A 48,396-nucleotide genomic window follows, 5' to 3' on the forward strand; every position below is an offset into this window, starting at 1 on the left:
CGTCAAAGACAGTGCCTTGTCGACCGGAGTGACACCTACTGATCTGGGACAAACCGTTCGCAATACCTACTACGGCGCCGAAGTCATGCGGCTGCAGCGGGGGCGGCATGAAGTCAAGTTGATGGTGCGTTATCCCCAGGAACAGCGTGCGTCGCTGGTGAACTTTCGCGAGATCCAAGTCAGCGACAAAATGGGGACGCTGCGGCCGATCGGCGAGCTCGCTGAAATCGATTTGCAGCGTGGATTCTCTGAGATCAATCGTGTCGATCAACAACGCAGTATCATGATTTCCGCGGACCTGGACGAGATCACGGCCAATGCCGATCTGATCATCCGCGAGTTGAAGGAAGACTACCTGCCCGAGTTCGCGCGGATGTATCCCAACGTATCGATCCGCTGGGAGGGGCAACAGGAACAAAGCCGGGAGTCCGTGGGTAGTTTGATCGTCGGGTTCTCCGTAGCCATCCTGTGCATGTTCGTGCTGTTGGTGCTGCAGTTCCGCAGCTACGCCCAACCGTTGCTGATCCTCGCAATTGTGCCGTTTGGCATGATTGGCGCCGTGTGGGGGCATGGACTGTTGGGCTTGCCCTTAACCCTCTTCAGTATGTTCGGATTGGTGGCCCTGGCGGGTGTGGTCGTCAATGACTCAATCGTTCTGATTGACTTCATCAATACCCGCGTGCGGGCTGGCGAGTCTCCGCTGGAATCGTTGCTACAAGCAGGCGAGCGGCGTTTCCGCCCGATCATGTTAACGAGCATGACGACAATCGCCGGTTTGTTGCCACTGCTGTTTGAAAAATCGTTCCAGGCTCAGCTACTCATTCCCATGGCAGCAAGTTTGGCGTTTGGACTGATGCTCTCAACGGTACTCGTGCTATTGCTGATCCCGGTCCTTTACCTGCTGTACCTATTGATGCTGCAATCGTTCGGGATCTCATTTGTGGAGGTGGAGGAGTGAGACACTATCAAGCAATCGTCGCATCTCAGCCACAGCTTCTTTCATCCCGACCATCACGGCACGACTGATGATACTGTGCCCGATATTGAGTTCGCGGACGCCCTCGATGGCGGCGACGGCGCGAACGTTGGCATAGGTTAAGCCATGGCCAGCGTGCAGTCGCATGCCGTGGCCGGTGATTTGACGACCCACTGAACGCAGTCGCTCAAGCTCGAGCTCGGTTTGATCGCGGGACGAGGCGTCATGCTTATCGGCGGCAACGGCATAGGGCCCGGTGTGCAGTTCAACGGCATCGACACCGAGGGCCGCGGCGGCGTCGATCTGAGCTGGATCGGGATCAAGAAACAAACTCGTTTGAATCCCGTGGTCTGCGATCCGCTTGACCGCATCGCGAATCCGCCCTTGATCACCGGCGACGTCCAATCCGCCTTCGGTGGTGACCTCCTCGCGGCTCTCAGGTACGAGCAGTGCCCAATCAGGCCGCAACCGGCAACAGATCCCGAGCACTTCGTCGGCGCAAGCCAACTCAAAGTTCGTGCGGACGCGAACGGTCTGCATGAATAACTCAACGTCACGATCCTGGATGTGCCGGCGATCCTCACGCAAGTGAAACGTGATGCCGTCGGCGCCGCCCTGCTCCGCGAGCGCCGCTGCCACGATCGGATCCGGTTCGGTCGTGCGGCGTGCCTGGCGAACGGTCGCGACATGGTCGACATTGACGCCGAGGTCGATGAAGTGGGACATAGCGTGGAAGTGGTGGCGAGGGGCAAGGGTGGGTTTTCGGGGGATTGCAAATTTAACATTGCCATTTAGAAAATGGCAGTGTGACGACCGCAGTTCGTCTCTCAATTTGCAATGTTCAATCTGCGACTTGCAATTTCGATAGCAATGGTGCGTTTACCCCCTGCCGCGAATCACCTCGCTTCTCACCACGAGAGGGCTATCTTCCCCAGCCGGCGACATCGATCAGCCAATCGGTCAGTGAACTGACGGGAGCAGCGGGCTCGGAATAGCTCCACATATTGCGGATGAGGTCCGTCATCAGCATTCCGCCGAGACTCATCACCAGCAAAATCAGCAACAGGCCGACCGTTTGGAGGAGCGTGAAGGGGATCTCGAAGCCAGTGGGAGCACCGACTGGAGCCCCTGCTGATTGCGCGACTTCGTCCTCTTCCATCACGTCGGCGCCATGATCGTCAAATCCACCGACTTCATCGACTGCTGCGGCACCCGCGTCGTCGAATGCATCGACTTCCTCAAATGCACCCGCTTCCTCGAAGGCTGGATCGTCAAAGTCACCGGCAAAAGAATCCGAGTTCTCGACATCGATTTCTTGCGATTCGCTCTCGTCCGATTTATCGAGCTGGATTCCTGAAGGTGAGAGCTGAAACTCCTCGTCGGCGGGGAAGTCGATATCGGATCCGCTATCGTCGGCGGGGATCAGACCAGAGCCATAACCGCTGCTACCGACCCCCGAACCACTACCGTCGTTCAGCTCCGCACCCAGATCGAGTGAGGACACGCTGCTACTGGCCAGGTCCAAGGGCTCGCTCTCTAGCGACAAACCGCTGTCGGACGGGCTCATCAGATCGATTCCGCTATCGCCTGCCATGGAAATGTCATTTCCCTCACCGCTGATGATCAAATCATCGTCATCGTCGGAAATCATCAAATCGTCATCGGCCAGTGCATCGTCAACTCCCGAGCCGGTGTCCGATAGGCCGCTCAGGGGGCCTACCACGAGGGCATCACTATCACTGCCGAGGACGCCACTGCCAACGGAATCGCCGCCGAGAAGGTCAAGTTCGCTGAGCACATCACCGCTGGCACGCGGCTGTGGCTGTTCGCTCTTGCCGCTATCGAGGCCGCTGAGCATCTCCAGATCGCTGGCGCGTTCGTCTTGGTCGTCCAACCGCAAATCAAGATCTTGATCGCTACCGGGAACGATGTCCTCCTCCAGGTCGAGAACGCTGCCGAGATTAAATTCGTCGCTGTCTTCGGAGGCAGCTGCGGGTTGCTGCGGCTTGCCGGCTGGTGTGGCCCCAGCTGCCTCCGCCCCCAAGTCCCCTGTTTTTGAGCCGCCCTCATCCGGACCGAGGTTCAGTTCTCCGCTATTGTGGGAAATCGCTGAGCCGGCGATGTCGAGGTCATCGAGATCCAGAATGCCCGAACCACCCGCGCTGGGGATGACGAGTACATCGCTGCCGTCGGAGCCGTCGCCCGGTACCAAGTTCACATCACTATCGCCACCGCGTCCGGAGGGTTCGCTGCCGAGCTCGAGACTGCTACCAGCATCGTCATCGCCAATGACACCCCCTAGCGATAACGCACTGTCGTCCGCCATCACGCCGCCGCCCTGGGTGCCCGAACCCGTGCCACTGCCGATCCCCGACCCGATACCGGATAGGTTCGGCAGATCGTCCTTCAAACGATCGATTTCATTTTCCGGGAACTTCCAGCTCGTTCCATCGCGAAATCCTCGGACCTGGCCCTGTGACCGTAGGTCAATCAACTTTTGAGTGGGAATACCGAGTTTTGTCGCAGCTTCTTCGAGCGAGAGATAGTTGGCCATGGCAGCGCGTGAGATTCGGAAGTGAGCGTTAGGAAACGTGAGGTTGCTTCACACCACTCCGTCCTACGTGCATTCCGCCCGAATCGATCGCCCGCGCCGGCAGGCGATCACCGCGATCAGTTCGATCGCGGCGGGATTCCTTGCAGGCGGCGGATTTGGTCCGGCAGCGGAGCCGTGGCATTGAGTTGGAGTGTGAAGTCAGCGGCAATTTCACGACTGCTGGCCAGTCGGATCGTACCCTCTGAATTTACATGATACACCGCCATCCACCGTTTTTCCGCATCTACGATCGTAATTACTTGAGTTCCCTCACCGTCAACGTGGGAAAATCCGATCAATCCTCCCGAACCGGCAACGTCGCGTCCCCCGCGAGCCTCAACGACGGTGACCCGCTCGCCGACTTGGTCACGGAACTGGCGAGCGGAAAACTCGCTAGATTTCTGCGTTAAGTTGCTAGCGGATGCTTCCGGATCGGAAAACGGGGCATCTGCAGCCGGGAACATTTCGGGAAGAGATGAGGGGACGGGGGGGGGTGATTGAGCCGTGACAATTGCCGGCGGATCGGAAGTCCACGCCACCCCGATCAGGATCCCCACGACCAACGACATCAGCCCAGGGGCGATTCGCGTCAGTTTTCCGCGAAGTTGGAAGAAATTCATGGGAGAACCCGGTATTGGCTTAAAGGAAAGGGCGATTTCAAGGATCGAAGATGTGCGTCGGAGAGAAAATCCCCAGCGGCCCGGCCGCCAGCACGCTCGGCTCACCAAACCGGACGACAATTATCAACAAATCGCGTGAAACGTTGGCATTCGGTTTCCATTGATACCGACCAAGCCGGTTGTGCCGCAAACCCGAAATTTCCCGTTTCGGTAAAGTTGAGGGGTTGTAGCGGTCGATCTGGTGATTCGTACGTCCGGCATGATATGGTCGCACATCGCTCGCCCGTGAACTCTGGGTTGGCCTTCCAAACATGTCGCTGATTGGCGGCTCAACACTCCAAGCGGAAACGCAGTCCCATGACTCAGCCTCCCAAAAAACAAGCCTCATTGACGCCGGCCTCCACTCCAGGCAAGAAACTGATCCGCAAATTAACCCCGATGGCCTTCGGGTTAGGGGGTTGCGCGGCGTTCTACGCGGCCTTGTACGTGATCAATTGGGAACCGTTGAACCGGTATTTTCTCGGGCACCCCGTCTCGGTCGCAGCGACCACGCTGTTCGCGGTGGCCATCGCAATCTTAGCGCTGATGTCGCTGGACACCGCGTCCCAGCAACGCTCACTGCAACTCCTTCGCGATGACGATTTGTTGCCCCAGACGGTCGACGATGATGCCACGCAGACACCATCGCAGCGATGGCGAAGCGAGAACGATGCCGGACACGCCGCTCGTTTGTGGCGGATGGGTTTGTGCCGACTGCCGGCCAGCACCCGCTCGAGCGCGGTCGTGCGGCGACTCGACGAAGTATTGACACGCCAGAGTCATCGGTCGACGACGGGAGAGTTGCCTGAGGACTTGCGTGAGCTGTCCGTTCGCGATGCAGACGCGGCCCACGACTCATTGGGTCTGATTCGGATCATCGTGTGGGCGATCCCGATGCTGGGATTTCTCGGTACGGTCATCGGGATCACACAGACTCTCGGCGGTCTGGATTTCTCCGATGGTACCGCCGCGGTCGATCGCCTCAAGAGCGGGCTCTACGTCGCCTTCGATACCACCGCCCTAGGCCTCGTCTTGTCAGTCGTAGCGATCTTCCTGCAATTCCCCGTCGAGCGGGGGATGCAGAGTCTGCTCGTTGACATTGACGAGCGGGTACGAAACCTGGTTTCGATTGGCTTGCCCAATGACGACCCTGCCGACGACCAAACCGCAATGATCACCCGGCTGTGCAGCGGGATCGAGACTGCAGTGGCGGAGTCATTGTCCACGCAAGCGAAACTTTGGGCGGATACGATCCAAGAGGCTCAGCAAGCGTGGCGGAGCCAGCAATCCGAGGGCACCGAACAGTTTCGGCAACTACTGCAATCGGCCATGAAGCCGGCCCTCACCCACCACGCGGATCGCATTGACGCATCGATTGGTCGCCTCGACACCGCCGCGAACTCGGTTGGTAATGCGTTGCGCGAACAGACCACCGCGTGGCGAGCGGCGATGCAAGAAACCACATCCGAAGTTCACACGCACCGCCGCACGCTGTTGACGCATACCGAGGCCATGACCACGCTCGCCTCCCGCCAAAGCGAGCAGGATTCGTCACTTCGCGATGCCTTGAAAATGGTCGTCTCCGATCGCCACACGTCCCAGGGGAAAGCTATTGAGACGGTCGATCCGGCGGTAACCCAAGCCATGACGACGCTCGCCCGCGCCGTCGACGTGCTGTCCGCACGGCTAGCACCGTCAGATGACCAGACCGCGCCACAATCGCCCTCAGCACCGCTGAAAGAACGCGTCCGCGCCGTTGCCGACGTTGACTCCTCCATGGGACGGGCCGCATGAGTCGTCGCCGCGCCGGACTCTCGCCGTCGCTCTTCCCGTTCCTGGCGGTGCTCATTTGCACGCTTGGCACGCTCATCCTCTTGCTTGCGCTGGTCGCTCAGGACGCGAAGGAAGCCGTGGTCGCCGAAGCAGAGCAGGAGCGAATCGCTGCCGCAGCATCGCCTCAAGCTGTAGTGAAAGAGGCTGCGCTGAAGGGCGACGATGCTCCCGCACAGATGACCGCAGTGGCTGCGGCGCGGCTGATCGAACAAGAACAGTTCCGCGTCAAGGAACTCATATCTTACCGTGACCAACAAACTGCCGACCTGGAGAAGAAACGCGATGAGATTACGCAGGTGGAGTCTCACATGCGTAAGATCAAAGAAAAGCTCTCAGCCCTGAACACGGAAGTCGAGATGGCGACAGCATCGACCGACAAACCGGATCGGGATCATAAGACCGATGAGCAAACACTGTTGTTGATGCGTGAGGAAGCTGAAAAACTTCGTGCCGATATTAAAGAGCTCGAATCGAGTGAGCGTGGCAGCAAGCCGCGCGTGGTGATCGTTCCCCATCGCGGCCCCAACGGTACACAACGCCGCCCGGTGTATGTGATTTGTGAAGCCGATGGTCTGCGGGTGATGCCCGAAGGTGTTCAAATCACCAAAGCGCAGGCGCTTTCCGCCACCGAATCGGACAATCCGCTGAGCAATCCTCTTGGCTCCGCGTTGCGGGTCGCCCGTCGATTCGCCGTTGAAAAGTACGGCGACCGAGAACCTCCCTACCCGCTGTTGATCGTGCGTCCCAACGGAATCTATATGTATCGTGTAGCGAGTGCATTGATGAAGGATTGGGATGATCAATATGGATATGAACTCGTACCAGGCGAGGTCGAACTCGCCTTCCCCGGGGGCGACCAAGTGCTCCGCAAGGACATGGAAGTGGCTGTCAAAGAAGCTGCCGCAAGGAACTACAGTTTTGTTGGCGGTGGCTCGGGAGGTGGCGGTCGCGGACGTGGACATGGTGACGGCAGCGGAGACGGCTTCGGAGCGGGAATGGACGACAATGCGTTCGCCGCCGGTGCGCCCGGACCAGGCGGTGCCCACCACTCCGGATCCAGTGAAATGGCAGGTGGAGACACCACAGGGAATACGAGCGATGCGCGGCCGCCGCGGTCCCTGCCTACCCTTTCTGCACGCGAGCTCGATCGTCAAGCGCAATCGAAAGGTTACTCCCCCGCACGCGACCAACGCTTTGCGGCTGGCATCTATTCTGAACCACCCGGTTCACGCAACACCGGGTACGGTGCCGCCCCGATGGTCCAGTCTCAATCGGATGCGTTGAACGATTTCTTGGAAGGCAAATCATCGATGGATGCCGAAGGCTCCCAAGGCCAGAGTGGCGGCGCGGGCTCGGGAGAGATGGAAAACGCACAGGCTCACGCGTCACTCGCTGATGATGGAAACAGTGCAGCGATGAACGGCGGACAGAACGGCGGACAGCATGGAGGACCAGGCGGAGAGGGGCCTAATGGGCAAGCGAACATCGACGGCGGAGATTCACCAACAGGCAAATCGGCGACAGCCGCGATGTCTTTGACGCAACCGCAGTCCAATGGCCAACCCGGACTGCCGGAGCAATCGGCGTCTGCGAACAGCGCCGGTAGCGCGAATCCGGTGGCGATGGCGCTGACCGACGCGCAGCAATCTGGGTCGCCACAGAGTGGCTCGACATCCGGATCCAATGAGCCATCCAGTGCGTCCACCTCCGCACCAGCGACGCCCCAAGTCGCCCAGAACATGGTCCGGCCCGAGGGCCAGGACTGGGCGCTACCCGACGCGTTCCGAGGGATGGGAGGAACCGAATTCATTCGCCCCATTTCGATGCGTTGTCACCATGACAGGTTTGAACTCATTGAACAGGGACGCGTGGTGCAAACATTCCCATTTGGTGAGGAGGGTACCTACCGACCGACCATCCAGCTCGCCACGGCGATTCGCGACCGCGTCGCGAACTGGGGAGCGACGATGCAAGGCGGCTATTGGAAGCCACGTCTGGAAGTCAGTGTGGGGCCGCACGCGGAATCGCGGTATCTCGAACTCGAGAAACTGATGCAAAACAGCGGTGTCGAGGTCATAAGGAGATTGCCATGAGTGGACGTCGCCGCAGCACTGTGGAACTCGGTCACGATGCCTTCTTAGACATCGTAGCTAACCTCGTCGGAATTCTGATCATCCTCGTTGTGATCTTGGGTACGCAAACCCACCACATCACCGAGATGATGCGCTCCGAGACCAAACCCGACGAGAGTATCCAGATCGATGAATCCACAACCGAGTTCGCCTCACGCGGGCAACTCGATCAGCTCGGCGAAATGGCGATGCGTGCAGCGTCGGCGCAGCGTGAATCTCTCGAGTTGGAAGAGAAGCTGCGGCGATATGATGCTCAAATTGCCCAGCTCAACGCGGCGCGAGGTCAAATGCTCGATCTGCAGGGCATCGCCGAAGCGGCGTGGGAGGAGGCGCAGTCCGAACTGGATCAAACCAAAGTGCGCAGTGCCAAGTTGCAACGCGAGATCCGCGAAGCGGAATCAGAGGTGGCTGCTCTCGCTGGCACAAAGGATCGCTTGGCAAACGAAGAGGCACCTGTCGTCGCGGTAGAACATCTCCCCACACCGATGGCCAAAACGGTGTTTGGCGATGAGATCGATTTGCGGCTCAAATCAGGCCGACTGTCCGTTGTGCCCGTCGAAATTCTCATGAAGGAAATCAAACAAGACGTGCAGCGGATGACGAGAAAGCCAGGCAACACGGCCGCTACGGTGGGACCCGTGCGAGATTACGTCGCCAACTACGTGATCGAGAGAACCGTCGGCCGGGTCACGCAAGACGGCAGGACCGGGATCGCCATGACAGCACGACTAGGGGCCGTTGCCTTTGAACCACTCACCGAATCGAGTGGCCAGCCAATCGGCGAAGTTCTGCGAAACCGCAGTTTCCTCGATGTCGAGTTGGCCGGACGCGATCCGAACGCGACCACAATTACGGTCTGGGTCTACCCAGATAGCTTCGGAGAACTTCGCCAACTTAAAGAGCACTTGTATCAGCGAGGATTCGCTACCGCCGCGCGACCACTGATGGATGGCCAAGCCATTATTTTCAGTAGCACCGGGACGCGTTCAAAAGCCCAGTGAGACGCATCGGTCACACGCCCATCGCTTCAGAGAACCTTCCACGGTACTACGGAGCATGCGTCGGTCGGATGAGCCGATTATGAAGGCCGTGCGGAAGTGAAGACAGCCAATTGAGGCTGCTGCAATGCGATGGGTATTATCAAAGGTCGACATCAATTGAACCGGAAGTGCTTCGATGTTGTTGGTAGGCGCGTCGACTCCGGTCCGATCGGCCTCGGCAGCGTGGCATCGCGTGCACGAAACCGGGTCAGTTAGACGCGCCGCCATCGACGCGTAGATGCTGGCCGGTCATCCATCTCGCTTCATCGCTAAGGAGAAACTCAACGACACCGGCGATGTCGTCCGGACGGCCAAGTCTGTGGAAAGGCGACAGCTGTCGGAAAAACTCTTTGCGCTCCTCATTGCTATTGGCAAACATGCCCGGTTCAGTCGCTCCAGGGCGAACACTGTTGATGGTAATCTGCCGGTTTCCCAGTTCTCGGGACATCGAGACGATCATGGCGTCAATGGCGGCCTTCGATGCCGAGTACAAGCCGGTACCTTCCCGTGGTCGTTCGGCGAGTTGCGATGAAATGAAGACGATCCGGCCGCCGCGTTCGATCCGGCGAGCTGCTTCACGAATCGTCAAGTACGCTCCTACCGTGTTGACGCGGAGCAGTTTCTGGAACTCGTCCAGGGTCGTTTCTGCAATCGGTCCGCCACCACCGATCCCCGCGCAGGCGACGACGCCCTGAATCTCGCCGAATTCTGAGATGGCAGAGTCAAATAGGCCGGTAACTTCCTGCTCATCACTGAGATTGCATTTCACGGCTACCGCTTTGCCGCCGGTGCCCGTCAGCCTAGCAACGATTTCGTCTGCCGAATCTTTGTCGCTGTGATAGTGCACCACAATGTTCCAGCTAACTTTGGCGAGATGTCGGCAAATTTCGCTACCGATGCCTCCTGATCCGCCGGTCACAATCACGGTCTTGTTGTTTGACACTGTCGTCACATCACCTGAGGAAGAGTAAAGCCATCATTGGCCAAAAGGGCAACTTTGTTACCAATGAACGATCAGGGGGCTGATCCGCCAAGTGGGAGGGGGCTACTTAATGGCACCGAAGGCTGCAAAACATGAGTTCTTGTGAAGCAGTTCGACCTGCGAGAATCCGACCTCCTTCAATAAGGCAAGCTGGTAGGTGACCGGACGAGGCGAGTCTTCCTTGTCGATATATGCGAACACTTGCTCGCGGTAGTCTTCGCCACCGAGTTCGCTGAGATACTCGCCGTATCGATGCCACATCATCGCCTGCACCGCTGGCATCTCGTGGGAAACCAAGTCCGTGATCCATACCGACCCACCGGGTTTGAGCAGTCGGTAGATTCGCGTGAATGCGCTTTGCCAGTCCGCATCATCGCGCAGATGATGTAATACTGCCGCTGCCAAAATCACGTCGAAAGAGGCTGTGGGTAAATCCGCCTCGCGAAGGTCATTCTGCCAAAGCTGCACCTTGTTTGCGCCCGCTCGAATCACTCGCTCTTCCGCTTTGATCATCATCGGGTGGCTCAGGTCGAGGAGGTCGACATCGAAGTTTCGTCCATAGACCTGTCTGAGTTTGACCGTATTATTTCCAGCCCCACAGCCGATATCTAACACGCGGCCAATATCGACGGTCGCTGAAACCGCCGCTCGCGTAATGAGTTCCATCGCCAACGGCGCATCGATCGTTGCTGATTGTCCTGTTTCAAGGTGAGTGAATCGTTCGACGTCATTGTCAAATCGTGCCCGTATTTCAGCGTTGGTTGACTTGCGTGCCAGCGGCGTCGTTGACATGGGGTCCATTGAATCATCTCGGTTACTGAAACGGTGGCGAATGCCCGACCAGAGCGTCTCTTGCGGATCGTTCTTCCATTCAAATTCGGCGCCGGTGGTCGAGCGGTCAACGACCCAACATATCCGCGATCAGGTTTGTAAGCAGCAACGCATCAATCGGCTTGGGAAAGTACTCGTTGCAGCCCATCGCGATACATGATTCTCGTTCACCATCCATCGCGTCTGCGGTTAAAGCGATGATCGGCGTCCTGTATCCAAGCGTGCGAAGTCGAGCGACTGCTTGCCGACCGTCCAGCACAGGCATCTGCATATCCATCAAGATCAGTGCGAAGGGTTCACCTTCACCAGCCGCCTGTTCGACGTGCTTGATGGCTTGGAGACCATTCTCTGCAATCGTTACTTGGGCACCGCATTTCTCCAGGAAATGCTTGCCAACTTGCCAAACGTCACGACGATCATCGGCGAGCAAAATCTTCGCACTGATAGTTGGGAAATCCGCCGGTCGCTCGGTCTTCTTGGCGTCGACGAGTGTGGCTTCGCCCGTACGTGTCTGGGCTTGTTCCGCCGTGATGGGCAAACGCAGCGTAAAACAACTGCCTGTTCCTAGCTCACTCTCCACCTCGATCGTTCCATCCATTCCCTCCGCTAAGCGTTTGCTGATACTCAGTCCGAGTCCGGTACCGCCCGCGTGCCGGGGGGTCTGTTCCTGAGCTTGATTGAAAGGTGTAAAAAGCTTGGTGAGTTGCTCATCCGATATTCCAATCCCAGTATCGGTGACCGAAATTTCCAGACAGTACGCCATTGGTTGGTCGTCGTGATCACAATTCTCCTTCACCACCGCAGCGACGAGCACCTCGCCGTCTTGAGTGAACTTAATCGCATTGCTAATCAGGTTTACCAAAATTTGTCGGACGCGAACTTCGTCTGCGGTGACATCGGTGGGTAAGGGCTGGCGGAGGTCGAACCTCAACGGAACGCCCGCTTCCTTCGCACGTACCTGCATGAGGATTTCGACTTCTTTCAACACTGCTCGAACGTCGATGCTCTGTTTGCCGAAGGTCAGCTTACCGGCTTCAATTTTGGATAGATCGAGGATGTCATTGAGCAATGCCAGCAGATAAGCGCCGTTGCGACGAATGGTGTCGATTTTGTCGAGATAATCGGGATCGTCGGACTCACTGCGGAGGATGTCTGCGAATCCAAGCACTGACGTCAGGGGTGTGCGTAGCTCATGCGACATCATCGCCAAAAATGAGCTTTTGGCATCACTGGCCTGCTGAGCGGCTCGATTGGCTTCTTCGAGTCTTTGCTGGGCCTCGACCTGAGCGGTCACGTCGTGCTGCACGCCCACAAAGTTGACAATCTCACCATCCTGGTCACGGACCGGCGTGATGCTGAGGTCGTTCCAGAACGCGGTGCCATCCTTGCGATGATTCAAGATCGCCATCCGAACCGGATCACCGGCTGCCAACGAGCCACGAATCTGCGAGATCGCTTCCTGATCGGTGTCCCGACTCTGCAGGAAGCGACAATTTCGATTGAGCACCTCGTCACGTTCGTAGCCGGTTAGATCAAGAAAACCTTGATTGGCGTAGATAATCGGGTCGTCATCCTGCCGAGGATCAGTGATGACGATGCCATTGATCGCCGACTCAATCGCCAGCTTCTGAAGGCGAATCTCAGCTGCCGCCTCTTCGAGCGAGTTGATATCGATCAGCGTTAATACCAGGCCCTCCGTCGTGTCGTCGCTGCGATAGGGAAGAACGCGTAATAGGAAAAAGGTACCTGCACGATCAGCTACCTTGACCTCCAATTCTCGCTGCGTATCGAGGACCTCATGGAGTTTTTCCGTAAGGTTCGAATAGTTCAGCGCATGCGCAAACTGCTCCATCGACCGCCCGGTGTCTCCACCAGTTAAATGAAACACACGAGCAATTTCAGGAGTGAAGCGGCGAATATACAGATCTCGATCGAGAAAGATCACACCGACGCGTGTGGTCGCCAGTAGGTTGTCCATGTCGTCATTGGCGATCGCCAACTCTTCGACACGGCGTTGATGCTCCGCGTTAACGGTGTACAGTTCTTCATTGACGCTATGCAGCTCTTCGTTCGTACTCTGCAGTTCCTCATTCGATGCGATAAGCTCTTGATTGCTAGCCTGCAGTTCCTCGTTGGAGGTCTCCATCTCCTCCAACGCTGCCTGCAGATTCTCTTGCGAGACCTTTAGATCGCTCTCCAGACTATCGACACGGGTGCGATGCATTTCGGCGGCGGTCGCATCAATGGGACGTTGTGGTTGTGTAGCCGAGCCAGTCGCTTCGATTGCGACAAGAAAGTTGCTCGGCCCGGAGGTACCCTCTGACAACGGTGTGATCGTAATGACGACCTCTTCCTGCCCATCGGCGCCGTCAAAGGTCGTCGGTCCATTACGCACGGACTCAGCTTTTTTGATGGCATGATGCCAAGCTGCCGCGACGGGGTTTCGCAAGGAATCGTCGAGCACTTCCAGCAGATGATTCGACGGTCGACCGCTGCGGTTTCTCAGGAACCGTTCCGCTCCTCCAAACACATGATGGATCTCGCCCGCTTCGCTAACCAGAATACTGCATGGCATTACCTTCGCGAGGACCTGGTCGTATACCTCGATCAGATCCTGATCGACCCGATTGCTGCGAGGCGGCATGGCGGGCAAGGTAACGTGCGGAAGTCTCTCAGCTCGCCTGCCACTCGGAGCCCGCATTCCCATCGACAGGCGTACGTCCCTGCGTTTGCTGTACAGACGCCACTTCGTGTCAATGGTTTTGAACTCGGCGGAAAGTTCGCCCGTGGATTCGCTAGGTCCGAGAAACAAAGTGCCGTTGAGTTTGAGTGCAAAATGGAACATCAATAGCGATTGCCGCTGGGCCGCCGGCTGCAGATAGATCAGCATATTGCGGCACGTCACCAGGTCCATCTGCGTGAAGGGTGCGTCGTTGATCAAGTTATGAGACGCGAAGACGACATAGTTCCGTAGGGTTCGATTGACGTGGTAACCATCACTGGCACGCGTGAAATAACGGGCGAGTCGCTCTTCATTTAACTCACTAAGTGCTTCTCCGGAGTATATCCCCTTGGCTGCAATTTCGAGGGATCCTTGATGTGCGTCGGTGGCGAATATCTTCACCTCAATCGCTCGGTTTTCTTTGCGTAATTCTTCGTCTACCAGAATTGCGATCGAATAAGCTTCCTCACCAGATGCGCACGCGGCCACCCAAATTCGAATCGGCTCGCCGGTACTTTCACGAACGAGCCGCGAGATGCATTCACGCCGTAATCTTTCAAACGCTTCCGGGTCACGAAAGAACTTCGTCACGCCAATCAACAAGTCCTCATACATCTCGCTGAGCTCCGTCGCATCGGTAGCTAGGCGAGTGACGTAGTCGTCAATGGAATCGAGCCCTAATAGAGAAATGCGGCGACGGATCCGGCGTCCCACCGTGCTCGACTTGTATTGAGAAAAATCGATGCCGTAGCGACGGTTCAGTAGCAATGCGATCTGATCAACGCCCTCCATGTTGTTCATCTCCAGCGCCTCGTGCACAAGTGTCTCCTTGGACACAGCACGCTGGGAGTAAGACACGAGTGTTTCGGCAATTGCCGCAGGAGGCAGCACTAAATCGACGCGACCGGTCGCGTTGGCACTCGTCGGCATCCCGCTGAATTTCGCCGATGTTTCATCCTGAACCAGCACGAAACCACCGACGGTACTGACGTCGACAATCCCGCGTGAACCATCGCTACCGGTGCCTGAGAGGATCACCGCCAGGCCGCGATCACCGACATCAGCGGCCAGCGACGTTAAAAACTGATCGATGGGATGGATCAGGGATCGATCATTGCTGCGTTCGGTCAACAGCAGCTTTCCATCGCTGATCACCATCTCTTTCCTTGGTGGGATCAGGTAGATCGAGTTTGGCTGGACCTCAACACAGTTCTCGACGCGGTGGATGGGTATACTGGTGTGGCGAGCCAGTAACTCCTCCATGTGACTTTTAAAGTCGGGTGACAGATGTTGAATGACGACGAACGCCATTCCAGAGTCCGCGGGCATGGCATGAAAAAACGCTTCGAGAGCCTCCAGACCACCCGCGGAGGCTCCGACCCCAACAATGTGAAAGTCTTCGCACTTTTCGCGATCGGGTTCTGCTGCCAGTGCGTCATGGCTCATCTTCAGTCGGTCTCCGTTGTAGGGGCTGCACATGACGTCTGAAATGAGCCATGGATCGTCAAATTCTGTCAGTTAGAGCCTTAATGTGCAAGTTGCGTGCCTATCCTGACTCGTCCGCTGGCAATCTTCCGCTAGAATGGAAGCGCCACCGATTCGCCAATCCGCTTACTACCGCCCAGCCAGGATGTTTTTCAGTTGCCCCGATCCACGATTCGTAAGCTGAACCGACTCTTCGAGCCGATCTGTGCTGCAGGCGTTATCACGCTACTGGTCATCAGCGGCTTTGTCACGCTGCACAGCCTCACAAGGATGTGGCAGGACGTGGACAAAGTGGGTGGCTCGTATGCTGTTCTGGAGACGCTCGATTCGCTGTCGATTGCCCTTCGTGAAGCAGAAGGTTATCAGCGTGGGTTCCTCGTCACTGGGGATGACAGTTATCTCGATCGGTACATGGCGGCCGAGGCAAGTTTGGATGACTTGCTCTCTGAACTCACCCAGCGAACGGCGAACAATCCGTCCCAGGATGAAGTTCTGGATTCTCTCAAACAGTCCATTCGCATCAAACGTGAAGAGCTCAGCTTCACGATCAAGCTGCGACAAGAGGGCAGTCAAGCAGACGCGGACGTGGTTGCCCGAACGAATTTCGGCAAAGACCTGATGGCACAGATTCGTGATGAGGCGGAGTTGATGCGGGGCAACGCGCGAGTGCGATATGCCATGCAATTGGCCGAAACGAAACACACCTACCAAACCGCGTGGCTGACTGGTCTCCTACTCACCCTGTCTGCGCTAGCACTGGTGGGTGGCGTTTTATGGGCGGTTTACCGACAGCGAAGGCTGAAGGAAAAGAACCGTAAACTCGATGAACAGATCCGCTTGTTCCTCGAACAAATCTCCGACTACGCCATCTTCATGATGGACACCGAGTGCCGCGCTACGACCTGGAACGATGGCGTCAAGCAAGTTCTCGGCTTCGATGAGCTTGAGTTCTTAGACCGCGACGTCCGCCCACTCATATTCACGCCGGAGGCCCACGCTTCTGGCGTTGTCGACGCCGAATTTGAAAGGGCTACTAAGAATGGTGCCGCGAGTGACGATCGCTGGATGAAACGCAAGGATGATACTCAGTTTTGGGCATCCGGAATTACCAGCTCCATTCGCAACGCCTCCGGTAAAGTTGTCGGATTTAGCAAGGTCATGCGAGACATGACCGAACAGAAACAGAACAGCGATGAGCTGAGTCGTTTGGCCGCAGAACTCTCCGAAGAATCGCGTCGCAAGAATGAATTCCTCGCCACGCTAGCGCACGAACTCCGTAATCCGCTTTCGCCGATCAAGAGTGCCGTCCAGTTGATGTCGCTAATGGACGTCAGCCCTGAAATTCACGATTTACGCGCGACCATGGAGGTTCAGGTCGAGCAAATCGTTCGTTTGCTCGACGATTTGATGGACGTGTCACGCATTGGACGCGGAAAGATCGATCTTAAGAAACAAGTTGTCGAGATCAGTACGGTCATTGACGCCGCGGTCGACAACGCCCAGTCGCATGTTGAAGCGAATAGCCAGCAGCTCTCCGTGCGAGTTGCTCCAAGTGGATTGTGCGTTGATGTCGATCCCGCCCGCATCACACAGGTGATCTGTAATCTCATCAATAACGCATCGAAGTATAGTGATGTCGACTGTAAGATTGACGTTTCCGCTGAGCGTGTCGACGAGTTTGTCGTCATCACCGTCACTGACAATGGCAGCGGGATTTCACCTGAACGGATTGACGATATCTTCGAGATGTTCGCGCAGATCGAAGATTCTGTTGAACGTGGCGTTGCCGGATTGGGGATCGGGTTGACCCTTGTTCGCACGCTCGTCGAGTTGCATGGAGGAACCGTCGCAGCCGCCAGTGACGGAATCGGCAAAGGTAGCGAATTCACGATTCGCCTACCCGCAGCGATCGCTCCCGAAGTGCAGGAAGCTGTGCCTGCGAAGGCGCCTCATAACGTCCGCCCCATGAAGGTTCTCGTTGTAGACGACATGCGAGCTCTGTCGGTCATTCTCTCGCGACTGCTCACCAAATTGGGGCACGACGTCCGCATTGTTGACAGCGGAACTGCCGCTCTCGAAGTGCTCCAAACCTTTCCAGCGGACGTGGTTTTCTCAGATATATCGATGCCAGGCATGACTGGATATGAACTCGCCAAGCAGCTGCGCAAAGACCATCGCCATCGCGATATGAAATTGGTTGCGATGACTGGCTACGGCCAAGCCAGTGATCGGCAGAAGGCACTCTCAGCAGGATTTGATGAGCACATGGTCAAACCCGTCGACTTCAAAGTCCTGCAAGCCTTCTTTCAGGGCGACGATTGATTCCACGCCTTGGCGACACTGACAACGTCCGCACAACACCCTCGGTCGGCCGTGTGTCCCCCAACGCCGTGGCACCACAGAGGACGCAAGCAATGTCCAAGATAAAATAGAAAGTAGGGCTGGCAGGACTTGAACCCGCGACCTAGGAATTATGAGTTCCCAGCTCTAACCAACTGAGCTACAGCCCCTGGCAAAATGCTGCTCGATTAAAGCTGCATTTCGAGAATAGTTTAGCAGGCCTGTCGACTTTGTTGCAGTGGGGACCAGGCCTGCCAACGGACAGGTTGATGGTGCGGATCGTATTGACCCATGGAGTTTCCGGATCATCGACCCTCGCGAGAATCGAAATCGCTGGAATCGGTGTGTTGGGGTAGTCGCAGGCTGAAACGGCTTCCCTGCCCCGGCGTGCTCTCACACGATAGTTCGCCACCGAGTGTTCGTGCGATCCGATGGGCGATCGCCAGCCCGAGCCCGTTGCCCGCAATCCCCAGGTTCCTCGCCTCACGCGATCGAAAAAATGGGTTGAATATGTGCGGACGATCGTCTGCTTCGATGCCGCAACCACGATCAATGACATGAATGAACACGCCGCCACCGTGAGTTTCCGACGAGATGGTGACGGGGGTGCCCGGCTCACTGTACTTCAGCGCATTGGCAACGAGATTGCTGATAATCTGGGTGAGTAATGACGGTGTGGCTAACGCCTCCGTTCCCGCTGCGACATGGTTTTCAAGGTTGAGATCGTTTACTCGGGGGAAATGTTTCCACGAGTGCTGCTGCTCGTCCAACCACGTGTGAATGTCGATTGGTTGCAATTGGGGAAGAGTCGCGTCTGCTTCATTGCGGGCAAGGAACAACAGCGACTCGACGATTTCCTGGAGGCTCCGGCAGTGCGTGCGAAGCACGCTCAACGTCTGTTGGTACTCAGCCTGAGTACGCGGTTTTCTCAGCGTCACGTCGATTTCACCCATCAGTACCGTCAGCGGCGAGCGTAGTTCATGGGCGGCATCACCTGCGAAACGACGTTGTTGATCGAACGCAGCCTGCTGCCGATCGAGTAACCGATTGAATGTCGAGCTGAGTTCGGCGAGCTCATCCCCTGAGTCATCTATTTTGAGTCTAGCCTGAAAGTCCGATCCGGCGATCGATCGAGCCTGATGTGACATGGCAGACACTGGCCGCAGAGCTTGGCGTACAAGCCATCGGCCCAGCAGTGCTGCGATCAACCACGCCGCCAGCGGCAATAGAATCACGAGCAACGTTAACCGTCCCAGCATCGCATCTCGCTTCACGGTCGCACGACCAACGACGACCAAGACTTCGTCAAACTCATCGAGTTCTCTGTTAAGGGAAGCGGGTCGCGGGGCACGCAGTCGTTGGTACATCAGCATGGTGGGCTCCGACGCCAGGACGCTATTGCGAATCGTTCCACTGGAAACCGTCAGTGCAGCAAGTTCCATAGCACGGGATCGAAATGTGGGAGTGGCGGTCGGCGATGCCTCGACGACCAGCTGTTGGTCGCCAACGACAATCCACTGCGCCTCCCCAAACTCGTCCAAAGAGCCGAACGCAATCGAGTGCTCCAGCGGTTGCCACTTGACCTCCGTTTCTTCGACCTCCGCCGCCGCGACGAGAGAGTGGAGTGCCCCACTCAGCTCGCGGTCAAACTGAAAATGGATCTGCCGACTGGTGACCGAATAGAACACCAGTGAATAAATGATCAAAGCTCCGGCGAGGGCGGCGAGAAAGAATGCGGAAACGCGCGTCGTAAGCGTCATGAGTCGGTCACGTGGGCAGCGTCCAAAATGTAGCCCTGGCCTCGCCGGGTCAGGATCACTCGCGGACCAAACTGTTCGAGCTTGCGCCGCAGGTCTTTGATATGCACTTCGAGTGTGTTCGAGAGGCCGTCAAAGTTTTCGTCCCACACGGTCTCATAAATTCGTGTGCGCGACAGCACTCGCTGTGGATTGCGCATGAACATGGCCAACAGTGAGAACTCCTTGGCGGTTAGATCTAACATTTCACCTCCGCGAGTCGCACGCTGTTGAGCCAAGTCGATGCGAATGTCGCGGTAGTCGAGATAGATCGAGTCCGTTTGGCTCGGCCGCCGGAGCAATACCCGGATACGAGCCAATAGTTCCTCAAATGCGAAGGGCTTGGTCAGATAGTCGTCAGCGCCCGCATCCAACCCTTGAACGCGTTCGGTGACGCCGTCACGAGCAGTCAAGAAAAGCACCGGCGTGCTGCGATTCTTCTGTCGAAACCGCTGTAACAATTGAATGCCGTCTTCTCCCGGAAGCCACCAGTCCAAGATCACAAGGTCCCAGACTTCAGACTGCAACCGCAACCAGGCTTGGCGTCCATCAGCGGCGTGCTCAACGACATACCCCTCCTCCGTCAATCCGCGCACGAGAAAATTGGCGATGCCAGGATCATCTTCCACCGCGAGGATGCGCACGCTCATTCACCGATACCTCGGAACATAAAGTAAACTTTAAACTGCTTTCACGGTGGGTTTCGGGTGGATGGCAAGAATGGAGGCATGGTCGAAACAAGCTCCTCTTGTCGGCAACCTGCTCCATTTCCACCAGTCGGAAGAACCATACCATGTCCATGCAAACCATCGCTGCGATTCATTCAACTTTTCCACGCGAACTCGCACCAACGTTAGCGAATAGCTTTTCCATGATGGGAGCACCGCGGCAGGATGAGGTCAAGTCACCCACGATTTCAGTGACGACCTTCCATTCGATGGAGAACCTGTGTGACATTGTCAAAACCCTCGACGGGCGATTCGGTCGACGCCTGGGGGTCGCGATTGAACTGCCTGATCACGGTGCACCGGAGTGGCATCGTCTTGCTCGGACCGTTGGCGACGGAGGACGACTGGCGATCGTCGTCCCTCCCCAATCCAGAACCACGCTGCCCTTACTCAGTGCGAGCAGCGAGGGGCCGAGCCGCAAGGGGACGAGCAGCAAGGGGGCATCCATTGCGGGGTGGGATCAGACGCAGCACTATGTCTCGGTGGATCAAGCTGTTGAAAGTCTGTTGTCGGATCGCATGAAGTTCGATCGGTGCTTCATCCTACGCCCGGAATGGCATGACGCGGGTAGCGTCTTCGCTGCGATCGGTCGCAGCATCGTCGCCTGCGGATAGTTCCGCGGGGTGCACAGCAGGGGGCCTAGTTGCACAGGCCCCCATGCAACCCTAGTCTATAGACATGTTGCCCGAGCTGCTCGCTCATTTCTACGGGCGAGTGAGTGCGTGATTGCGGGACGTCGCCCGCCCTTGAATACGGTTACTGCTAACAATTGATTACTGCCAACAGTTATTCGTCAGGATACACAGTCCATTGAGAAAGCAAGACAAGCGAGTTCCCTTCCTAGCCGCCTGCGCATTTTTGGTCGCGCTCGTTTCGCGGTCGCCAGTCGCCGATGCACAAACGCAGCCCTGGGCGGCGGGCGAAAAATTGCGTCTGGCCGTCGACGTGGGGCCGCTGGGCGTGACACGTCACTCCCAGGTTCCGTTGCTCGGCACCGCCGACATCCTCGGCAATGGCCCGTATGATCTCCTGGTTAGCAATCGCACGTTCTTGCCTTTCGAGCACTTTACCGCCGGCGGTGTGCCGGTCTACGGCCAACCTCGCGAGTTTCAAGCTCCCCCAGGATCGCTGGCTCTCATTACTGGGGATGAAAAACTCTCAGCAGTGGTGTACCGCGATAACAAAGTTCGGATGGCTCAGTTCGATCGGTCCAACCTCCGGTTCGAATTCTCCGACCCACGTTCGGTCGAGGTACCCGGCGGGCTAAAGACTCTCACTGCGACGTCACTCACGAATAATCGCATCGCGGTGCTGTTTACGAAAGGGGATGGTAAAGCCCATGGAGTGCCTGGTGCCCATTCTCATTCGGCAGAATATCGGCCATTTAACGGATCGGGAATTTGGCGTGGCAAGCTATCGTACGCGGTGCTAGGAGCATTGAAACTGGGGATGGACACGCCCGCTGCGGAGGTAAGTTTCCCGATCTTCCCTTCTCAGCGAGACTTTCTGATTCGCTGCACGGGTCTATCTCAGGTGGAGTTTCCTGCGCATGAACAGCGGGGCGTGATGGGAGCGGCTTCGCAAGGAATGTTCTACTACTTTCGTAACTCAACTCAGAACGGATTGGAGTTGGAACCAGCGGTGTTGATGTGTGGTGCTGATAGCAACGGCATGCGGCATCCCGGCATCTACCCGAGTCCGGCAGCGATTCCCGATCCGACCACCGGGGACTCGGATCTCCTGGTGGCGGACACCAGCGCGGTTTGGTTCTATAACTTTTCAGGTCGGTTTAGCTCGCGCGGCGGACCGATTTATGATCCACCGGTGCCGGTGCTGATCAAGGACCCAGCCCTGATGATCGGAGCGCTGCCCGTCCTGACCTCGGGCGACTTGGACGGTGACAGGCTGACGGATCTGCTGAGTGGAAACGACGCCGGACACTTCTTTTTCATTCGCAACATTGGAACGGCAGAGCAAGCTGAGTTTGCTGCACCGCAGCGAATCAATGCAGGCGGGAAAGTGGTTAAAGTCGATGCTGGTTACACCGGAATCCAAGGCCCTTCGGAGTCACGCTGGGGGTACACCTGCCCGACACTGGTCGATTGGAATCACGACGGATTACTGGATATTGTCTACAACAGTATCCAAGCGGATATTTCTGTAATGCTTCATGAGCCGGGTTCCAATCCTCCCGCATTTGCGCCGCCGGTGGTTTTAAAGAGTGATACGATGGAACTGCATTTGGTTTGGCGTACTCAACCTGCCATCACCAATTGGGGTGTTGCTGACGGTCCTCAATGCATCATCGTCAATGACGAACAGAATCAGTTGCGTCGGTACTGGCAGGTAGATGATTACAACGTCACTCCGGGCGAGGTCCTTCGGTTGACGACGGGCGAACCTATTCAAGCACATGGAAAACGATTCGCTGGGCAGTTTGGTCGAACCAAGTTGCAAGCAGTCGACTGGGACGGTGATAGCGTTATCGACCTGCTCGCTGGCACGGGCCGGGCAGCTTCACTGCCTGGCCCCGGCGGAATCCCCGACGACACCTTTGAGGGAGAGCGGCGACAGGCAAGCGTCTTGTTTCTTCGCAATGCAGGCACCAATAGTGAACCGGTTTTCGAATACCCGCGCGTCATGACCTTCAACGGCGACAAGCTCGAGATGGGGACGCACAGCTGCTCGCCTTTAGCGGTGGATCTGGGACGTGGTCAACTGGATTTGTTGGTGGGTGAGGAACACGGCAGCGTGATCTACTATCCACGAGAGAAGCTGGCGACAGTTTCCGTAGGTTCGGCTGACGCATCGCCCGCTGTGGAATCCATTCCAAACGATTAGCGGTTTCACCACTAATGCACGAAAATGCAAGCCGGTCGATCGCCCCGGTGGATTTCCATGCAGTTTTCCCGCGTCGTGGTCACACAATTGCTGCCGTGGCAGCCTTGCAGACCAGCTGCGATGGGCTTGGCACACCAGTTGCTCTACCTCTTGTAGACAAGTTCAGTGGCGGTCCCAGCACGATTACCTGCCAGAGCCGATTTCCGCCACGCTCTGGCCCATTGGAGAAGATACCATGAGAAAGTCGTTTCTTTTTAGCTCGCTCGCCGCCATGTTGACCTTCGCCTTGGTCGGCTGTGATGTCGAGCAGACGCGCGAAGGTGAACTGCCAACCGTTGATGTCGACCCTGGGCAAGTCCCGGCCTATGACGTCGATGCACCCGATGTCGATGTGTCGATGGAGGAATCGACGGTCGAGGTTCCCGATGTCGACGTGGAGATGAAGGAAAAAGAAGTCGAGATGCCCAGTATCGACATCGACTTGCCAAAAGACGAGTAGTCAAGCTGGGCACTCGGAACTGACCGGGTTCCCGCTATGGTAAACATAGGGCGAGCAAGACCTGCTCGCTGCCACGTTGAGTGGGCATCTTTCACCCCAATCGATTAAGCGTTTCTCAGCAATATGAACACCAGCGGAGACGACAAGACTGCGGCCTCCAACTGGCTGGTTCACCAATGGATCGTCGCTGGCATTGTTTCCGCGTCGGCGCGATTCATTCCGATACCGTTTGTTGATGACGCTGTCCGCAGCCAGTGTCGCCGTTTTGTGGTGTCACGAACGCTTTCGTCCCATCAGCCAGCAATTCCGATTGATCGACTCAAGCCGTACTATTCCGACGGCGAAGGGTGTCTCCAAGGTTGCCTCGGTATGGCCCTGAAAGCTCCTATCAAGCTGCTGTTGTTTCCCATTCGGAAAATTGCCAGCGTGTTGACGTCCATCCACAGCGTGCCAATTGAAGTGCTACGGCTTGTGTTGCTGGGGCGGACGCTCGATCGCTACCTCAGCGCGGGAAGACTCAGTGGCGACCCGCTTCAATCCGCTCAGATGCGGCGCGCCTTCGAGGGTGCATTCGCGCGAATGGATTTCCGCGTTGTCCGCGCTGGCATGGCTGACGCACTCTCAAGTGTTCGAGGCTGGAAGACGGCAGCAACCGGGCTCGCGAAGAAGCTCGCCGGACGTCGAAGTGTCGAAAGCGAGGAGCTCGAATCGCCACCGGAAGTGGAGCAGGGGGCTCAGGAGATTCAGGTGTTTCTCGATCGGCCTGACACCTTGGCACTCTTTGCGGAGTTTGACCGTCGTTTCGACGAACTCATGTCCGCTGAGTCTCGCTAACTTCACACGTCGTGGTTCCGCCCCAGGCGAAGGTCACTTTGCCAATAGGTGAAAATAGGCGCGGGCTGCGCGGTGAAAGGCGAGTCCCTGCCATTCAGCGGCGTGATCTGCGGGGATGAGGCCAACGAGGGTGGGTGAACGGTAGAGCGCCTCGAGAGCAGCCTGCACGAGCGCGTCAGAGGCGTCTTGGCGACACACAAGAAAGGCGGTGGTACCTAGCGTTTCGATGGTCGCGTCTTCATCTCCTGTCGTTGGACTGTCGATGTCGGCCTCGCGCAGTGATGCCTTGGCGGTGTAGGTGTTGCGATACGTCGAACGCTGCAGGATCATTGGCAGGAGCGTGGGATGTTGTAGCGAAATCGCCACACTACCGGTCAGTGATATCAGCTCCCAACTCCCGTCTGCCAAAATCCCACGGACCAGTTCACTGCCGGGACCAATGCAGATGATCGCGACGGACACCCGGTCTTCACCGGGCGAAGTCGGGACCAGCATGCTTTTCAGTTGAGGCCACTCCACGTCAATCCGCGGGCAGGTATCCGCATCTAGATCCAGTGAGTCCAGCACCAGATCGGCAGCGCGTCGCGATCCGCTGCCGGCAGGACCGACGGCAATTGCGTGTCCCGGCAGGTCGGCAATGGAGCGAACCGGACCATCGCGGCGGACCAGAACATGGACGGCCTCATAAAACAGCGGTGCCACCACCGCGAGTTCGTCTCCACCGACCGCCGAAGCCTGCATCGGTGCAAGATGCACCTGCCCGGTCACGAGTTGCTCACGATTGTCCCAGGTGCCGTTCGTCGGAACGACCCGGCATGGAATGCCGGTCTCCTGTTGCATCATCTCGGCAAGGTGGGCGGCGGTGTCGGTGTACAACCCACCGACCAACCCACCAGCCAATTTGACTTCGCTCGGCATCGCCGCGATGCGGTGATGATGCCACCAGGACCATGACAGGATCACCAGTGGTATCAGGGCGGCGAGGATGACCATCATGGTCTGAAACCGCCGCTGGCCGATGGGGGCATCCGTCGAGGGCTGGCCCATCAAGGCTGCGACGACGGGGACCTGCCGAGTCCACTCGATGGTCTTGCCTAACCTGCCTTTGGAGCGGGCTGAAATGGATCTGCCCGCGAGGTAGCAATCAAGATCATCGGCGAGCTGACCGGCGGTCGCGTAGCGAAGGTGGGGTTGCTTTTCTAAACATTTGCCCACGATCGCTTCAATCTCGAGATCGGCATGGGCGCACACACTGCGCAGGGCAGGGGCCGGGTGATGGGCCACTCGCATCAACGTTTGCATTACGGTATCGCCGACGAGCGGCGGATGTCCCGCGATAGCTGCGAACAGGATGCCGCCGAGTGAATAGATGTCACTCTGCGAGGTCGCTTCGTCACTGTTTCCGACCGCCTGCTCAGGAGCCATGTAGTGGGGAGTGCCGATGGCGGTGCCCTGGCCAGTCAAACTGCTGTCGGCGTCAATATGTTTTGCCAAACCAAAATCGGTCACATGAATCTGATCGTGCTCGTCGATCATCACGTTGCCAGGCTTGAGATCGCGATGCAAGACGCCGCGACTGTGGGCATGCTGGATAGCTCTAGCAACATCGCGAACGATCGCGGCCGCCCGACGTGGCGGCAGGGGGCCGTTGGACAGCACGCGTTGCAAATCCGTGCCGGGGATGTACTGCATTGAAAAGAAGTGGTGCCCCGCCAGTCGACCGAATTGATGGACGGCGACGATATTTGGGTGCCGCAATCGCGCGGCGGCTTTCGCCTCTGTATAAAAACGCTTGACCTCGTCCGAACCCGCCAGAATCCCGCTGCGAATCATTTTCACAGCAACGAGGCGATCAAGATCACGCTGTTTGGCCAGATAGACGACACCCATTCCTCCCATCCCCAGGACTTTGAGGAGCGTGTAGTCTTCCATCTCAAATGGCAACGAAGGTCCGGAGTCACCTCGTGGACGATTGGCCACGGGCAGCGTCGCGTGGGGATCGAGCCCCGAGAGATCGCCGTCGGTTTCATGAGGTCCGAGCGCAGCGATACCGATGGTCTCAGCGTCATCGTTGCCGGGAAACGAATCGCCATGCAAAAATTGATCGGCGACGGACTCCGTCGGCAATTTCTGTGGTGGACCGCTGGTGTGGGTGAAGCTGCCGATCAGATCGGCGGCATCCATCAGTTCCCGCAGCTGTCCCGATAGGCTGGGGAACTGTTTCAGGAAATCTTCGCGGGATTCCACTTCGCCCCGGTCACAGGCTTGCAGGTATGCCGCAAAGGCTTGATCGATCTGCGTCTCGATATCGGTTGTGAAACGAGGTTCCTCGTTGGGATCCAACTCGCTCATGCTGACCACCAGGGGCTGCTATCGGTATTGAGCAGGGTCCGCAGCTTTTGCAGTCCACGTTTGAGTAGTCCTGCCACCGCGGTATCGCTTTTGCCCATCCGCTCGACAATTTCCTTCAGCGGCAGGCCTTCCATGTATCGCAACCGAATTGCTTCGGCCTGGGTCTCTGGGAGTTGATGAAGAGCCTCCATCATCGCGAGCACTGCTTCCTCGCGGACGGCGACCCCGCTGGGGCTCGTCTTGCCGCCGGGCAACTGGGCAATCCAGTTTTCCCGCGACCCGGTGCCGGCGTTGTCGGCCTGCGCGTGGACCTCCTTTTTCGTGCTCCGCTTCTGAGTCATCACATGATGCGACAGTGCCGAAGCGACATTGTTCTTGAGCATGCCACGCAACCAGCCGGCGAATTCTGCCGGCGACTCGCCTCGAAACGAACTGAGATCACGCTTGGCTTCCAGAAACGTCACCTGAACAACATCGGCAGGATCGATCCGGCGGCGCAGCTGGTCGGACAGATAGCGATGCGCCAACATCAGCAAAAAACCACGATAACGCAGCAGGAGGGAGCCCAGGGCTTCATTGCTGCCTTGCTTCGATGCGATCACCAGTGCTGTGGTCGACGACAGATCGCCCCGAACAGCTGGATTGTCGGAGTCGCGTGTATCAGAATTCACGGAATAAGCGGGCCTTCTCAGAGTCAACAGAAACAGCGTCCATGTTACCATACCGCATGGATAGGCGTTTTGCTGGAAATGAAATTCGAGAACGCCTGCGTCGACCTCGATTGTAAGAGAGAGTGAAGGTGATGGTGCGACTAATCGCTACTGCGGGGCCCGCTTGGGCTAGCAAATCGGCTGCTCGTCTCGCTCGGATTGGTACGGGGTGCGTGCTTGTGGCGGTTCTGTTTGCCGCCCCGCGAGGACATGCTGCAAGTCCTGGTCAGCCCGTTGTTGCGAAAGTGGAAATGAAGCTTCAGGGAGAAGCGAAAGCCGTCGAGTTGATCGCCAGAGGAGACCTGCTTACGGTGATCGAAGATCGGGGTGATGATTACGTGATCGTTACGCAACACGGCATCCGTGGCGCAGTCGGCAAAGCGAACGTCGCCGAGCTGGCAGACTCCACCGACATCTACACCGAGCTGATCGAGAAATTTCCGCAGCAGGGACGCTACGATACGCTTCGCGCTTCGGCCTGGTGGGCGAGGGGGGAACATGACCGGGCGCTCGCGGATTTCAACAGCGCCATCGACAAGGGATTCCAGGCTGCACAAGCCTACAGCAGTCGCGGGCTTTTTCTCGCCGCCCAAGGCGACCACCAGGGTGCACTCGCTGACTACGACCGCGCCTTGGCTATCGACCCGGCCGACGTGACACCGTTAGTCAACCGCGCCGAAATCAACATGCAGCAGGGTGAGTTTGACAAAGCCATCGCAGACTACACCGCAGCTCTGAAGACCCGTCCAGACAACGCAGCGCTGCTGCGACAACGGGCGATTGCCTCCAAAGCCGCTGGGAAACTCGAGCAAGCTATCTCAGACCTGGATGCCATCATTGCTGCAAACGCGGAGGACGCCCAAGCGGTGATGGACCGTGGATACATTCGTTTTCAACAAGGCCAATACGCCGCTGCGGCCGCCGACTTCTCAATCGCCATCAAACTGAACGATCAAGACTCTGTCGCGTGGAACAACCGCGGCTACAACCTTTATCAACTGGGCAAGGGTGCGGAGGCACTGCACGATTTTGATCGCGCCATCGAATTGGCCCCCAACTACGCGCTAGCCCACCAGAACCGCGCGTGGCTGCTCTCAACGTCCGACGATCCGTCGCTGCGAGATCCCGAAGCAGCGGTCACGGCGGCCAAGCGGGCGTGTGACATCAATGCCTATAAAAATATCAGTGACCTGTCGGCACTCGCGGCGGCCTACGCCGCAGCAGGGCGATTTCAAGAGGCTATTCAATGGCAAGAGAAAGTGGTCGAGCTCGCTCCCGAGGACGTCAAGGCAGTGGCAAAGTCTCTATTGAGCCGATACCGCGATCAACAGCCGTTTATCAAACAGAATCCTGCGGATAAAAATGGCTCCGGCCAGCGCGAGGGAGGAGAGATTCAGCCTCGCTGATTTTGACGACTCGGCGTCAGATGAACGGCCACTTGGAAGCCTAGACGTCAGAATTCACGTGTCTGCGGTGAAGTGCCACATTGCTGTGAAAGGCCCCGACGTGGGACTAGGCCGGCTGGAAGTGCTCGAAGACCTCCACCATGCCCGCTTCGTAGCCGCTCGCATCGCCTTCGACCTGGCGCCAGACATCAACCTTCGCGGCTTCAAATTCAATTGCCATGGCGGGATTGCCACGAAGATGGTCGCGAAACTGGATGGCCCGCTGCAATAGCGGCGAACCTTGCGTGACAAAGTATACCCGATGAGTGGTTTCGCTGTAGCGAGGTTTGTTGAGCACGAGTTGTTGGCGACGGCCGTCCTCCGCCCACTCCGGGGGTGCCGCCGTGCGGTAATTGAGTCCTTCGGTGAGCAGCACGGCATCACGAAAATCGACCGGATCGGCGATCACCGCCACAGCATCAATGATCGGCTGGGCGATGACCCCACCAATAGCGGTCGAGCCAATGTGTTCGACCGCGACGACTCGGCCTTGGCAGCCCTGCAACAGGCCACTGCGAGTTTGTTCAAACTCTTGCCGCCACCGCGCGTCGTGGTGCATCAGCCGAACGCGGCCGGCATCGCTGTAGCTATTGTGCGAGAATGCATCACGATCGCTCAATCTCTCACCTTCGATAGTCGAGTAGGGTCCCCGAGTTGAATCAAGCCTGGAAATGCCAAGGGGGCGCGAGCGCTCCATCGAAGGCTTTCCGGCTCAATGCGGGGCGTGTTGAAGGTTTCCACCACGATGCCTGGGGGATGAGATGACGTTCGGACTGATTTCGAGAGTCGGCGATCTCGGCTATAACGGGCGCCGCTTCGTGTTTGCTCGCCAAGCTTACAATTTCCCCGCTCCTGGAGGCACCCCCACGTGAATTCGAAAGCTGATGATTCGCCCTCGAAGGAAAGTTCGGTTGACCCGTTGGTCGGCGTGATCATGGGCAGCCGCAACGACTGGGATACGATGTCGGCTGCTTGCGAGATGCTTTCGCAGTTCGGGATTCCATTTGAGAAGTCGGTCGTTTCGGCACATCGAACACCCAGTCGGATGTTCGAGTACGCGAAGACCGCTCGGCAGCGCGGGCTCCGGATCATCATTGCCGGCGCGGGAGGCGCTGCCCATTTACCGGGGATGGTCGCATCCGAAACGATCTTGCCCGTGATTGGGGTCCCGATCCAAAGTCGCGCCTTACAGGGACTTGATTCCTTGTTGTCAATTGTTCAAATGCCCGGTGGGATCCCAGTGGCGACCATGGCCATCGGAATCGCGGGTGCCAAGAATGCAGGGATTCTCGCCGCCCGAATGCTGGCGATGTCCGACTCCGCCCTGGCCGACCGCATTGCGGCGTTCGTGCAGCAACAACACGATGATGTGATCGCTGCTGCCGATCTCGATGACGTCTGAAGCGACTCTCCACGAGACTTGCTCCGGCCCCGCTGCGTCCGTCCACCTTTTGGACGAGAGTGGAGCGTTGACTAGCACGGAGCGATGACTAGCGTGGAGCAATGACTAGCGTGGAGCGATGCCCTCGCCTCATGCAGAACACATGTTGAGCACCCCCGCTCAATGCTTTTCGATGAACCCCAAAACACCTCCATTTCTGAACCGTTCCCATGAACTCTACCTCTGGTCCGATCTTACCCGGCGCAACAATTGGGATGGTTGGCGGCGGCCAGCTTGGACGCATGTTTGCCATCGCCGCCGCCAAACTTGGTTACCGCGTCGGTGTATTTTGTGGCAGTAGTGACGAACCCGCGGCGGATGTGGCGTCATTTACGGTGTGTGGGCCACTGGAAGATCATTCGGCAATCGAAAATTTTGCCCGTCGTTGCGACGTGATCACACTCGAATTCGAAAACATTCCCGCCGAGACGATCGCGGTTTGCGGGCAACACGCGCCGACCTATCCGGACGCCTCGGTACTCGCCACTGCCCAGGACAGGCTGCTAGAAAAGACGACGCTTCGCGACGCCGGTCTCCCAGTGACGCCGTTTGCGCCGGTGCGTGATGCGCAGCAGACCTGCGCTGCCGCGGATTCATTGGGCTGGCCGTTAATCGTCAAAACACAGCGAAGTGGCTATGACGGCAAGGGGCAACATCGCTTAGCAGACGCCGCCGAAGCTGAACGGGTTGATTGGCAGGGCGGTGGCGACTGGGTTGCCGAAGCGATGATCGATTTGCAACGCGAGGTGTCCGTGATTGTCGCCCGTCGCGCCGACGGTGTGATGGATACCTTTCCCGTGTTCGAAAATACGCACCGCAACCATGTTCTGGACGTGACCACATTGCCGGCTGCAATCTCACCGGATATGCAACAGCAGGCCTGTGATCTGGCCATTGCCGCTGCAGAGTGTTTGGATGTCGTCGGCCTGCTATGCGTGGAGATGTTCATCGAAAATGCGGGGAACGGTGAGCCGCGAATACTCATTAACGAAGTCGCGCCACGACCTCACAACTCCGGACACGTCAGTATGGAGGCCTGTCGAACGAGTCAATTCGAACAACATGTGCGAGCCATTTGTGGTCTCCCGCTGGGCGATACAGCGCAGATCACACCGGCCGCCGCCATGGTGAACCTGCTCGGTGACTGGTGGGGGAGCCAAGGTGAACAGCCGAATTGGCCCGCCGCCTTGGACGTTCACGGCGTTTCGTTGCATCTCTACGGCAAACATGCTGCCCGGCCGGGACGTAAGATGGGACATCTCACTGCCGTCGGTGAGACACTCGACGAGGTGACCGCACGATTGGAACGCGCCCGCGATTCGCTGCGCAATCATCAGTCATAGGCGGCAAAGAGCGAGCCCTGCATCACACGGAGTTCCAGAGGTGATCACCGTGAGGGACCGTCGGACGCGCCAAGTCGGCGGATGACCGGATCACTCGTGGATAAGGGGTGTCCGCCACGCATCCTGGGAAGTCAATGCTGCCGCAGGCCGCCTTTGGGCCGGACTTTGACATATCTTCCGAGTTTGCTCCTATTGCGATTGCCGCATTCACGTTAGACTCTGCTGCACGTAAGAGCCGTCGAAGGTTCACAGAACTTCGACCGGGTCGGCCAATGTCCCAGAATTCACGAGTTGATTGCTTGTTGCGATCGGTTCCAGGTCGGGGAGCATGTCGAGCCAATTCACGGGCTCCTTTACGCGACAAGTCTTTTTTCGATTCAGCCATGGTGGTGTTTCATCACAGCGTTTGGGTCGTCCAACGGGTAGGAATGTTCAGCGAATCAAGCTGGTTCATCTTCCGGGAAGTGAAAGCAGCGTCGCGATCTGTGTTTCGTCACTTCGGTACGTACCGAAGTGTCCGTTCGCCACGCCATCCTTCCAACCCATCCTCGCTCCTGACCGACCGGTTTCGTGACTCGGTTGTGGGAGTCCCATTGCGCAAGCGGCACCTCTATGTCGAGCCCAACCCCCAACTCTGAGAATCTATTGTTGTCTGAAAACGAACAAGCCGGTGGCCCCACCCTCCTCAATCGTCCCGAGCTGGCCGATGAAATTTCAATTGATCCCACACCGGCTACCCATGACGCACTCCTCGCCTGCTACGCCCAAGATGTTAGCGTCGAATGCTTGGCAACTGCGCCTACGACCGAAGTCGAAATGATCTGCCCCACTCCCTCCGCAGACGTGGAAGAATTGTATCAAGAGGAGGCCGTCAGCTCGAATCAGCCCGAGTGCGAACAGGAATCGATCCCACCTCAGCCAATGCAAGTCTCCGCCGCAGCGGAGCAAACTGAGGTTGCTAAGCAGGTTGCAACGGCCGCACAAGAACCAGCTCCTGAACAAGAACCAGTGACCTTACGGCGGCGGGTTCCTCAGCGGCCGCCAGCCGCCGAGCAGGCACCAGCCGCCGAGCAAGCACCAGCCGCCGAGAAACCAGCCGCCGGGAAGAAACCCGTCGCCGAGAGCGAATCGGTTGCTGAGCAGCAGCCAGCAGCGGACGATGCTGTCGAGGCTGAGGCCGATCTCGGCTTCGCCGCCTTCCCACTACGTCGGGAAGTGTTGCAGGCGATTGAAAAGTCCGGATATGACACGCCCACGGCCATCCAAGCGGAAATCATTCCGTACATGCTCGACGGCCGCGACGTGCTGGCTCAGTCGCAGACAGGTACGGGCAAAACCGCTGCCTTTGCATTGCCAATTCTCACGACCATCGATGTCAAGAAGGCTCATCCTCAAGTACTAGTATTGGCACCCACGCGTGAACTGGCGATCCAGGTTGCGAAGTCGTTCTCGACCTACGGCGCCAGTGTGCCTGGTTTTGCGGTTGCGGCGATCTACGGGGGACAAGACTACGAGCCGCAGCTCAAACAACTTCGCCGTGGTGTGCAGGTGGTGGTTGGGACTCCAGGCCGCGTGATCGACCATGTCAATCGCGGCACGCTGAATTTGGGCAAGCTCGATTGTTTGGTACTCGACGAAGCTGACGAGATGCTCAACATGGGCTTCCTCGAAGACGTACAGTTCGTCCTCGAAAAGACGCCGGCGACGCGCCAAGTCGCATTGTTTTCCGCCACGTTGCCAGGACCAATTCGTGAAATCGCGGATGAATACCTGCGAGATCCCGCCAGAATCACGATTAAGAAGAAAACAGCGACAGCGGAATCCATCCGCCAACGAGCGTTGTTTGTTTCGCCTCGAGACAAGGTCGACGCCTTGGTCCGCTTGCTCGAAGTGGAAGAGACCGATGGTGTGATCGTCTTTACCAAAACAAAAGACGCTACGATCAGCGTTGCCGAGGGCCTGTGCCGGGAAGGCTTGTCCGCCGTCGCCCTCAACGGTGACATGCCGCAAAAGGTTCGCGAGCGGACGATCAGTCAGTTGAAGAACGGCAAGCTCGATATTCTCGTCGCAACGGACGTGGCGGCTCGCGGACTCGATGTTCCACGCATCAGTCACGTGTTCAACTTCGATCTCCCCCACGACAGCGAATCGTACATTCACCGCGTTGGCCGTACCGGACGAGCAGGCCGCGACGGAGAAGCAATCATCTTTCTCACCAATGCCCAGCGGAGCAAGCTGCGGCAAATCGAGCGGGCCACCAAACAGCCGATTGAGATCATCGGCATCCCGACGGCTAAAGATATCAATGCGATGCGGGTCAAGCGATTTGGCCAGCAGATCACCGACATCTCTGCAGAGAAGGATTTGACGCATTTCAAAGAATTGATCTCCAGTTATGCCGAAGAAACCGGTAAGCCGCTCGATATGATCGCTGCCGCCTTGGCAGAACTCTGCCAGCAAGGGCGTCCGTTTTTGATGAAGGACCGGCCAGCGACGGCGCGATCGTCCCATCGCGAGGAGAACTTCGACCGGGGTGATCACTTCGGCCGAGGCGACCGGCAAGGCGGCTCGCACGATAGAGGCGGCAAAGCGCCCCGCCAACTCGGTCCACCCCGCGAAGGCATGGTCCGATACCGCATTGATGTCGGGTGGCAAGATGGCGTGAAACCAGGCAACATTGTTGGGGCGGTTGCTAACGAGGCTGGTATCGAGGGCCAATACATCGGTCCGATTAATATCCGCGACGAGTTTTCGACGATTGACCTTCCTGAAGGCATGCCCTCGGACATCTATCAGAAGCTTCGCAAGACCTGGGTCTCCGGCAAGCGTTTGAATCTGGAAGTCTCCCGTGACACGGGTGGTGACGGTGGTTCACGAGGTGGATATTCCCAGGGTGGTGCACGAGGACGGTTCCAACCCAAGCACGCCAAGAGTGGCGGTGCACCTCATAACGCCAAGCGTTCGTTCGCCGGTAAAAGCAAGAAGGCCAAGCGAAAAGCCAAGCCATAATGGCCTTGGCCGCATGGGTCGGCTAACAAGTCTACAGTGAACCATTCACTGTGCCCGCGATCGGGTCGCGACGAGGCTCCGGGCCGAGGACGCAAGTCCCCGGCTCGGCGAATCCCGATACTCGCTAGAGCGTCAGCAGGCCAGCAAGGTCTGAAAAATCTCGGCGACGCTCGCTTCCGTCGGATGAAACAATCTCCGTCGTAGTGGACGTCTGTCGATGGGACAAGGCTTCAGTAGGTTTATCAGGTGTCATCAGCGGACGGGCACCGGCAATTGCCTCTATCGCGGCTTCAAGTGCAGTGCTCATTTAGCGTCCAGTAACTCACTTCGGGTAATGGTGGCGATGTGCAGGTCGGCACCTTTAATTTGCCATTTCGAAACGCCTCTCTACCGCGACTCGCTTGCATCGGAGGGGACGCCGCTTTTTCTCGTCGTCGCGCGATAGTGGATGCGGTGGAGTACAGGTCCCTCGGGTGTCTTGCCGTGAGTTTCAACAGTGACCAACCCGATTTCTGTTGTGCGATGCATCGGCTTTGGAGTGAATCGGTGAAGACGCAATCTTCAGACCTCGAGAGAGTGCGATCAGTTCAGTGACGTGACGCTACCGATCACCCGGCGGGCGCTGTTGATCCTCCGCTTTCAAATCGCCCCGACTCTCTGACTCGGGTGTAGCGGTTTGCTTTCGCTCTTGGTTCGCTGCTTCGTCGTCAACCGCCGTGAAACGCACTTTACTGATTGATGCCGACTCCAGTCGTTGGAGAAAACAGATCACAACCTTGCTTGGCACCGGCCGCAACGAGCGAAATGTGACGGTGTCGGTCTCGATGTTGACAATAAACGACACGCCCGTCGGCGACAAAGCCTGTTTGGCAGCCACGACCTGCGAAACCGTAATGCCGTCGTAACCCAGGTCAGTCGCTGCGTCCATCGCCGCCGTCATGCAGCTCAGCGGTAGTTCTCCATCGACTAGAATTGTCGCTTTCGCGTCATCTAGCGTAAGAGTCATTCGCTGCCTAGTTTCGGCAGCATCAAGCCCGCTGCCCGCGGCTAGCGTTAACACCATGAGGATCACGTGAATGCATGTCAACGTTGGGCTCCGAAATTTTTGATTGCATTGACGAAAGGTAGCGGTGTGCCGGAGGCGGGATTTCGCTGGCAAGCACACAGAAACGGCGACCACCGCCGCTTCGTCACCGGTCGCATGGTAATCTCGCATTTGTTCGAACCAAGCGAAACGTCAGTCTATGAGAACAACATGGTATCCGACGGCAACAAGTGAGACCACGATCGAAGTAATCGCAAACACACGATGCATGGTGGTACGAGTGAAGATCGCGCAGATCAGCCCGAGAACTACGGACAATGTACCAGCCAGACAAATGTAATTTACGAAGGTCGCCATGACGGAGTTGTGGTTCCATGGTCCGCCGGTGGACAGCGTCGCGCCCGGGAGGGGTATTTGAGCGGTAGACCAAGCGTAGCACCATGTGCACGCAACGAGCGTCAGCAGTCCAACAAGCGAACCAAACGCACACACGAACGGCAGACGCGACGCTTTGCAACCATGCCATTCGGAGTTTGCTTCCGTATGGATTTCATCAGTCATCAGCATGCAGTGTCTTGTCGGGATTACGTTGGCGATCACGGCGCGGCGACGAATAATTTGCAATCGTTAAAAGACGCGACGTCGCCGGTTCCGTCACCATTGCATGATCATCCGGAATACGGTTTGTCATCGCTAGGAATACACGCAGGGGAGGATTGAATTGATGATTGCAATACAGCGAATTCCGATCCATCCGTCTGCGAGAGCTGAAGACCCGACAATCAAGCAAGTGCGATCCGTAATCTCGAGCAATGATATGCGGTGCATACGCTTCACGTCGCTCGTCCTCGTCCACTCAGTTTCACCGTGAAGCAGGTGCCAATAGCGCGGTTTCCAATAGGACATATGAATCTCCGAGGGGCCCAGCTTTGCACCTGCAATCATTACGTTAGCGACGCGAATGAAGCCAGTTCCGCCTTCCCAGAACCAGCTGAGCACTTCCATGTTATGGATGCGGGCCTCTGAAATACGAATGGTTACAACCTTTCAAAATGGCTCAAGTTGAATGTTCCGTAACTCGCTCCGACCACGGCAGACGCCAGCGACTCAGGAACTCTTGCAACAGTCGGTGAACGTTGGCGATGTGCGGGCGGCGGCGAATCACTCACCACTGCGAAAACGGTACTCAACGCCGCACCGCCGCGATCGCGTGTTTACTCGCTTCGAGCATGGAATAAATTGAGTGTCCGAACAAATTCAGCAGCGGCAACCGTTGCTACTGGAGCCGCAATCACGGCGATGTAAAGGTCATTGTACCACGGCAGAATGTCGTGTAAGGGAAACCCGAGCAAGCGACGGGGTAAAGGTGCTACGACGAAAAGTAGCGAGACAAGCAATCCTGTGAAACACGTTGTTTCCACAAAGATCCCAGTAATACTCAGCGAGCCGATTGGGTTGCAGCGCCGGCGCATAGCACGATAGCAAGAGCACAAGAAAAACGAGAGCGTAGCAACAATGCAACAACCGATCGCCACACCCAATCGATCCGAACCCATTTTGCCCGCGATTTCTTGGAATCCTCCAAACAAGCCAAATGTCGTAAACAAGCCGATGAATGCGCCGAGAACGCGAGCGACACTTGACAACGCAAGCCATGCAATCCAGTTGTGTGATTCTGCTGGCTCTGTTTGCGATACAGATTCGTACGGATTCATTTCATTGCCGTGGGGTCGTTCAAAAGCAAATAACGCTAGCACCAGCCGGGACGGGCGAACTTGTGACAAGCAGACGATAAAACAGACCGCCCGTCCTTGGTTGCATGCGATGGTTCTGTCGTCTTCGGTACCGTTTCTCGGTCTGTCCCAGTCGGCATCTTATACGGCAAGGCTTCAGTCTGTAGCACTATTCTCCACGGTTTCATCGGATGATGAATCACGTCTCCTAGTTCGTCGGCGAGACCGACGAAAGCGATCGTAAAAGAACGCCCAAATCGCGGCAACGAGCCAAATTGTGATGACAGCAATCAGTGCACCGGCAGGCATGCTGCCGGTCGAAACGCCAACGCTTGTAAGTATCAGAACGGTCATCGGTGGCACGATGCACGCGAAGAATGCTTTAGTGGCGTTTGACATAGTGCCATGAATTAAGCGATTGGTTGGTGGTATCAATAATTGCGGCAACCTATGTGCATGTTCGATCCACAGAACGCTGGCCATCAGCGTCCCGTGGTGTAAATCAATTTGGCAAGTCCAGTCTCGACGCGACCCGGTTGCATGGCATCGCTCTTCGCCGGTTAGGAACCAGCGTTTCAGGGTCACGAAGGTTCGTTGACGCTCAACCACACTCGGCTTCGGCACGACTTTAACTCGTAACGGCGGACGGAGAGTTGATTGCCCGTTAAAGCAAACGCCACAAGCCGACCTACCGTGCATGTCACTGTTCTGCCTTCGTTTGGAATCGCGGAAGTCGCCCCCACCGTTCCTCTGCGTCATATGCATCTACAGGAAAATTCGGGTCACTGACGACACCCATCCAGAAGTCAAAGTAAGTGAGCGAAGTGTGCAATACAAAATCATCGGGAATGAAGCTTTGTCTGGGGTACATCTCGTCGTGGAAGATAAAACACATCAGGAAGGAATCTAAGTCGATTGCGACGGGGTCACCGTTCAAGCCACCTGCGATTGTCAAGTATCGACGAACGTACCACGGCAGATAGAGCTCTTCAGTGTTGAGACTCTCGAGTTGATTTACGGGTGCAATGGAAAAATGACGCAATGACATCCAGTCATCGTAGCCAAACTCAGTGATTGATTCGACAATCTGCTGCGGCAATCCATTGCCATTGAGGAAGCTGACGGCGGCTTCGTTCACATTGACTTTGTGTGCATTCGGGTTGTCAATTGCAACTAGCTCGGCAATCAAAACAAATGGCCTCCAATGGCAGGACGTTGGCGTTAACAGGGCCGCTGATAAAAACCTATGATATCAAATCCCGCGTCATCGGCGGCTCCCGTTTACCGCTTTGTTCTGCCGCGTTGCTGGCCTGTTCGTTGCCAACTCCGTAGTAGTCGAGACGGACCGAAACTCCTGCGTCTCCGAGTTGACGCAGGGTGGCCGCTGGTATCTCAAAGTCGCAGAGCTGCTCTGCGAACAGCCCTATGAATACCGAAACTGACCCGCCTGTTTCGTCTATTCTTCGAGTTAAGTCAATCGCATCGGATCTTTGTGTGTTGATCAGGTTTTGTAGGAATTCCGGCACGTCGTGACCGGCAACGATTTTGAGATCAATACTCCAGTGGTTTTCGTCATATTTTCTGGTGAGCAGGCCTCCGTCACGTCTTTGCCGCCGCTCGCCACGCCGCTTCACTCTTTTGGGTTCCTGTTTGAACGCGGCTGTCAATTCATTGGGCTCTACCAACGGATGCTGGACATGCAACGAAGCGACAAATCGGTAGTCGTTGAGTCCTGCGGTTACCCGTGATTCGGATCGAGCTGGCATGTCGGTGGCGCTAAGGCAGAATGGTGGCGATATGCAGGCGGCGGCGAACGACTCAACCACGGTGCAGTACGCCCAACATGGACGTGATCTTGTGGGTTGAGAATTTCCTGTACCAAGTTCCGGTTTCTTTCTACGAGGCAGTATACCAAAGGTAATCCAACAGAAAGACAGTACGAGCCGAGGACAACTGCGGCGAGGTGACCGACCGTGGAGAGGAAGCCTGCGAAGACGATCGTTATCCGCCAGAACGCATGTCAGGATCAGCGTCAATCGCATCCTGTATCTGCGGAACGGTTTCGTACTGCTTGGCGTGCCACAACAGCATGTACGCCCGCGAGGTATCGCCATCGGCGAGATAGCGCAGAAATCGCGGCCATATATAGTCTGCCAAGTTCGCATTGTCGTTAGTCCATCCAACCCACTCATCTCGGTTACGGACCAGCGGATAGTACGCCATAGTGTGCCCATCACGCCATTGAGCGTTGAAACGAGCGATCTCAACTCGGCTCGAAATGGCATTCGCCTCGCCGTAGCGATCAGCCAGTAGGTCAAGCAATGGGTTCTCGATTGCGTGTGGATTAGAACGCCAGATCGCGAGCGAAGTGCCAGGCAGCACATACTCAACGGTATTTGTTTGACGGCAACGCGAAAGGTCAATGGTAACAATGCAGCCTTGGCCGACGACAAAAGACGATGCGACGTAGACCGTAGTTAGAAGCATGACAACGCTAAGAAGTATTCTGTGTCTCATTCCTCACTCGAATAACGCTACCGATCATCGCGAGAGATTCTCCACGGTCAAAACGCCTAACTCAGCGACTCGGGTGTATCGGATGGGCCACTTCTGTGTTGCTTGAAAAACGCGGATAACCGATTGGCCAGCCACTCGCGGAACTCCAAGGTCATCGGTGGACAATGCTTGCAGTCGGGAATAACCTCGCCCTCAGAATTCGGGACTACATCGCAAATCCGCCGAACCACTTCTGCACCCGGGAACGATATGTCGTTGTCTGCCCCCAGCACAAGGACCGGCATACTCAGCTTCGTCAGCTGCTCGTTGGGCACGATTGGGGGGATTCGCAAATCAAACGGCATGTCTCGCAGCGACTCAGCAAAGTACATCGCCCAATCGTCGTCCCACGTTGTGAACAAAGGTGCAAGAAGTCGACGCAAGTTCTTATCCGTTGAACATATGCGGTAACGAATCATCGGCCAAGCCATCTTTGCCAGCCCATCGAGATGAGAACCGTTAGCGATGCCCGCGGGGACCAAAAGACCCAAGCGATCAACACGTTCGGGATTTGCGTTTGCAAACTGCCGAGCAATGAATCCTCCCCAGCTGACTCCAAATAAATTCGCAGAATCGATGTCAAGCTCGTCCATCACATCGGTCAACCACGCAGCGTAAGAATCGTCATCGAGCCGCATCCGAATTTGGGGACCATGAACCGATTGTCCCGGAATGTCCGGAGCGATCACGCGGAAATGCTCGAGAAGAGGATTAAGCTCGGAAAGTAGAAAGGATGCCCCAGTTCGCATAGAGTGTAGGCAGAGCAGTTTGGGAGCGTCGCGAGAACCACCAAGCAACACCCTGCCAGGTCCATGACGAGAGAGCACTTGGTAACTCTCCACAGGGGAAGCGATTCGGTCAAGGAAGCGTTGAGACCAATTCTCTAGCCTCTGACGCGCTTTTTCGTTTCGCCAGGTGGTTGTCTTCATTACAGAATTTACTTCGAATAACGATAGAAGGTCGATCGGCTCAGCACTTGATTAGACGCGTAAGCCGTCCTTGAGTGCCTGACATTGCTCTGCCTCTTCCGGCGGCGTCAACTCGACCGCCATTGCCCAATCGCGATTTCGCCGCGCCCGGATCTCGACGGGATGACCAGGCTCGCAAAGCGCGGGAAGCCCGAAATGGTCGAGGAGCCCCAGGCGGAAAATGCAGTTCGCAAAACATCTGTCGTTCTCCGGGTTCAGCTTTACATCAATGTCGAACGGGGCAAGTCCGTCGCTTCCAATCCAAGTGACACCGGCCAAGTTATAGTTGTCACGTGATTGCTGACTGATTCTCAGTTCTATTACCCCATCGGACCACCAATTCCTGAGCTTTCCCGTTGGTTCATGGCCTACACATTCGCAGATGAACCATTCGAGCAGCAACGCGATCTTCTGTTCGTACGTCTGGCCACCGATCTCGGTCGCACTTGGATCACTGCTCCAGCGTCTCAGGCATTTGGCAAGGCGTGTTTCGATCGGGAGCTTGTATTCGGGAGTGAACCAGTCGCTATCGCAAATATTGTACTCCAGGTGACAGAACGTCAACGATCACGTGGTCGCCGCGAGCGACTCACCAGTTCAATAAACTCAACTCGGCGACGCACGTGCAGCGCCTGGCACCTCGCATCCGCCCTTTGCGAGCGAGACTGAGACGGCGTGTGCGTCCGGTTTGACGCAAGTGATTATAACAGAACAGGTATCGCCTGCCTGATGCTTCGGCATCGTCGTAGCGAATCGGCCTCGCTGGCCAATATCTTCCCTTCATCCCTCGAAACTCTGTCGTCATCTCTCCCCCGTTTACGTCATACCGATCTCTCTAGGAACCCGCTGCCAGCCCACGACATGAACCATCAAGGAACAGACCTACCCTCCGTACGGAGCACCGACCCACGTTGATGCGGACCGTTCGATCTAGGATCGATCGTTTGCAGAGGATCGCAAGAACTATCCGACACTTCCCCCCAAAGAATGTGCCGTACCGGAGGGAGACCACTTGCTGCTCATGGAAGCCTCCAGACAAGTGCTCGCCGAAACATGTCGCCAGTCCGAATCAAGTGGCTGGAACCGAGCCAGGATACCTGAGGGGACGCCGCCAGCACGAAGCGTGTTGGTCCATTGGGAATCAGAGCGTTCACACCTCGAATAGTCGTTTAATCCAGCGTCTTACTTGTTCACGTCCTACGCCGTTGTTGTAGCCGTGATCGACATCCACCGAGATGGAAACCGGTGCCATTCACCTGCGCCAGCGGAAAAAAATGGTCCATCCGAGTTTACCGTGAGTTTCGCCGCGGTGAGCCAAGTGTGGGGGATTTTCAAGGCATGGCGGTGGCGTCCGAAATTTTGTCACGCTGATGTCAACCGATCAGGTTTCACGTGCGGAAGGGGTGGAAGTACACTCAGTCGCTGGGCGATTCTACAAGCAATATCCTGGTCGAACTGGACCCGAAAGGTGCCTTGGGCTGGCGGCGTCTGCGCCAGCCTTCAGCGTTATTTCTGCTACGGCCTCCTTCAATTCGGACGCCACCGCCATACCTCCAAAATCCAACATGCTGGATCTACCCACGATAATCCCGGATGGACCAAAAAAATACAGCAAGACAAAAAAACAACCCAACACTACTTGTCAAACCTTGGGCTTCATAGTCGCTGGCGATCAGCGGGTCGCGGCAATGTGATTTCCTTATTCAAAAGCGTCACCCGCGAATTCGGTCCAGCGCATAGTGCGCCGCGTTTGTATGCATCAGTCCACGTAGTACGTCCACATGCCATCCGGATCCAGTACGACGAACCCAATGCAGACAACGCACGCTGCGACAAATGCAGTCGGGTAGCAGACCGAACCTCCGCTGCCTTCGCCACCCGTACCAACGTCCGACGAGAAAGGGATGCACAACGAAGAGCAGCGGTAGAGCGCTGAACGCCCAGTTGCCAACGCCGCCTGTGTGATCAGCCCACGGCGCCAGCAGCTGCAGTGCGAGCAAACCGCAGAAGAAGCAGACAAGAAAAATGATACCGCGATTGTTCCCGCCTCGCTCGAAGGCGGTGACCCGTTGCGTAAACTCTTCAAGTGGCAATGGAATGACCAATGTTATACGTCGGCGAACGCTGGCCGTAACCGGGTCGCGTCGAAAAGGTCTGCCATGGCAGGAACGCATGACACGCGACTCCGGTACAGAACGCCCAACATGGGCGTGATCTTGTGGGGTGAGAGTCCCCTGTACTTAGTTCCGGTTTCTTTCTACGAGGCAGTATACCAAATGTAATCCAACAGAAGGACAGTACGAGGCGAGGGCAACTGCGGCGAGGTGACAGACCGTGGAGAGGAAGCCTGCGAAGATGATCGATAAGCCAGCGAACAGCACGTGCTGGACTTCTTCTCGCCAAGACCTGCCAGGTTACGAACAGAAACCTCATAGGAGGCCGACGACTCCAGGCGAGCGGGCTGCTGACCGCGAAGCCGAACCGGAAGAATGAGCGGAGGTAGATGAGGAGCTTGGGCAGCGATAGATCACGACCCTTATTTGGGGAGAGCTGTGGACGTACCCGTGAGTAAGGCTTCGCCTGAAAGGCGGGGCGATCGGGGTGACCCGAGTCGTGTCCCCAGCAGTCAGCATCAGCCGTAGTGCTGAGCTTCCGCATCCCAGCGGAAACAGGAAGGGCCTCACGTCACTTCACAAGGAACGAACCATCCATGACCTCGACCGCCCCGAAACACACAGAAGCCAGTTCGAGCAACCACAACGGTGTCGATCACGCGAAGGCCCCGTGCTCTTCGGAGCTCCAGTCGGAGAAGACGGCCTCGGCGGTCATGGAGAAGTCAGCCTTGAACTCGCATTCATCATCTCTGATGGAACTGATTGTCGACGAATCCAATATGGAATGTGATTGGCAGAACGTCAAAGCCAACAAAGGGGCTCCTGGGCCCGATGGCATCACCCTTGGCGAATTCCCCGAGTCCTTCCGGCACCATTGGCTGGAAGTTCGTCAGCAACTACTGGAAGGGACTTATCGTCCGGGGCCTGCCCGGCGTAAGTCGATTCCCAAACCTGATGGCAGTCAGCGGCATCTCGGTATACCCAACGTGATCGACCGTCTGATCCAACAAGCCATCTTACAAGTCTTGACCCCGATCTTCGATCCATCTTTCAGCGAATCGAGTTTCGGCTTCCGACCACGACGCTCTGCACATGGAGCGATCAAGCAGATTCAGCATACGATTCGCAGCGGCTATCGCCGATGCGTGGACATGGATTTGTCGAAATTCTTCGACCGAGTTCAGCACGACGTCTTAATGGCGCGCGTGTCTCGTAAGGTCCACGACCGGAGATTGCTCAAGTTGATCGGCCGCTATCTGCGTGCGGGCGTGATGGTCGATGGTCTACTCCAACCCTCCGCCGAGGGAACCATGCAAGGTGGTCCGCTTTCACCCTTGTTAGCCGCCGCTTTGAGCAGGTCTTAGATTGCGAAAATATCGAAGAACGTAGCTTGCCGCGCGTGGGACGCCACACCCAAAAACGATCATTGTCGGCATCATAGCAGCAAAAATCATTGCGCGAGCGGGGTGCTCAGGAGCGATCCTCCATCTAAGCAGGTGGAAATCAAGAGAGATGAGAACGCATGCAGAAATGGCGATTGCTCGGGTCAACAGTGGGCTTTGATGCAGTGGCATTGTTGAGAATGAAGTCAGTACCAGCACTAGCCCCAATGTGATCGATAGATTGTTCGCTACCTCTTGCGCGAAAACCGACCATGCATCAGGACCGGGATTGTCACCGCCGAATACAAGGCCATAGTAGGAAATAAGAAAGCGAACTGGCAAGGCTCCAATTGCGAGCATGCCGACAAGAATTAGTGCATTCCAGAGAAATTCCGCCCTACCGTTTCGCGCGGAAGGGTCCAGCTCAACGTGAGGGGCGTATGGGTCAGGCTTTAACACGGTTCGTGTATCACATGCAGGCATCGCCGAGTCCCATTACGACACGCGTCACCCAGTACGCGTGAGAGATTCTCAATTTCAAAACCACCCGACTCGCGTAATCGGGTGCACGCGATGGTTCACCGTCGGTTCGGCATTACGCAGTCGTGGCGGGTGGATCGAGACGGTAACGCGATCCAAACAGGAACACACCAGCGAACGCCGCGAACAGCAGCAACATCGAGGCGATGTCTGCCGGTGTAATCAAGGCCGCAAGTGCGGCGCAAACAACGACGGCAATACCCGCACGATAGTGCCGCTGGTTTCGGGCATAGAGCAATGCAACAGGAATCGCCAGCACGGACAGCAACAGCAATTCAACGGCACCAAGTGAAAACGGCATAAGAGAGTTCTCCTGCAACAAGGAATGGGTGGAAGTCTCGCCGAGAGCACTCCGTCGGCAATTGCCACGAATGTGAAGCGAAGTTTCAAGTTTCGTTGATTTGATGGATGATGTCAAGAAAGACGAAGCATGGTTGATCGGGCACCCGAGTCCGCGATAGGCTTACCTCGACGAAGCAATCCACGCAGGCCCGACTAACGCTCGCCAGCGAGCGATCGCGACGTCTAAATCGCGACTAAGATCATCGTCCAATCGCAGAATTGTCATTCGGGGAACGGCGGACATCACCGAGGACGCGCGAAAGATTCAATCATTGCCAAACTGCTTGGCTCTCGTCCTTCGATGTATTTCATTGTTCCCCGCAATTTTAGCCATTAACACCCGCATCGATCACAATTCCGCTGGCAAATGGAAATCATCACGGTCCGATCCAATCAGCAACGATCGCTCGAGTTTTCCTGACTGTGGTACTGGTTGCTGCGCGACCGGGCTCATGACGAAACCGAGAATCGGCAAAGAGCGATGCCAAGAGCCAAACAAACCGTGCAAGCGAACAATGCACGCATCGTTATCGGCTTACGTCGAATCATTTGTTGGGTTAGCCAGCACAATATGCCGAGCGTTGCCAGCACAGCAGGCCAATATTCAATCGCGTAAATCGCGATCAGGACGTCAACAGAATAGTTTTCGGCAAGCAGAATTCTGTCGGGGAACGGCGATATGCGGGTGGCGGCGAGCGACTCAACCGCTGAGCCAACGGCCACTACGCCGCTCCGCCATCAGTACGCCCAACATGGGCGTGATCTTGTGGGGTGAGAGTCCCCTGTACTTAGTTCCGGTTTCTTTCTACGACGCAGTATACCAAATGTAGTTCGACGCAAAGAGAGTACGAGGCGAGGGCAACTGCGGCGAGGTGACAGACCGTGGAGAGGAAGCCTGCGAAGATGATCGATAAGCCAGCGAACAGCACGTGCTGGACTTCTTCTCGCCAAGACCTGCCAGGTTACGAACAGAAACCTCATAGGAGGCCGACGACTCCAGGCGAGCGGGCTGCTGACCGCGAAGCCGAACCGGAAGAATGAGCGGAGGTAGATGAGGAGCTTGGGCAGCGATAGATCACGACCCTTATTTGGGGAGAGCTGTGGACGTACCCATGAGTAAGGCTTCGCCTGAAAGGCGGGGCGACCGGGGTGACCCGACTCGTGTGAGCAGAAGTCAGCAGAGGTCGTAGTACCGCACTTCTTCGTAGCCAGCGGAGACGGGAAGGACCGAACGTTTCTTGGAACTACGACGGTACTTTCAAGGATGGATTGGCTACTTTCATTACGGCCTACGCAAGACGCAGTTGCAGTATCTCGACAAATGGATTCGACGGCGCATCCGCGCTTGCTACTGGAAACAGTGGTACCGAGTCCGCACGCGGGTACGAATGCTGCTGAAACTAGGAGTGCATAGGGACGAAGCCATCTCGCACGGATGCAGTGGAAGAGGATACTGGGTGATGTCATCGAGTGCTGCGATGCACGTCGCGATCTCGATCGACTATCTCAAGAAGAAGGGACTAGCGAACCTTGAGGAAATCTGGAGCAAGTTTGCTTCCAAGAAACGAACCGCCGGATGCGGCCCCGCATGTCCGGTGGTGTGAGAGGGGGCCGCAGCAATGCGGCCCCTATCTCGATCATGGTTACCCGTCCGATGTGTTTATGTGTCCGGTGGGCTGCTATTGCAAGACCGATAGTACTGATTTTGCAGAACCGCGATAGCCCAACCAATCACCGCGCCGAATAGTGAGGGGCCGAGCAAACCCGCGAACAACAGGGCACCCAATCCAGCATACGTGTAGCAGCGAGCAATTGACCAAAGTTGATCGTGGCGAACAAGGCAGACGATGAAGAACGCCGGAACGCCAACGACAAACCCCAGCGTGAGCCCTCCAAACGAGAGCGAACGGTAATACGCGAGGGAAGCCGCTAGGACGACGAAAGCTAGCCCTGCTCTGCGTAACGAGACGTCGGTGCGTGTAGGCTTCAAGCTCGGTGCACTTCAGTCGGATAACGCTGGAATTCACTGGGCGTCGGGAGTTGATCATCCACTTCGAAACGTGTCGTCACCGCCGCTCCAGTGCAATTCTCTGGTTATCCCCGATTGTAGCGGGTAATGCTCGTGCATTGCACCACGCGAGTGGAAAACAACGACGGAACGTCGCCAGAGACTATTCAGCGTGTGGCCTAGAGTGAAGGAACGGGAGTCGATGACCAGTGCAGCAAATCCAACCGAAGCATACGAACGAAAACGCCATGATCGCAATGGCGAGTAGTCCATTAAGCGTGGGAGCGGCAAGCATGTCCAAAAAAAGACGGTAGATTGCAAAAAGAAAAAGACAACACATCAACCCGGAGAGGAATTGAAATATCGGTTGGGCAACGTTCGGTTTCATGTCCGTGGGCTTCGGCGTTGTTGAGGAGATCAAGATAGGTTCGTATGGATTCAAAACAGGAGGTTCGCCTACGTCAAGCAAGTGGGATAACGGCTGACATCAGCCGGCACGAGCGGAAGAGCAACCATTGCCCAAAGACACTTTCGAGTGCTCGGTTGCATGTGTACGCCCGACATGGGCGTGAACTTGTGGGGTGCCGCTTCCTTCGGGAAGCCAGTCCCCTGTACGAAAACGGAACTTGAACGAAGGACAGCATACCAAATGTAATCGATCAAGAAGAAGTACTAGGCGAAGGCAACTGCGGCGAGGTGACAGACCGTGGAGAGGAAGCCTGCGAATGTGGCCGGTAAGCCAGCAAAGAACCGTCGCTGGCACACGTTCTCGCCAAAGCTGCGAGGTGACGAACAGAAACGTCGTGGAGGCAGGCGGATGTTGAGGCGAGTGGCCCNANGACCACGAAGCCGTTTTCCGACAACGTCCGTTTGTAGGCGACGCACTTGCGCAGCGAAAGTTCACGTCCCTTATTCGGGGAGATCTGTAAGCGTACCCGTGAGTAAGGCTTGACCTGAAAGGCGGGGCGACCGGGGTGACCCGACACGTGCGAGCAGAAGTCAGCAGAGGTCGTAGTACCGCACTTCTTCGTAGCCAGCGGAGACGGGAAGGACCGAACGTTTCTTGGAACTACGACGGTACTTTCAAGGATGGATTGGCTACTTTCATTACGGCCTA

General features: G+C 56.7%; 37 protein-coding genes and 1 tRNA gene (1 of these 38 running past the window's edge). 15 read left to right on the forward strand and 23 right to left on the reverse strand.

All coding sequences use genetic code 11. From position 1 onward, the window contains the following. Positions 1–958: the final stretch of an efflux RND transporter permease subunit gene (locus Poly21_RS10195; RefSeq protein ID WP_146406700.1), read on the forward strand. 2,288 nt of this gene lie to the left of the window's left edge; only the last 958 of its 3,246 coding nucleotides appear in the window; the start codon falls outside the window, past its left edge; the stop codon is at positions 956–958. On the opposite strand, the gene Poly21_RS10200 is transcribed toward Poly21_RS10195, so the two are convergent. The 3 genes from Poly21_RS10200 to Poly21_RS10210 all read right to left on the reverse strand — a co-directional run bounded on the left by Poly21_RS10200 (position 935) and on the right by Poly21_RS10210 (position 4,189). Then, positions 935–1,702: a pyridoxine 5'-phosphate synthase gene (locus Poly21_RS10200; RefSeq protein ID WP_146406701.1), complete on the reverse strand. Its 768-nt coding sequence runs from the start codon at positions 1,700–1,702 to the stop codon at positions 935–937. The two genes, Poly21_RS10195 and Poly21_RS10200, sit on opposite strands and share 24 nt — an antisense overlap. A 196-nt stretch (positions 1,703–1,898) precedes the next feature. Then, positions 1,899–3,530 (reverse strand): helix-turn-helix domain-containing protein, encoded by a 1,632-nt coding sequence (locus tag Poly21_RS10205; protein WP_146406702.1) that lies wholly within the window; start codon positions 3,528–3,530, stop codon positions 1,899–1,901. A gap of 116 nt (positions 3,531–3,646) precedes the next feature. Beyond that, on the reverse strand, positions 3,647–4,189 hold the full coding sequence (locus tag Poly21_RS10210; protein ID WP_146406703.1) for a hypothetical protein: 543 nt from the start codon (positions 4,187–4,189) through the stop codon (positions 3,647–3,649). A gap of 357 nt (positions 4,190–4,546) precedes the next feature. Between Poly21_RS10210 and Poly21_RS10215 the strand changes: the two genes are divergently transcribed. From Poly21_RS10215 to Poly21_RS10225, 3 genes are read left to right on the forward strand one after another with little or no spacing between them, the layout of a single operon-like run. Further along, entirely contained in the window at positions 4,547–6,022 is a 1,476-nt protein-coding gene (locus tag Poly21_RS10215) for a MotA/TolQ/ExbB proton channel family protein (protein ID WP_146406704.1), read from the forward strand. Next, positions 6,019–8,154, forward strand: a complete 2,136-nt coding sequence (locus Poly21_RS10220; protein WP_146406705.1) for a hypothetical protein — start codon at positions 6,019–6,021, stop codon at positions 8,152–8,154. The genes Poly21_RS10215 and Poly21_RS10220 overlap by 4 nt, the downstream gene beginning before the upstream one ends. Beyond that, positions 8,151–9,194 (forward strand): coiled-coil domain-containing protein, encoded by a 1,044-nt coding sequence (locus tag Poly21_RS10225; protein WP_146406706.1) that lies wholly within the window; start codon positions 8,151–8,153, stop codon positions 9,192–9,194. Before Poly21_RS10220 ends, Poly21_RS10225 begins: the two co-directional genes overlap by 4 nt. Before the next feature lie 247 nt (positions 9,195–9,441). Here the strand turns inward: Poly21_RS10225 and Poly21_RS10230 are convergent, their stop codons facing one another. From Poly21_RS10230 to Poly21_RS10240, 3 genes are all read right to left on the reverse strand, one after another. After that, positions 9,442–10,176, reverse strand: coding sequence for an SDR family oxidoreductase (locus tag Poly21_RS10230; protein ID WP_146406707.1), 735 nt, complete (start codon positions 10,174–10,176; stop codon positions 9,442–9,444). Positions 10,177–10,278: 102 nt separating this feature from the next. Next, entirely contained in the window at positions 10,279–11,016 is a 738-nt protein-coding gene (locus tag Poly21_RS10235; protein WP_302118392.1) for a class I SAM-dependent methyltransferase, read from the reverse strand. Positions 11,017–11,113: 97 nt separating this feature from the next. Beyond that, complete coding sequence (locus Poly21_RS10240; RefSeq protein ID WP_302118394.1) at positions 11,114–15,214, reverse strand: chemotaxis protein CheB; 4,101 nt, start codon at positions 15,212–15,214, stop codon at positions 11,114–11,116. Positions 15,215–15,409: 195 nt separating this feature from the next. On the opposite strand from Poly21_RS10240, the gene Poly21_RS10245 reads away from it, so the two are divergent. Further along, complete coding sequence (locus Poly21_RS10245) at positions 15,410–17,575, forward strand: hybrid sensor histidine kinase/response regulator (protein ID WP_146406709.1); 2,166 nt, start codon at positions 15,410–15,412, stop codon at positions 17,573–17,575. 114 nt (positions 17,576–17,689) lie between these two features. On the opposite strand, the gene Poly21_RS10250 is transcribed toward Poly21_RS10245, so the two are convergent. From Poly21_RS10250 to Poly21_RS10260, 3 genes are all read right to left on the reverse strand, one after another. Beyond that, positions 17,690–17,763: transfer RNA gene (locus tag Poly21_RS10250), tRNA-Ile, on the reverse strand. A 135-nt stretch (positions 17,764–17,898) separates the two neighbouring features. Then, entirely contained in the window at positions 17,899–19,353 is a 1,455-nt protein-coding gene (locus Poly21_RS10255; RefSeq protein ID WP_146406710.1) for a sensor histidine kinase, read from the reverse strand. Further along, positions 19,350–20,039: a response regulator transcription factor gene (locus Poly21_RS10260; protein WP_146406711.1), complete on the reverse strand. Its 690-nt coding sequence runs from the start codon at positions 20,037–20,039 to the stop codon at positions 19,350–19,352. The genes Poly21_RS10255 and Poly21_RS10260 overlap by 4 nt, the downstream gene beginning before the upstream one ends. 143 nt (positions 20,040–20,182) lie before the next feature. Here Poly21_RS10260 and Poly21_RS10265 point away from each other — a divergent pair, with 143 nt between their 5' ends. From Poly21_RS10265 to Poly21_RS10280, 4 genes are all read left to right on the forward strand, one after another. Continuing rightward, a complete protein-coding gene (locus Poly21_RS10265; protein WP_146406712.1) occupies positions 20,183–20,731 on the forward strand; it encodes a hypothetical protein in 549 nt (182 codons plus the stop codon). Between the two features lie 196 nt (positions 20,732–20,927). Beyond that, positions 20,928–22,958, forward strand: a complete 2,031-nt coding sequence (locus Poly21_RS10270) for an FG-GAP repeat domain-containing protein (RefSeq protein ID WP_146406713.1) — start codon at positions 20,928–20,930, stop codon at positions 22,956–22,958. 235 nt (positions 22,959–23,193) lie between these two features. Continuing rightward, positions 23,194–23,457, forward strand: coding sequence for a hypothetical protein (locus Poly21_RS10275; RefSeq protein ID WP_146406714.1), 264 nt, complete (start codon positions 23,194–23,196; stop codon positions 23,455–23,457). A 123-nt stretch (positions 23,458–23,580) separates the two neighbouring features. Then, positions 23,581–24,291, forward strand: a complete 711-nt coding sequence (locus Poly21_RS10280; RefSeq protein ID WP_146406715.1) for a hypothetical protein — start codon at positions 23,581–23,583, stop codon at positions 24,289–24,291. Positions 24,292–24,324: 33 nt separating this feature from the next. On the opposite strand, the gene Poly21_RS10285 is transcribed toward Poly21_RS10280, so the two are convergent. Continuing rightward, the gene (locus Poly21_RS10285) at positions 24,325–26,643 is read right to left on the reverse strand and encodes a serine/threonine-protein kinase (protein ID WP_146406716.1); all 2,319 of its coding nucleotides are present in this window, start codon (positions 26,641–26,643) and stop codon (positions 24,325–24,327) included. After that, positions 26,640–27,314, reverse strand: coding sequence for a sigma-70 family RNA polymerase sigma factor (locus Poly21_RS10290; RefSeq protein ID WP_302118398.1), 675 nt, complete (start codon positions 27,312–27,314; stop codon positions 26,640–26,642). Before Poly21_RS10290 ends, Poly21_RS10285 begins: the two co-directional genes overlap by 4 nt. A gap of 131 nt (positions 27,315–27,445) precedes the next feature. Here Poly21_RS10290 and Poly21_RS10295 point away from each other — a divergent pair, with 131 nt between their 5' ends. Next, a complete protein-coding gene (locus tag Poly21_RS10295) occupies positions 27,446–28,759 on the forward strand; it encodes a tetratricopeptide repeat protein (RefSeq protein ID WP_146407008.1) in 1,314 nt (437 codons plus the stop codon). Between the two features lie 106 nt (positions 28,760–28,865). Here the strand turns inward: Poly21_RS10295 and Poly21_RS10300 are convergent, their stop codons facing one another. Then, the gene (locus Poly21_RS10300) at positions 28,866–29,417 is read right to left on the reverse strand and encodes a GrpB family protein (protein ID WP_302118400.1); all 552 of its coding nucleotides are present in this window, start codon (positions 29,415–29,417) and stop codon (positions 28,866–28,868) included. 315 nt (positions 29,418–29,732) lie between these two features. Here Poly21_RS10300 and purE point away from each other — a divergent pair, with 315 nt between their 5' ends. The 3 genes from purE to Poly21_RS10315 all read left to right on the forward strand — a co-directional run bounded on the left by purE (position 29,733) and on the right by Poly21_RS10315 (position 34,591). Next, a complete protein-coding gene (gene purE, locus Poly21_RS10305) occupies positions 29,733–30,200 on the forward strand; it encodes a 5-(carboxyamino)imidazole ribonucleotide mutase (RefSeq protein ID WP_146407009.1) in 468 nt (155 codons plus the stop codon). Positions 30,201–30,409: 209 nt separating this feature from the next. Beyond that, positions 30,410–31,582 carry a 5-(carboxyamino)imidazole ribonucleotide synthase gene (locus tag Poly21_RS10310; protein WP_146406719.1) on the forward strand — a complete coding sequence of 391 codons (1,173 nt, stop codon included), beginning with the start codon at positions 30,410–30,412 and terminating at the stop codon, positions 31,580–31,582. A 612-nt stretch (positions 31,583–32,194) separates the two neighbouring features. Next, complete coding sequence (locus tag Poly21_RS10315; RefSeq protein ID WP_146406720.1) at positions 32,195–34,591, forward strand: DEAD/DEAH box helicase; 2,397 nt, start codon at positions 32,195–32,197, stop codon at positions 34,589–34,591. A 124-nt stretch (positions 34,592–34,715) separates the two neighbouring features. Here Poly21_RS10315 and Poly21_RS10320 read toward each other — a convergent pair whose 3' ends face one another. The 9 genes from Poly21_RS10320 to Poly21_RS10345 form a co-directional block, all read right to left on the reverse strand. Continuing rightward, entirely contained in the window at positions 34,716–34,898 is a 183-nt protein-coding gene (locus Poly21_RS10320) for a hypothetical protein (protein WP_146406721.1), read from the reverse strand. Positions 34,899–35,192: 294 nt separating this feature from the next. Next, the gene (locus tag Poly21_RS10325) at positions 35,193–35,807 is read right to left on the reverse strand and encodes a hypothetical protein (RefSeq protein WP_146406722.1); all 615 of its coding nucleotides are present in this window, start codon (positions 35,805–35,807) and stop codon (positions 35,193–35,195) included. 382 nt (positions 35,808–36,189) lie between these two features. Beyond that, positions 36,190–36,327 carry a hypothetical protein gene (locus tag Poly21_RS27360; protein WP_302118403.1) on the reverse strand — a complete coding sequence of 46 codons (138 nt, stop codon included), beginning with the start codon at positions 36,325–36,327 and terminating at the stop codon, positions 36,190–36,192. Between the two features lie 523 nt (positions 36,328–36,850). Next, the gene (locus Poly21_RS27365) at positions 36,851–37,351 is read right to left on the reverse strand and encodes a hypothetical protein (RefSeq protein WP_302118405.1); all 501 of its coding nucleotides are present in this window, start codon (positions 37,349–37,351) and stop codon (positions 36,851–36,853) included. 718 nt (positions 37,352–38,069) lie between these two features. Then, positions 38,070–38,558, reverse strand: coding sequence for a hypothetical protein (locus Poly21_RS10330; protein ID WP_146406723.1), 489 nt, complete (start codon positions 38,556–38,558; stop codon positions 38,070–38,072). A gap of 55 nt (positions 38,559–38,613) precedes the next feature. Next, positions 38,614–39,135: a DUF4279 domain-containing protein gene (locus Poly21_RS27370; protein WP_302118408.1), complete on the reverse strand. Its 522-nt coding sequence runs from the start codon at positions 39,133–39,135 to the stop codon at positions 38,614–38,616. Positions 39,136–39,370: 235 nt separating this feature from the next. Then, on the reverse strand, positions 39,371–39,856 hold the full coding sequence (locus tag Poly21_RS27375; RefSeq protein ID WP_302118410.1) for a hypothetical protein: 486 nt from the start codon (positions 39,854–39,856) through the stop codon (positions 39,371–39,373). Positions 39,857–39,942: 86 nt separating this feature from the next. Continuing rightward, the gene (locus tag Poly21_RS10340) at positions 39,943–40,854 is read right to left on the reverse strand and encodes an alpha/beta fold hydrolase (RefSeq protein ID WP_146406725.1); all 912 of its coding nucleotides are present in this window, start codon (positions 40,852–40,854) and stop codon (positions 39,943–39,945) included. A gap of 51 nt (positions 40,855–40,905) precedes the next feature. Then, positions 40,906–41,457 carry a hypothetical protein gene (locus tag Poly21_RS10345; RefSeq protein ID WP_146406726.1) on the reverse strand — a complete coding sequence of 184 codons (552 nt, stop codon included), beginning with the start codon at positions 41,455–41,457 and terminating at the stop codon, positions 40,906–40,908. Positions 41,458–43,603: 2,146 nt separating this feature from the next. Between Poly21_RS10345 and Poly21_RS10350 the strand changes: the two genes are divergently transcribed. Further along, the gene (locus Poly21_RS10350; protein ID WP_302118414.1) at positions 43,604–44,371 is read left to right on the forward strand and encodes a reverse transcriptase domain-containing protein; all 768 of its coding nucleotides are present in this window, start codon (positions 43,604–43,606) and stop codon (positions 44,369–44,371) included. A gap of 613 nt (positions 44,372–44,984) precedes the next feature. On the opposite strand, the gene Poly21_RS10355 is transcribed toward Poly21_RS10350, so the two are convergent. Further along, positions 44,985–45,230: a hypothetical protein gene (locus Poly21_RS10355; protein ID WP_146406727.1), complete on the reverse strand. Its 246-nt coding sequence runs from the start codon at positions 45,228–45,230 to the stop codon at positions 44,985–44,987. Positions 45,231–46,509: 1,279 nt separating this feature from the next. Between Poly21_RS10355 and Poly21_RS10360 the strand changes: the two genes are divergently transcribed. Then, positions 46,510–46,875 carry a group II intron maturase-specific domain-containing protein gene (locus tag Poly21_RS10360; RefSeq protein WP_146406728.1) on the forward strand — a complete coding sequence of 122 codons (366 nt, stop codon included), beginning with the start codon at positions 46,510–46,512 and terminating at the stop codon, positions 46,873–46,875. A 56-nt stretch (positions 46,876–46,931) separates the two neighbouring features. Here the strand turns inward: Poly21_RS10360 and Poly21_RS10365 are convergent, their stop codons facing one another. Further along, positions 46,932–47,261: a hypothetical protein gene (locus Poly21_RS10365; RefSeq protein ID WP_146406729.1), complete on the reverse strand. Its 330-nt coding sequence runs from the start codon at positions 47,259–47,261 to the stop codon at positions 46,932–46,934. Positions 47,262–48,396 lie beyond the last annotated feature (1,135 nt).

The organism is Allorhodopirellula heiligendammensis (assembly GCF_007860105.1).
Classification (GTDB): domain Bacteria; phylum Planctomycetota; class Planctomycetia; order Pirellulales; family Pirellulaceae; genus Rhodopirellula; species Rhodopirellula heiligendammensis.

Excerpts from the sequence above, each read along its gene's own strand:
- Poly21_RS10200 (WP_146406701.1), bottom strand. The coding sequence starts at position 1,702 with ATGTCCCACTTCATCGACCTCGGCGTCAATGTCGACCATGTCGCGACC.
- Poly21_RS10205 (WP_146406702.1), bottom strand. The coding sequence starts at position 3,530 with ATGGCCAACTATCTCTCGCTCGAAGAAGCTGCGACAAAACTCGGTATT.
- Poly21_RS10210 (WP_146406703.1), bottom strand. The coding sequence starts at position 4,189 with ATGAATTTCTTCCAACTTCGCGGAAAACTGACGCGAATCGCCCCTGGG.
- Poly21_RS10215 (WP_146406704.1), top strand. The coding sequence starts at position 4,547 with ATGACTCAGCCTCCCAAAAAACAAGCCTCATTGACGCCGGCCTCCACT.
- Poly21_RS10220 (WP_146406705.1), top strand. The coding sequence starts at position 6,019 with ATGAGTCGTCGCCGCGCCGGACTCTCGCCGTCGCTCTTCCCGTTCCTG.
- Poly21_RS10225 (WP_146406706.1), top strand. The coding sequence starts at position 8,151 with ATGAGTGGACGTCGCCGCAGCACTGTGGAACTCGGTCACGATGCCTTC.
- Poly21_RS10235 (WP_302118392.1), bottom strand. The coding sequence starts at position 11,016 with ATGGACCCCATGTCAACGACGCCGCTGGCACGCAAGTCAACCAACGCT.
- Poly21_RS10240 (WP_302118394.1), bottom strand. The coding sequence starts at position 15,214 with ATGAGCCATGACGCACTGGCAGCAGAACCCGATCGCGAAAAGTGCGAA.
- Poly21_RS10255 (WP_146406710.1), bottom strand. The coding sequence starts at position 19,353 with ATGACGCTTACGACGCGCGTTTCCGCATTCTTTCTCGCCGCCCTCGCC.
- Poly21_RS10260 (WP_146406711.1), bottom strand. The coding sequence starts at position 20,039 with ATGAGCGTGCGCATCCTCGCGGTGGAAGATGATCCTGGCATCGCCAAT.
- Poly21_RS10265 (WP_146406712.1), top strand. The coding sequence starts at position 20,183 with ATGTCCATGCAAACCATCGCTGCGATTCATTCAACTTTTCCACGCGAA.
- Poly21_RS10275 (WP_146406714.1), top strand. The coding sequence starts at position 23,194 with ATGAGAAAGTCGTTTCTTTTTAGCTCGCTCGCCGCCATGTTGACCTTC.
- Poly21_RS10280 (WP_146406715.1), top strand. The coding sequence starts at position 23,581 with ATGAACACCAGCGGAGACGACAAGACTGCGGCCTCCAACTGGCTGGTT.
- Poly21_RS10285 (WP_146406716.1), bottom strand. The coding sequence starts at position 26,643 with ATGAGCGAGTTGGATCCCAACGAGGAACCTCGTTTCACAACCGATATC.
- Poly21_RS10295 (WP_146407008.1), top strand. The coding sequence starts at position 27,446 with ATGGTGCGACTAATCGCTACTGCGGGGCCCGCTTGGGCTAGCAAATCG.
- purE (WP_146407009.1), top strand. The coding sequence starts at position 29,733 with ATGGGCAGCCGCAACGACTGGGATACGATGTCGGCTGCTTGCGAGATG.
- Poly21_RS10310 (WP_146406719.1), top strand. The coding sequence starts at position 30,410 with ATGAACTCTACCTCTGGTCCGATCTTACCCGGCGCAACAATTGGGATG.
- Poly21_RS10315 (WP_146406720.1), top strand. The coding sequence starts at position 32,195 with ATGTCGAGCCCAACCCCCAACTCTGAGAATCTATTGTTGTCTGAAAAC.
- Poly21_RS10320 (WP_146406721.1), bottom strand. The coding sequence starts at position 34,898 with ATGAGCACTGCACTTGAAGCCGCGATAGAGGCAATTGCCGGTGCCCGT.
- Poly21_RS10325 (WP_146406722.1), bottom strand. The coding sequence starts at position 35,807 with ATGCGAGATTACCATGCGACCGGTGACGAAGCGGCGGTGGTCGCCGTT.
- Poly21_RS27360 (WP_302118403.1), bottom strand. The coding sequence starts at position 36,327 with ATGACAAACCGTATTCCGGATGATCATGCAATGGTGACGGAACCGGCG.
- Poly21_RS27365 (WP_302118405.1), bottom strand. The coding sequence starts at position 37,351 with ATGAATCCGTACGAATCTGTATCGCAAACAGAGCCAGCAGAATCACAC.
- Poly21_RS27370 (WP_302118408.1), bottom strand. The coding sequence starts at position 39,135 with ATGCCAGCTCGATCCGAATCACGGGTAACCGCAGGACTCAACGACTAC.
- Poly21_RS27375 (WP_302118410.1), bottom strand. The coding sequence starts at position 39,856 with ATGCTTCTAACTACGGTCTACGTCGCATCGTCTTTTGTCGTCGGCCAA.
- Poly21_RS10340 (WP_146406725.1), bottom strand. The coding sequence starts at position 40,854 with ATGAAGACAACCACCTGGCGAAACGAAAAAGCGCGTCAGAGGCTAGAG.
- Poly21_RS10350 (WP_302118414.1), top strand. The coding sequence starts at position 43,604 with ATGACCTCGACCGCCCCGAAACACACAGAAGCCAGTTCGAGCAACCAC.
- Poly21_RS10355 (WP_146406727.1), bottom strand. The coding sequence starts at position 45,230 with ATGCCGTTTTCACTTGGTGCCGTTGAATTGCTGTTGCTGTCCGTGCTG.